This is a genomic window from Streptomyces lomondensis, assembly GCF_014651035.1.
GTDB classification, from domain to species: domain Bacteria; phylum Actinomycetota; class Actinomycetes; order Streptomycetales; family Streptomycetaceae; genus Streptomyces; species Streptomyces lomondensis.
On sequence record NZ_BMWC01000005.1, the window covers coordinates 56,124 to 112,257 of the forward strand.

At 73.6% G+C, this 56,134-nt stretch carries 50 protein-coding genes (2 of these 50 only partly in view); 17 read left to right on the forward strand and 33 right to left on the reverse strand.

Going from position 1 to position 56,134, the window contains the following annotated elements; all coding sequences use genetic code 11:
* Positions 1-541, forward strand: the 3' portion of a protein-coding gene (locus IE255_RS18630; RefSeq protein ID WP_190051442.1) for a class I SAM-dependent methyltransferase. Its footprint begins 272 nt before the window's first position; only the last 541 of its 813 coding nucleotides appear in the window; its start codon lies beyond the left edge, outside the window; it ends in the stop codon at positions 539-541.
* Here IE255_RS18630 and IE255_RS18635 read toward each other — a convergent pair.
* Positions 428-1,015, reverse strand: coding sequence for a Fur family transcriptional regulator (locus IE255_RS18635; protein ID WP_190051443.1), 588 nt, complete (start codon positions 1,013-1,015; stop codon positions 428-430). The genes IE255_RS18630 and IE255_RS18635 overlap by 114 nt on opposite strands.
* Before the next feature lie 203 nt (positions 1,016-1,218).
* Between IE255_RS18635 and IE255_RS18640 the strand changes: the two genes are divergently transcribed.
* Positions 1,219-2,727: a family 43 glycosylhydrolase gene (locus IE255_RS18640; protein ID WP_190051444.1), complete on the forward strand. Its 1,509-nt coding sequence runs from the start codon at positions 1,219-1,221 to the stop codon at positions 2,725-2,727.
* Here IE255_RS18640 and IE255_RS18645 read toward each other — a convergent pair.
* Positions 2,717-4,342, reverse strand: a complete 1,626-nt coding sequence (locus IE255_RS18645) for a transposase (RefSeq protein ID WP_190051445.1) — start codon at positions 4,340-4,342, stop codon at positions 2,717-2,719. The genes IE255_RS18640 and IE255_RS18645 overlap by 11 nt on opposite strands.
* Before the next feature lie 240 nt (positions 4,343-4,582).
* Here IE255_RS18645 and IE255_RS18650 point away from each other — a divergent pair, with 240 nt between their 5' ends.
* The 3 genes from IE255_RS18650 to IE255_RS18660 all read left to right on the forward strand — a co-directional run bounded on the left by IE255_RS18650 (position 4,583) and on the right by IE255_RS18660 (position 7,392).
* The gene (locus IE255_RS18650; protein WP_190051827.1) at positions 4,583-5,998 is read left to right on the forward strand and encodes a family 43 glycosylhydrolase; all 1,416 of its coding nucleotides are present in this window, start codon (positions 4,583-4,585) and stop codon (positions 5,996-5,998) included.
* 79 nt (positions 5,999-6,077) lie between these two features.
* Positions 6,078-6,986: a polysaccharide pyruvyl transferase family protein gene (locus IE255_RS18655; protein ID WP_190051446.1), complete on the forward strand. Its 909-nt coding sequence runs from the start codon at positions 6,078-6,080 to the stop codon at positions 6,984-6,986.
* An 85-nt stretch (positions 6,987-7,071) separates the two neighbouring features.
* A complete protein-coding gene (locus IE255_RS18660) occupies positions 7,072-7,392 on the forward strand; it encodes a DUF3040 domain-containing protein (protein ID WP_190051447.1) in 321 nt (106 codons plus the stop codon).
* 55 nt (positions 7,393-7,447) lie between these two features.
* Here IE255_RS18660 and IE255_RS18665 read toward each other — a convergent pair whose 3' ends face one another.
* The 12 genes from IE255_RS18665 to IE255_RS18720 all read right to left on the reverse strand — a co-directional run bounded on the left by IE255_RS18665 (position 7,448) and on the right by IE255_RS18720 (position 20,266).
* Positions 7,448-8,344, reverse strand: coding sequence for a glycosyltransferase family 2 protein (locus tag IE255_RS18665; RefSeq protein ID WP_190051448.1), 897 nt, complete (start codon positions 8,342-8,344; stop codon positions 7,448-7,450).
* The gene (locus IE255_RS18670; RefSeq protein ID WP_190051449.1) at positions 8,341-9,222 is read right to left on the reverse strand and encodes a glycosyltransferase family 2 protein; all 882 of its coding nucleotides are present in this window, start codon (positions 9,220-9,222) and stop codon (positions 8,341-8,343) included. The genes IE255_RS18665 and IE255_RS18670 overlap by 4 nt, the downstream gene beginning before the upstream one ends.
* Positions 9,223-9,239: 17 nt before the next feature.
* The gene (locus tag IE255_RS18675; RefSeq protein ID WP_229906472.1) at positions 9,240-10,268 is read right to left on the reverse strand and encodes a glycosyltransferase family 9 protein; all 1,029 of its coding nucleotides are present in this window, start codon (positions 10,266-10,268) and stop codon (positions 9,240-9,242) included.
* A gap of 491 nt (positions 10,269-10,759) precedes the next feature.
* The gene (gene rfaE2 / locus IE255_RS18680) at positions 10,760-12,127 is read right to left on the reverse strand and encodes a D-glycero-beta-D-manno-heptose 1-phosphate adenylyltransferase (RefSeq protein WP_190051450.1); all 1,368 of its coding nucleotides are present in this window, start codon (positions 12,125-12,127) and stop codon (positions 10,760-10,762) included.
* A 1-nt stretch (position 12,128) separates the two neighbouring features.
* On the reverse strand, positions 12,129-12,731 hold the full coding sequence (locus IE255_RS18685; RefSeq protein WP_190051451.1) for a D-sedoheptulose-7-phosphate isomerase: 603 nt from the start codon (positions 12,729-12,731) through the stop codon (positions 12,129-12,131).
* Positions 12,731-13,948: a glycosyltransferase gene (locus IE255_RS18690; RefSeq protein ID WP_190051452.1), complete on the reverse strand. Its 1,218-nt coding sequence runs from the start codon at positions 13,946-13,948 to the stop codon at positions 12,731-12,733. The genes IE255_RS18685 and IE255_RS18690 overlap by 1 nt, the downstream gene beginning before the upstream one ends.
* Positions 13,945-14,901, reverse strand: a complete 957-nt coding sequence (locus IE255_RS18695; protein WP_190051453.1) for a glycosyltransferase — start codon at positions 14,899-14,901, stop codon at positions 13,945-13,947. The genes IE255_RS18690 and IE255_RS18695 overlap by 4 nt, the downstream gene beginning before the upstream one ends.
* Positions 14,898-15,890: a glycosyltransferase family 9 protein gene (locus IE255_RS18700; protein WP_190051454.1), complete on the reverse strand. Its 993-nt coding sequence runs from the start codon at positions 15,888-15,890 to the stop codon at positions 14,898-14,900. The genes IE255_RS18695 and IE255_RS18700 overlap by 4 nt, the downstream gene beginning before the upstream one ends.
* Positions 15,887-16,486 (reverse strand): D-glycero-alpha-D-manno-heptose-1,7-bisphosphate 7-phosphatase, encoded by a 600-nt coding sequence (locus IE255_RS18705; RefSeq protein ID WP_190051829.1) that lies wholly within the window; start codon positions 16,484-16,486, stop codon positions 15,887-15,889. Before IE255_RS18705 ends, IE255_RS18700 begins: the two co-directional genes overlap by 4 nt.
* A gap of 14 nt (positions 16,487-16,500) precedes the next feature.
* Positions 16,501-17,502 carry a glycosyltransferase family 2 protein gene (locus IE255_RS18710; protein ID WP_190051455.1) on the reverse strand — a complete coding sequence of 334 codons (1,002 nt, stop codon included), beginning with the start codon at positions 17,500-17,502 and terminating at the stop codon, positions 16,501-16,503.
* Positions 17,499-19,157: a carbamoyltransferase family protein gene (locus IE255_RS18715; RefSeq protein WP_190051456.1), complete on the reverse strand. Its 1,659-nt coding sequence runs from the start codon at positions 19,155-19,157 to the stop codon at positions 17,499-17,501. The genes IE255_RS18710 and IE255_RS18715 overlap by 4 nt, the downstream gene beginning before the upstream one ends.
* Positions 19,158-19,303: 146 nt before the next feature.
* On the reverse strand, positions 19,304-20,266 hold the full coding sequence (locus IE255_RS18720) for an NAD-dependent epimerase/dehydratase family protein (protein ID WP_190051457.1): 963 nt from the start codon (positions 20,264-20,266) through the stop codon (positions 19,304-19,306).
* Between the two features lie 163 nt (positions 20,267-20,429).
* On the opposite strand from IE255_RS18720, the gene IE255_RS18725 reads away from it, so the two are divergent.
* The 3 genes from IE255_RS18725 to IE255_RS18735 all read left to right on the forward strand — a co-directional run bounded on the left by IE255_RS18725 (position 20,430) and on the right by IE255_RS18735 (position 22,845).
* Positions 20,430-20,870, forward strand: a complete 441-nt coding sequence (locus tag IE255_RS18725; RefSeq protein ID WP_190051458.1) for an SRPBCC family protein — start codon at positions 20,430-20,432, stop codon at positions 20,868-20,870.
* Between the two features lie 69 nt (positions 20,871-20,939).
* On the forward strand, positions 20,940-21,746 hold the full coding sequence (locus IE255_RS18730) for a helix-turn-helix domain-containing protein (RefSeq protein WP_190051459.1): 807 nt from the start codon (positions 20,940-20,942) through the stop codon (positions 21,744-21,746).
* A gap of 67 nt (positions 21,747-21,813) precedes the next feature.
* Entirely contained in the window at positions 21,814-22,845 is a 1,032-nt protein-coding gene (locus IE255_RS18735; RefSeq protein WP_190051830.1) for a methyltransferase, read from the forward strand.
* A 7-nt stretch (positions 22,846-22,852) separates the two neighbouring features.
* Here the strand turns inward: IE255_RS18735 and IE255_RS18740 are convergent, their stop codons facing one another.
* The 5 genes from IE255_RS18740 to IE255_RS18760 all read right to left on the reverse strand — a co-directional run bounded on the left by IE255_RS18740 (position 22,853) and on the right by IE255_RS18760 (position 29,489).
* Entirely contained in the window at positions 22,853-24,004 is a 1,152-nt protein-coding gene (locus IE255_RS18740; protein ID WP_190051460.1) for an XdhC family protein, read from the reverse strand.
* A gap of 36 nt (positions 24,005-24,040) precedes the next feature.
* Entirely contained in the window at positions 24,041-25,498 is a 1,458-nt protein-coding gene (locus IE255_RS18745) for an NCS2 family permease (RefSeq protein WP_190051461.1), read from the reverse strand.
* A 111-nt stretch (positions 25,499-25,609) separates the two neighbouring features.
* Complete coding sequence (pucD, locus tag IE255_RS18750; protein WP_190051462.1) at positions 25,610-28,006, reverse strand: xanthine dehydrogenase subunit D; 2,397 nt, start codon at positions 28,004-28,006, stop codon at positions 25,610-25,612.
* Between the two features lie 2 nt (positions 28,007-28,008).
* Positions 28,009-28,590, reverse strand: coding sequence for a (2Fe-2S)-binding protein (locus tag IE255_RS18755; protein WP_190051463.1), 582 nt, complete (start codon positions 28,588-28,590; stop codon positions 28,009-28,011).
* The gene (locus IE255_RS18760) at positions 28,590-29,489 is read right to left on the reverse strand and encodes an FAD binding domain-containing protein (RefSeq protein ID WP_190051464.1); all 900 of its coding nucleotides are present in this window, start codon (positions 29,487-29,489) and stop codon (positions 28,590-28,592) included. The genes IE255_RS18755 and IE255_RS18760 overlap by 1 nt, the downstream gene beginning before the upstream one ends.
* A 377-nt stretch (positions 29,490-29,866) precedes the next feature.
* Here IE255_RS18760 and IE255_RS18765 point away from each other — a divergent pair, with 377 nt between their 5' ends.
* Complete coding sequence (locus IE255_RS18765) at positions 29,867-31,540, forward strand: PucR family transcriptional regulator (RefSeq protein WP_190051465.1); 1,674 nt, start codon at positions 29,867-29,869, stop codon at positions 31,538-31,540.
* A 164-nt stretch (positions 31,541-31,704) separates the two neighbouring features.
* Positions 31,705-32,478: a hypothetical protein gene (locus IE255_RS18770; protein WP_190051466.1), complete on the forward strand. Its 774-nt coding sequence runs from the start codon at positions 31,705-31,707 to the stop codon at positions 32,476-32,478.
* An 11-nt stretch (positions 32,479-32,489) separates the two neighbouring features.
* Here the strand turns inward: IE255_RS18770 and IE255_RS18775 are convergent, their stop codons facing one another.
* Together IE255_RS18775 and IE255_RS18780 are read right to left on the reverse strand one after the other, a co-directional pair.
* A complete protein-coding gene (locus tag IE255_RS18775) occupies positions 32,490-33,464 on the reverse strand; it encodes a hypothetical protein (protein ID WP_190051467.1) in 975 nt (324 codons plus the stop codon).
* Positions 33,465-33,467: 3 nt separating this feature from the next.
* On the reverse strand, positions 33,468-34,040 hold the full coding sequence (locus tag IE255_RS18780; RefSeq protein WP_190051468.1) for a TerD family protein: 573 nt from the start codon (positions 34,038-34,040) through the stop codon (positions 33,468-33,470).
* A gap of 200 nt (positions 34,041-34,240) precedes the next feature.
* Here IE255_RS18780 and IE255_RS18785 point away from each other — a divergent pair, with 200 nt between their 5' ends.
* Both IE255_RS18785 and IE255_RS18790 read left to right on the forward strand, forming a co-directional pair.
* Positions 34,241-35,146 (forward strand): hypothetical protein, encoded by a 906-nt coding sequence (locus IE255_RS18785; protein WP_190051469.1) that lies wholly within the window; start codon positions 34,241-34,243, stop codon positions 35,144-35,146.
* 74 nt (positions 35,147-35,220) lie between these two features.
* Entirely contained in the window at positions 35,221-35,703 is a 483-nt protein-coding gene (locus IE255_RS18790; protein WP_190051470.1) for a hypothetical protein, read from the forward strand.
* Positions 35,704-35,734: 31 nt separating this feature from the next.
* Here the strand turns inward: IE255_RS18790 and IE255_RS18795 are convergent, their stop codons facing one another.
* Positions 35,735-36,541, reverse strand: coding sequence for a GntR family transcriptional regulator (locus tag IE255_RS18795; protein WP_190051471.1), 807 nt, complete (start codon positions 36,539-36,541; stop codon positions 35,735-35,737).
* Between the two features lie 163 nt (positions 36,542-36,704).
* On the opposite strand from IE255_RS18795, the gene IE255_RS18800 reads away from it, so the two are divergent.
* On the forward strand, positions 36,705-37,556 hold the full coding sequence (locus IE255_RS18800; RefSeq protein WP_190051472.1) for a (2Fe-2S)-binding protein: 852 nt from the start codon (positions 36,705-36,707) through the stop codon (positions 37,554-37,556).
* Between the two features lie 305 nt (positions 37,557-37,861).
* On the forward strand, positions 37,862-38,902 hold the full coding sequence (locus IE255_RS18805) for a DUF2637 domain-containing protein (protein ID WP_190051473.1): 1,041 nt from the start codon (positions 37,862-37,864) through the stop codon (positions 38,900-38,902).
* A gap of 57 nt (positions 38,903-38,959) precedes the next feature.
* On the opposite strand, the gene IE255_RS18810 is transcribed toward IE255_RS18805, so the two are convergent.
* Both IE255_RS18810 and IE255_RS18815 read right to left on the reverse strand, forming a co-directional pair.
* Positions 38,960-39,451: an ATP-binding protein gene (locus tag IE255_RS18810; protein ID WP_229906473.1), complete on the reverse strand. Its 492-nt coding sequence runs from the start codon at positions 39,449-39,451 to the stop codon at positions 38,960-38,962.
* A gap of 415 nt (positions 39,452-39,866) precedes the next feature.
* Entirely contained in the window at positions 39,867-40,490 is a 624-nt protein-coding gene (locus tag IE255_RS18815; protein ID WP_190051474.1) for a hypothetical protein, read from the reverse strand.
* A gap of 233 nt (positions 40,491-40,723) precedes the next feature.
* On the opposite strand from IE255_RS18815, the gene IE255_RS18820 reads away from it, so the two are divergent.
* Positions 40,724-42,064 (forward strand): helix-turn-helix domain-containing protein, encoded by a 1,341-nt coding sequence (locus tag IE255_RS18820; protein WP_229906474.1) that lies wholly within the window; start codon positions 40,724-40,726, stop codon positions 42,062-42,064.
* 62 nt (positions 42,065-42,126) lie between these two features.
* Here the strand turns inward: IE255_RS18820 and IE255_RS18825 are convergent, their stop codons facing one another.
* Both IE255_RS18825 and IE255_RS40370 read right to left on the reverse strand, forming a co-directional pair.
* Entirely contained in the window at positions 42,127-43,869 is a 1,743-nt protein-coding gene (locus IE255_RS18825; RefSeq protein WP_190051476.1) for a pyruvate dehydrogenase, read from the reverse strand.
* Between the two features lie 65 nt (positions 43,870-43,934).
* Positions 43,935-45,077 (reverse strand): protein phosphatase 2C domain-containing protein, encoded by a 1,143-nt coding sequence (locus tag IE255_RS40370; protein ID WP_444546189.1) that lies wholly within the window; start codon positions 45,075-45,077, stop codon positions 43,935-43,937.
* Positions 45,078-46,236: 1,159 nt separating this feature from the next.
* Here IE255_RS40370 and IE255_RS18835 point away from each other — a divergent pair.
* Entirely contained in the window at positions 46,237-46,719 is a 483-nt protein-coding gene (locus IE255_RS18835) for a DUF456 domain-containing protein (RefSeq protein ID WP_190051478.1), read from the forward strand.
* Between the two features lie 4 nt (positions 46,720-46,723).
* Here the strand turns inward: IE255_RS18835 and IE255_RS18840 are convergent, their stop codons facing one another.
* The 6 genes from IE255_RS18840 to IE255_RS18865 form a co-directional block, all read right to left on the reverse strand.
* On the reverse strand, positions 46,724-47,236 hold the full coding sequence (locus IE255_RS18840; protein WP_190051479.1) for a methylated-DNA--[protein]-cysteine S-methyltransferase: 513 nt from the start codon (positions 47,234-47,236) through the stop codon (positions 46,724-46,726).
* A complete protein-coding gene (locus IE255_RS18845) occupies positions 47,233-48,672 on the reverse strand; it encodes a DNA-3-methyladenine glycosylase 2 family protein (protein ID WP_190051480.1) in 1,440 nt (479 codons plus the stop codon). The genes IE255_RS18840 and IE255_RS18845 overlap by 4 nt, the downstream gene beginning before the upstream one ends.
* 107 nt (positions 48,673-48,779) lie before the next feature.
* Positions 48,780-49,886, reverse strand: coding sequence for a ribosome small subunit-dependent GTPase A (rsgA, locus tag IE255_RS18850; protein WP_190051481.1), 1,107 nt, complete (start codon positions 49,884-49,886; stop codon positions 48,780-48,782).
* Positions 49,887-50,071: 185 nt separating this feature from the next.
* The gene (locus IE255_RS18855) at positions 50,072-51,565 is read right to left on the reverse strand and encodes a cellulose-binding domain-containing protein (RefSeq protein ID WP_190051482.1); all 1,494 of its coding nucleotides are present in this window, start codon (positions 51,563-51,565) and stop codon (positions 50,072-50,074) included.
* 290 nt (positions 51,566-51,855) lie between these two features.
* Positions 51,856-53,181 (reverse strand): radical SAM protein, encoded by a 1,326-nt coding sequence (locus IE255_RS18860; protein WP_190051483.1) that lies wholly within the window; start codon positions 53,179-53,181, stop codon positions 51,856-51,858.
* A 138-nt stretch (positions 53,182-53,319) separates the two neighbouring features.
* Positions 53,320-54,327, reverse strand: a complete 1,008-nt coding sequence (locus IE255_RS18865; RefSeq protein ID WP_190051484.1) for a hydroxyacid dehydrogenase — start codon at positions 54,325-54,327, stop codon at positions 53,320-53,322.
* 157 nt (positions 54,328-54,484) lie between these two features.
* On the opposite strand from IE255_RS18865, the gene IE255_RS18870 reads away from it, so the two are divergent.
* Entirely contained in the window at positions 54,485-55,747 is a 1,263-nt protein-coding gene (locus IE255_RS18870) for a D-arabinono-1,4-lactone oxidase (RefSeq protein ID WP_190051485.1), read from the forward strand.
* Positions 55,748-55,835: 88 nt separating this feature from the next.
* On the opposite strand, the gene IE255_RS18875 is transcribed toward IE255_RS18870, so the two are convergent.
* Positions 55,836-56,134, reverse strand: the 3' portion of a protein-coding gene (locus IE255_RS18875; RefSeq protein ID WP_190051486.1) for a helix-turn-helix transcriptional regulator. It continues 52 nt past the right edge of the window; only the last 299 of its 351 coding nucleotides appear in the window; its start codon lies off the right edge, out of view — the gene reads right to left on this strand; its stop codon occupies positions 55,836-55,838.

The following is a 56,134-nucleotide window of genomic DNA, read 5'->3' on the forward strand; positions in this document are numbered from 1 at the left end:
CCTGGCGAACATCCGCTTCCAGCGCCACGAGGTGACCTCGTGGCCCGTGCCCGGCGACGGCTACGACGTCGTGCAGTGCGCTCTGGGGGTCTTCTTCTTCCCGGACATGGACCGGGACTCGGCCGCGCTGACGCGCATGCTGCGCCCCGGTGGCCGGTTCGTCGTGACCGTCTGGGAGAAGGGCGCGCTCGGCGGCTGGCAGTCGGCGCTCCGCGAGGCGGTCCTGACGGAGCGCGACCTTCCCGACCGGCCGCAGCGGGAGCAACTGGCCCGGATCGACACGGCCGACACCCTCGCGGCCTGGCTGACGGACCTCGGCGGGAGCGAACCCCGGGTCGTCCGGCGGCGGTTCGACGCCCCGCTGACCCCAAAGACGGGCTGGGTCCTCGCCATCGGCAGCGGCACGCGCGGGATGCTCGCCGGGCTGTCACCGGCCGCCGTGGAGCGGGTGCGCGCCGAGTTCTCCGCCCGGCTCACGGCGGGCGCCGTCACCGACCTCGACGTACGGGTCCTGGTGGGGACGGCCCGCTTCTCCGGCTGACCGGCCGGCCGCGCGGGGCGGCGGGCAGGAGGCCGGGGCCGGCTCCCGCCCGCACGGCCCGCAGACGCCGGTCAGTTCGAGGGTGTGCTCCAGTTCGGTGAAGCCCGTGGTCTCGGCGAGCCGGGCCGCCCACTCCTCGACGGTCTCCGCGTCCACGGGCCGACTGCGCCCGCAGCGGCGGCAGATGAGGTAGTGGCGGTGCTCGCCGGCCGGCCGCCCCAGATACAGCCGCTCACCGCCCTCGTCGCGTACGACGTCGACGAACCCGGCACGGTCCAGTTCGCGCAGGGTGCGGTAGACGGTGGTGAGGCCGACCGTGCTGCCGGAGTCGGCCAGCAGGGCGTGCAGTTCCTGCGCGGAGACGAACTCACGGCAGCGGCCCAGGGCGTCGAGCACGGCCCGGCGCTGCCGGGTGCTGCGCAGCCCCGGGGTGTGGGCGCGCCCCGCGGCGGCGCCCTCCTCCGCTTCGCCCATGACGGCACTCCTCGGTCGACCGGCGCGTTCGTCAGCACCCCATGCTAGATGAACATGGTTTTCACGTCGACGAGCGGCCCGGGCCACCTAGCATGTCCCGCCTGTCCAAACCGTTGACGAGGGTAAGAGCCCCACTTATCTTCTGACCGAATTCATGGCCGAATTCACGAACCACGTTCGAAATTACGGACAGAGGGGCTCGTATGCTTCCCACTTCCCCTGCGGCCGGGCGCCGCAGACCCCTGCTCCTCTGCGTGCTCGCCCTGCTCCTCGCCCTCGTGGCGGCGACACAGCCGGCGTCCGCGGCGGACGGGCGCCCCTACACCAACCCGCTCAAGTCGGCCAAGGGCGCCGACCCCTGGCTGACCTACCACGAGGGCAGCTACTACCTGATCACCACGACGTTCACCGGCGTCCTCACCATGCGGAAGTCCCCGACCCTGGCCGGTCTCGCCACCGCGCCCAGCGTCCAGGTGTGGTCGGACACCACGCCCACCCGCAACACCAACATCTGGGCGCCGGAGATCCACTTCCTGAACGGCCGCTGGTACCTGTACTACTCCGCCGGCCAGAGCGGCGTGGCCTGCTGCGACTCGCAGCGCACCCATGTGCTGGAGAGCGCCGGCTCCGACCCGATGGGCCCCTACACCTACAAGGGGTCGCTGACCGGGTCGAACCTGGCTCCGGGCGGCTGGCTGATCGACGCCAGCGTGCTCCAGGCGAACGGGCGGCTGTACCTCGTCGGCAGCGGCTTCGTGAACGGCAGCGCGCAGAGCCTCGTCATCGCGCCGATGAGCAACCCGTACACCCTCGCGAGCAGCGCCTTCACCGTGATCTCCAGCCCGACGCTGAGCTGGGAGCGGTCGGGCTCGCCGGTCAACGAAGGGCCCGAGCCGCTCTACCGCAACGGCCGCACCTTCCTCACCTACAGCGCGAGTTCCTGCCAGACGGCCGACTACAAGCTGGGGCTGCTGGAGCTCACCGGCGCCGACCCGCTGAACCCGGCGTCCTGGACGAAGAAGCAGACCCCGGTCTTCCAGCGCGACGACGCGGCCGGCGTCTACGGCCCCGGGCACAACGGCTTCTTCACCTCGCCCGACGGCACCGAGAACTGGATCGTCTACCACGCCAACTCCTCGGCGACCGGCGGCTGCGGCAACGCCCGCACCACCCGCGCCCAGAAGTTCACCTGGAACGCCGACGGCACCCCGGACTTCGGCACCCCGGTCGCGCTCGGCCGCACGCTCCCCGGCCCGTCCGGCGAGACGGCGGCGACCCCGGCCGCGTACACCCTCGTCAACCGCAACAGCGGCAAGTGCCTGGACGTGGCGGGCGGCAGCGGCGCCGACGGCACGAACGTCCTGCAGTGGACCTGCAACGGCGGCGCCAACCAGAAGTGGCGCGTCGAGGACCTCGGCGACGACACCAGCCGGCTGGTCAACGCGGCCACCGGCAAGGTGCTGGACACCGCCGAGTGCTCCGCCGCCGACGGGGCCGACCTGCGGCAGTGGTCCTGGCTGAACAACAAGTGCCAGCGCTACCGGCTGGTCTACACGGGCGGCGACCACGTCCGGATCGTCAACGAGTCCACCGGCAAGGTCGCCGACGTCGCCAACTGCGGTACCGCGGACGGCGCCGACGTACGCCAGTGGTCGTGGCTGAACAACGCCTGCCAGCAGTGGCGCCTCGTACCCACCGTTCCTAATCAGTGAGCAGGAGTGAGTCTTGGACCCATTCCTGGTCGCTGCGGACATCCCGAACGGTCTTGGGTGTCCTGGTCGCCCGCGTACTCGCCGCGTCCGGCGGCACGGATCGTGTCCGTGGTCCGGGGACGCGGGGGCGGGTTCCCTCACGCCCAAGAACCTCCGGTCGGGCCTGGACGGTCCGATGCCCGTACCCATCGCTCTGGTGGGTGCGGGGCGGTGCCGTCCGTCGCCGGATCGGGTGTCCCAGGGCGCGCCTTCCGATCGCCACGGCTGCTGCGTCGTGGCGCGTGGTCTTGCGGGTCTTGCTGGTGAGGGGTTTCTGCCAGTGCTGGGCGCCCCACCGGCTGGTGTAGGCGGGGTCGACCGCGATGACAGGGATGCCCAGTTCGGCCGCCATGCTCACCAGCCGGGCCCGCAGCCTGCCGGCGGGCAGGCCGCAGATGAGGTTGCGGAACCGCTTCTTGCGGCCGTGCTTCTCGCGGGTCTTCTCCGCGGCGAAGTCGAGGTTTTCGACGGCGATCGCGAGGCCGTGGCGTTTGGCGAAGTGCAGCAGGCGGATCAAGGCGTGGCGGATCTGGGCGTCGCGGTGCTGGGTGGTGCCGGTGAGGTCGTAGCCGAAGCGCAGTGGTGCCCCGACGGGGTTGCCGTGAGTGTCGAGGCGCCAGGCGGCCAGGTGATCGGCGTTGGTGTCCACCCCGATCAGGCCGCCCGCCCGGGCCGCCTCCAGCGGCACGGTCCGGACCGGGGGGATGGTCCAGGAGGCGGTCAGGTACCAGCGGCTTCGGCCGGTGTCCTCGTGGATGCGGTAGGCCACGGCCCGGTTCGCCTGGATACGGTCGGCCCACTGCTCGCCCCGGTGCGCGAACACCACACGGGTGGCGAGGACGTACCGGCCGTGCGCAGCGTTGGCCAGGTGTGCCAGCGGCGCGGGCAGCTTGATCGAGACTTCGCCGTCGGGGGTGACGCGGATGGTCTCGTTGCCGAACCGTTTGCCGGACTCCCCGTCCGCCTGCAGGAAGCGGCGCACGGCCTGCCACCGGGTCCGCCACTGCTGTTCGGTCAGCTGTGCCTGCTCCAGGTGGTGGCGGGTGTTCAGCAGTCGCTTGCCGCCGCGCACCACACGCACCACCCCGGCTTCCCACTCGGCCCGCGCCGCCCGCAGCCGGTCGTCGAGCAGGCGCAGACGGCGGGACTTGGCAAACCACTCCTGACGGGTGTCGTAACCACCCGGAGCACGCTTGCTGCCTTTCTCCCCCAGGGGCAGGGACAGCCGGTGGGTGATCGTCCTGACCCCTGCTTCGAGGCCTTGGAGGTGCGCGAGCTGACCGCGCCGGGCCAGTGCCCACTGGTCGTGGGTGGCCTTCGTGATCGACCCCGCCCAGCGGGAGGAGGACTCCTCAGTCAGGACCCGCTTGCGCTGCGCCCACTGATCGCTGTCGTGCGCCAGCCCCGCCGCGCACCGCGCCTTCAGATCCCGCGAGGCCAGCGAACTCAGGTGGTCACCGATCAGACGAAGGACTTTCTCGTCCTCGGCGGTGAGGTGCTTGAGGCGGGTACGGATCGCGACCCCGCAGGGGCCGGGCACCACGAACGGTGCCGCCACCTCCCGCAGCCCACCCACCCCGCCACCCCCGGCCCCGTGTCGCAGAAATCCGTCACCACACCCAACGACCACCTCCAGCGAATGTCACACATTCGAGGCAAGAACTTCCGTTCCCCTACGGCGAGCTGACCTGCCGCCGACCCGAGCACTCACTCATACGCGCCAGAACACGCTCAAGAACCATCAATCGCCACCTGTTCACAGCCCCCTGACCCTCTTCGGAGACCCCCCTTGAGACGCAACGCCGTACGGCTCCTCATGGCCGTCCTGGTCGCCCTCGCGACCTGCCTCGCGGGCGCGCCCGCCCAGGCCGCCGTACCCGACTCCCCCGGTGTCACCTACACCAACCCGATCGCGGAGAAGCGGGCCGACCCGCACATCTTCAAGCACACCGACGGCTACTACTACTTCACCGCGACCGTCCCCGAGTACGACCGCATCGTGCTGCGCCGGGCGACCACCATCCAGGGGCTGAAGACGGCCCCCGAGACCACCATCTGGACCAAGCACGCCAGCGGCGTGATGGGGGCCCACATCTGGGCGCCCGAGATCCACTTCATCGACGGCAAGTGGTACGTGTACTTCGCCGCCGGCGCCACGAACGACATCTGGGCGATCCGCATGTACGTCCTGGAGGGCACCGGCGCCAACCCGCTCACCGCCGCCTGGACGGAGAAGGGGCAGATCAAGACGCAGTGGGAGAGCTTCTCCCTGGACGCCACCACGTTCGTCGTGAACGGCGTGCGCTACCTGGCCTGGGCGCAGCGCGACCCGTCCGTGAACAACAACACCGACATCTACCTGGCGAGGATGGCCAACCCGTGGACGATCACCGGCACTCCGGTGATGCTGTCGCGGCCCACCTACTCCTGGGAGACCGTCGGCTACAAGGTCAACGAGGGCCCGGCCGTCATCCAGCGCGGCGGCAAGGTGTTCATGACGTACTCCGCGAGCGCCACCGACAGCAACTACTGCCTCGGCATGCTCACCGCCTCCGCGAGCGCGAACCTGCTCAGCCAGGCCTCCTGGAGCAAGAGCGCCACCCCGGTGTTCGCCAGCAGCGCCGCGACCAGCCAGTACGGCCCGGGCCACAACTCCTTCACCGTCTCCGAGGACGGCAAGAGCGACATCCTCGTGTACCACGACCGCAACTACAAGGACATCAGCGGCGACCCGCTCAACGACCCCAACCGCCGCACCCGCGTGCAGAAGGTGTACTGGAACGCCGACGGCACCCCGAACTTCGGCATCCCGGTCGCCGACGGGGTCACCCCGCAGCGCTTCTCCTCGTACAACTTCCCGGACCGGTACATCCGGCACTGGGACTACCGGGCCCGGATCGAGGCGAACGTCACCAAGCTCGCCGACTCGCAGTTCCGCGTCGTACCGGGCCTCGCCGGCAGCGGCACCGTCTCGCTGGAGTCGGCGAACTTCCCCGGCTACTACCTGCGGCACAAGAACTTCGAGGTGTGGCTGGAGCGCAACGACGGCAGCGCGCAGTTCGCGGCCGACGCCACCTTCCACCGGCGCGCCGGACTGGCCGATTCGGCGGGGGTGTCGTACGAGTCGTACAACTACCCCGGGCGATACGTCCGCCACTGGGAGTACCTGCTGAACGTGCAGGCGGTGAGCACGGCCACCGACCGGGCGGACGCCACCTTCTACACCCAGTGACGGCACGGTAAATGCGCGTAATGCCCTGATTGCGTTCCCGACGGGCGGGCACTCAGGGCATGTGCAGACACGACAGGACATGCGACCGCGCAGGGTGCTGCTGACCGGGTGGTTCAGCTTCCGGGACGGGGAGGCGACCGCCGGGGACGTACTGGCCCTGCGCCGGGTGGAGGACGTACTGCGGGGGACCGGCATCCCCTACGACATCGCCTGGAGTCCCGGCTTCCGTCCGGAGGCGCTGCATCTGGACCGGCTGTGGCCCGAGGACTACAGCCACCTGGTGTTCGTGTGCGGCCCGCTGCACGGGCCGCAGGTCGAGGAGCTGCACCGGCGGTTCGCGCACTGCGTGCGGATCGCCGTCGGCACCTCGGTGATCGACCCCGCCAGTGCGGCCGTGACCGGCTTCCACCGGGTGCTGCCCCGGGACGCGCCCGACAGCGAGCCGGTGGAGGACCTGGCGGCCCGCGCCCCCGAGGTGCCCGCCCGGCCCGTCGTCGGGGTGATCCTCACGCACGGGCAGGAGGAGTACGGGCAGCTGCGGCGGCACGGGCAGGTCGCCGAGGAGGTGACCCGCTGGCTGGGCGGGAAGGACTGCGCCCGGCTGGAGCTGGAGACGCGGCTCGACACCCACGACTGGCATCTGAGCGCCACGCCCGCGCAGCTCCAGTCCGTGCTGGCCCGGCTGGACCTCGTCGTCACCGACCGGCTGCACGGCCTCGTGATCGCGCTGCGGGTCGGCACCCCGGTGCTCGCCGTCGACCCGGTCGAGGGCGGCGCCAAGATGAGCGCCCAGGCCCGTGCCTGCGGCTGGCCCGCGCTGGTGCCCGCCGAGCGGCTGGACGTGCGGCAGCTGGACCGCTGGTGGGACTGGTGCCTGACCGGCGGCCGGGTGACCGCCCGGCAGATCCGCGACGGGTTCCGCGAGGGCTCCGTGCCGGACAGCGCGGACCGGCTCGTCGAGGCACTGGCGCGGCCCGTCCCCGGTTAGCTCCCGGGCCTCACGGGGCACCCGCTCTCACGTCTCCCCCTCCCCCGGAAGAGTGAGGCGCTCCGGCCGCCCGGAAGGAGAGAGCGTGTCCATCGGCCGACTCCCCGAGAACGAACAGCGCATCCTCGACGAGATGGAACGCGCCCTGCGCCGCGACCGCCGCCTCGACCGCCGGATGCGCACCCTGCGGCCGAGCCGCCGCCCCGACCCCGCCCGGGTCCTGGGCCGGATGGCCTCCTACCGCCCCCGCGGAGTGACCGTGGCGATCCTGCTCGTGGTGTCGGTCGCCCTGATGGTGGCCGGGATCGTCACCTCCGAGCCGGGGGTGATCTGGGCGTTCGCCGCCGTGTGGCCGCTGACCCTGTTCGCCGTGTTCCGGCTGATGTGCCGGTGGTGCGAGGGCTGAGCGCCCACCTGCCCGGGCACGTCAGCCCGGGTGTCAGCCGGTGTAGCGGCGGGCCTCAGCCGGTGTAGCGGCGGGCCTTCGAGGCCCGCTGGGCCGGTTCGAGCAGGCGCAGGCGGGACTCGACCTCGTGCGGCAGGACGCGGCGTTCGCGCAGCACCCAGGGGAGGGCGGCCGCCGCCTCGGCGAAGGCGCGCAGGGACACGGTGTCGCGCGGGACCGTACGGGCCAGGTTCACCGTCCGGCGCAGCGCGGGGCCGGCCGGGCGGCGCAGCCAGGTGAACCACAGGGTGTTGCGGATGCCGTGGGTCCGGCGCAGGGTGGCGTCCCGGGCGGCGGACGGGAAGTGGTGCACCGCCAGGTGGTCGGCGTACGTCAGCCACCAGCCGTCGGCCGCCAGGTCCGCGGCGAGCAGCTCCTCCTCGCCGCCCAGCCACAGCCGCGGATGGAAGCCGCCCGCGGCCCGGAAGGCGCCGGTGCGCAGTACGGTCGCGGCGGCCAGGAACGAGCCCAGCGCCGGTCCCGGCAGCCAATCCGGCCCGGGGACGGGCGAGTTGCGCAGCTCCTCGACGATCGGGTCGTCGGTGCCGTCGGGTTCGACGACGATCCGGGCCGTGACCGAGCCCAGCGCCGGATGCCGGTCCAGCAGGTCGGCGGCTCCGGCCAGTGATCCGGGCGCCCACCAGGAGTCGTCGTCGCAGAAGGCGATGTAGGGCGTGTCGACCTGCCGGATCGCCAGGTTGCGGCCGACGGCGCCGAGGTTGCGGCCGGGCCGCAGCAGCCGTACCTGCGGATGGCGGTGGGCGACGGCCTCGGCGGTGCCGTCCGTGGAGCCGTTGTCGGTGACGATCACCGGCGGGTTCTCCGGCAGTTCGGCGAGGCGGTCGAGGGTGCGCAGGAGTTCCCGGCGCCGGTTGTGGGTGATGACGACGACGGTCGTACGGCGGTCGGTCACGCGGACGCTCCCTCCAGCAGGCGCGCGGCCCGCTCCACGTGCGGGGGCAGGGGCCGGCGTTCGCGCAGGGCGGCGGGCAGGCGGGCCAGCGTCCCGCGCAGGGCCTGCCGGGCGTGGCCGTCGTGCCGGGCCTCGGCCGCGAGGGCGCGGGTGCGGGCCAGCGCGTACGGCACGGGGCGGCGCAGCCAGGCGGTGAGGAGTTCGTTGCGGCGCTGGACGGCCGAGCGGCCGGAGCGCGGCGCGGGCGCCGGGTGGTGGTGGGCGACGACGCCCGGGCAGTGGGTGACGCCCCAGCCGCGGGCGGCCAGGTCGTAGGCGAGGAGGGTCTCCTCGCCGCCGAAGAACAGCAGCCGGTGGAAGCCGCCCGCGTCCAGGTAGGCGCTGCGGCGGACGACGGAGGCGCAGGCGAGGAAGCCCAGGACCTGGGTGCCGGGCAGGTCGCCGACCCGGCCGAGGGGCGAGTCCGCGAGCACCTCGTTGAGCGGGTCGGGGTCCGCGGCCGGGCCGACCAGGGTGCGGGCGGAGATGAGGCCGAGCCGCGGGTGGGCCTCGAACAGGCGGGCCGCCGTGATCAGGGCGCCGGGTGCCCACCAGGAGTCGTCGTCGCTGAACGCCACGTACGGGGTGTCCAGGACCCGGGCTCCGTAGGTCCGGGCGAGAGCACCGTAGTTGAACGGCAGCGCCAGGACGCGGACCCGCGGGAAGTCGCGGGCCAGCATGGCGCGGGTGTCGTCCGTGGAGGCGTTGTCGGCGACGAGGATCTCGGGCCGTTCCGGCAGGGCCAGGAGGTGCCGCAGGGCCCCGGCGAGCGTGGCGGAGCGGTTGCGGGTGGCGATGACGATGCCGACGGGGCTCGTGTCCGGGTACGGGATGGTCATCGTGCGGGGCGTCCCCTTCACGGGTGTCGGATGGCGGGCAGTTCGTCGACGGCGCGCAGGACGTCGTCGGGGGTGATGCGCAGCAGCGCGGGGTCGGGGCGGCGGCCGTGCGGGTCGCCCTCCGGGCCGTACCACAGCGCCCGGTGGCGGGGGTCGGGCGGCGGGCCCCAGCGGCTCGGGGCGACCGGGCCGAAGAGCGTGACGGAGCGGGTGGCGTGGGCGACGGCGAGGTGGGCGATGCCGGTGTCGCCGCTGATCACGGCGTGCGCGTCGGCGACGAGCGCGGACAGCCGGCCGAAGGGGAGGCCGCCGCCGAACACATCGGTGTCGGGCAGGCCGGCCTGCTTGACGAGCCGGGCCACGAGGTCGCCCTCGTCGGCGCCGCCGGTCACCACGACGCGCAGGCCCCGGGCGCGCAGCCCGGCCGCGACGGCCGCGTAGCGCTCGACCGGCCAGCAGCGGGCCGGCGACCCCGCGCCGGGGTGCAGCACGGCCGCGCCGGGTGCCGGGGAGGCGCTGTCCGGGCGGGGCAGGAGCAGGTCGCCGGGGTCGGCGGCGATGCCGTACGCCTGGAGCAGGCGGCACCAGCGGTCGCGCTCGTGTTCCTCCGCGTACCAGGGCGGGCCGTCGATCTCCGGCGTGTCGGGATGGGCGAAGGCGAGCAGCTTCAGCGGGCGCAGCTCCATGAGCAGCCGGTGGCTGGGCGGGCCGTTGCCGTGCAGATCGACGGCGACCTCCGGCGGCGGACCGGTCCAGTCCAGCGACCGCGGTACGGCCCGCCCGGGCGCGGCGGCGGGCAACAGCCGGTCCACAGCCCCCGTCGCCGCGGCGACGGGTTCCAGCTCGGCGGGCGCGGCCAGCACGAGTTCGTACCCCGGATAGGCCCGCCGCAGGGCGCGCAGGGCAGGAACCCCGGCGAGCAGATCACCGAGCCCCAGGGCGCGCAGGACGAGGAGACGGGGGCGGGGGGTGCCCGCCGGGGGCACGCCCGGGGTCGTGGCCGTGGCCGTGGTCGTGGCTGTGCCCCGCGCCGCGTCCGGTGCCATGCCCGGCGCCGCGTCCCGCGCCGCGTGCGAAGCCGCGCCCGGCACCATGCATCGCGCCGCGTCCGGGGACGAGGCCGACGCTGGGTTCGGCGTCGTGGCCGATGGCCTGTCCCGGGCCGGGGCCATGGCAGCAGCGCCCCGCACCCCACCCGACGCCACACCCGACCCCGCGCCCCCCGCCGCCCCCGGGCGCGAAGCCCACGCTGGGTTCGGCATCGCGCTCGCTGCCCTGTCCGGGGCCGCGGCCATGGCTGCGCCCCGAACCCCGCCCGACGCCGCACCCGGCACCCCGCCCGATCCCGCACCCCGCGGCGCGGCCGGGCGCGGAGCCGACGCCACGCCACCCGCCGCGCCCTGGCGCAAGGCCAACGCTGGGTTCCGACGCGTGCTCGATGTGCTGTCCGGTGTCATGGCAGCAGCCTGCACCGGGCCCGCCGCGTCTGCCGCCACGGGCCCGCTCATCGGGTGCACTGGCTTCCTCGTGTCACCGGTCACCGCGCTCCCTCCGCCGCCCTTTCCATCAGGGCCGTCGAGGAGCAGCCGTCGAGGTACGGCAGCAGGACCGCCTGGCCGCCCCACTCCTGGAGGAGGGCCGCCTCGGGGAGGTCGGCGGCCGCGTAGTCGCCGCCCTTGACCCAGACGTCGGGGCGCAGGTCGGCCAAGAGGCGTTCTGGGGTGTCCTCGGCGAAGACGGCGACCGCGTCGACGCAGGCCAGGGCGCGCAGCACGCGGACGCGGTCGGCGAGCGGGTTGACCGGGCGGCCGCCGCCCTTGCGGCGTCGTACCGAGGCGTCGGAGTTGACGCACACCACGAGGCAGTCGCCGAGCCGCCGGGCGGCCTGGAGCAGGCCGACGTGGCCGGCGTGCAGCAGGTCGAAGCAGCCGCCGGCGGCGACGACCGTGCCGTGCGCGGCGCGGACCCGGGCGGCCAGGGCGCACGGGTCGTCGCCGGCGGGCAGCGGGGGCGACGGTTCGGCGTCCGCGCTGGGTACCGCCGCCGCCCCGCCCGCCGCGACGAAGCCGGTCGCGGCGGCCACGGCGCCCTCGACGGCCTCGGCGACCAGGACGCCGTCGGCGAGCAGCCCGGCCGCCGTGGCGGCGAACCGGTCCCCGGCCCCGCAGCTGTCGCCGGGGTGCGCGGCGGGCGCGGGGACGAGCAGCGGGTGCTCGCCGTAGGAGAGGAGGGCCCCGCGTGCGCCGAGGGTCACCGCGACGGCCGCGGCCCGCCAGTGCCGTACCAGGGCGGCGGCGCTGTGGGCGGCGGCGCGCAGGTCCCGGCGTGACGTGCCGTCCTGTGGGGCGAGGCCGTGGGCCTCCTTCTCCGCCGGGGTCACCAGCCGGGTGCCCGGCACGGGCGGACCGCCGCGCGGGTGCGGGTCCCAGACCAGGGGCGGGCGGGCCGCGAGGTAGTCGCGGAGGGCGTCGGCGGCGCCGCGGCCGTAGTCGGAGACCAGGACGGCGGGCGCGGAGCGGACGGCCTCGCGGGCGGCGTCCGTGGCCTCGCGGGTGCGGCCGGCGCCCCGGTCCAGGCGGACCACCGGGCGGTCCTGCGCGAGGACCCGGGTCTTCTCGGACAGGGGTCCGTCCAGGGGCAGCGGGACGAGGGTGAGCCAGGGTTCCAGGAGGCGGCGCAGTTCACGGCTGGCGGGGTCGTCGCCCACGCCCGCCACCAGCGTGACGTCCCGGCCGTCGCGGGCCGCGAGGTACGCGGCGAGGGCGGCGCCGCCGGGCCGGGTCCGCTCCCCGCAGTCGTCGACGACCGGCACGGGCGCGTCGGGCGCGAGCCGTTCGGCGCGGCCGGTCAGGTCCCGGTCCAGCAGGGCGTCACCGACCACGACCAGCGGTGCCTTGCCGTTCATGTCACCTCCCGCCGTCGCCGTCGCGCCGGCCACCGCGTTCCACTGCCGCGTCGAACGCCGCACACACCATGTGCACCGCGACCAGGTGCAGTTCCTGCACGGTCGCCGCCGTCGGCGCCTCGACGCACAGGTACTCGTCGCTGCCCGCTATCAGCGGGTTGGGGGCGCAGCCGGTGAGGGCCCACACGCGCACCCCGGCCGCCCGGGCGGCGTCCGCCGCGGACAGCAGGTTGGCGCTGGCACCGCTGGTGGACAGCAGCATCAGCACGTCGCCTCGGCGGCCGTGGGCGCGGACCTGGCGGGCGAACACCTCGTCCACGCCGTAGTCGTTGGCGATCGCGGTCGTGCTGGAGGTGTCGGCGTGCAGGGCGAGGGCCGAGAACGGCGGCCGGTCGTCGCGGTAGCGGCCGACGAGTTCGGCGGTCAGGTGCTGGGCCTGGGCGGCGCTGCCGCCGTTGCCCGCGGCCAGCAGCCGGCCGCCGCCGGTGAGGACGGCCGCCAGGTGCTCGCCCCACCGTTCGGTGATGTGTGCCGAGGCGCGGAACGCGGTCAGCGCGTCCTGGAGTTCGTCGCAGTGCCCGGTGATCGGCGGGTGCACGGTCATCACGCCACCTCCTTCTGCTGTGCGTGTCCGGCGAGGACCTGCCGGTGGACCTGCTCGACGCCGTCGGCGACGCGCCGCCAGGTGTAGTGGGTGAGGACGCGTTCGCGCCCGGCGGTGCCGTAGCGGCGGCGCAGCGCGTCGTCGGCGAGGAGTTCGCGTACGGCGGCGGCGACCGACTCGGGGTCCTGCGGCGGGACGAGCCGGCCCGTGGCGCCGTCGGCGACGCTGTCGCGGTGGCCGCCGACGTCGGTGGCGACGACGGGCACACCGCAGGCCATGGCCTCCAGCGGCACGATCCCGAACGGCTCGTAGACCGGGGTGCACAGCACCAGATCCGCGCTGCCGATCAGGGCGGGCATGGCGGCCGGGTCGACCGCGCCGAGCAGCCGTACCCGGTCGGCCACGCCGGTGCGTTCCGCGAGGCGGCGCAGCCGCCGCGCCTCCGGGTCGTCGTCCAGCAGGCCGGCCGCGGGGCCGCCCGCGATCAGGAGTTCGGCGTCGGGGACGCGGGCCAGGGCCCGGACGGCCTGGTCGTAGCCCTTGCGCGGGACGAGCCGGCCGCAGGCGAGCAGCCGGTGCGGCGCGCGGCGGGCCGGGACGCCGTCGGGCGGCACCCCGGGCCGGAAGTGCCCGGCGTCGACCCCGCAGGGCACCACGGAGACCTGCGAGCGGGGCACGCCCATCCCGGCCAGTTCGTGCACCTCGTCGGTGCAGGTGGCCAGGACGCGGGCGCAGCCGCGGCCGATCTGCCGCTCGATGCCGATCCGTTCGGGCGGGCTGGTGTCGCGCCGGCCCTGGTGGCGGCGCTTGACGGTGCCCAGGGCGTGGAAGGTCTGCACGACGGGCACGCCGTGCGGGTGGGCGCCGATCCGGGAGGCCATGCCGGACATCCAGAAGTGGGCGTGCGCCACGTCCGGCCGCTCGCGGGCCCAGGCCCGGGCCAGCCAGGCGCCGAAGGCGGGCATGTGCGGGAACAGGTCGTCCTTGGGCACGGGGGCGGCCGGTCCGGCGGGCACGTGCTCGACGACGGCGCCGCCGGGCAGCGGTACCCGGTCGGGCAGGCCAGCGGCGTCGCGGCGGGTGTAGACCGTGACGTGGTGGCCGCGGCGGGCCAGTTCCTCGCTCAGGCGTGCCACGTACACGTTCTGGCCGCCGGCGTCGACGCCGCCGAGCGCGGCGAGCGGGCTCGCGTGCTCGGACACCATGGCGATCCTCATCGGGCCACCTCCTTCAGCAGCCGCTCCCAGTCGTCCAGGAAGCGGGACAGCCCGTAGCGGGCGAGCGCCGCCGCCCGCGCTCCCTCGCCGGCCATCCGCGCGTGCAGCGGGTCGGCCAGGAAGTCCCGTACGGCGTCGGTCAGTTCCTCGATCCGGTTGGAGACCACTCCGGCGCCGGGCGGCACGGCCTCGGTGACCTCGGTGGTGGCGAGCGCGACCACGGGCATGCCCAGGTGCATCGCCTCCAGCAGGGACAGACCGAGGGAGGTCCAGCGCACGGGGTGGACGTAGACGCGGCGCCGAGCCATCGCCGTGTGCAGTTCGGCTTGGGTGAGTTCGTGGCTGCGGCAGCGTTCGGCGGGGATGCCGAGCCGGTCCGCGAGGCCCTCGGTGCCCATGCCGAAGACGTCCAGCGGGGCGGCCTCGGCGAAGGCGGGCAGCAGGTCGGTGCCGGTGGTGCGGCCGCGCCGCAGGGGCTCGTTGACGGCGACGGCGGCGCGTTCCAGCTCCCCGGTCCACAGCGGGCCGGGGTCGACGATGCCGTGCTCGATGACGGTGCTGGGTGTGGAACCGGCGTCCCACATCAGCCGGTTGAAGTGGGTGACGTGGACGAGGGTGGCACCGGGAATGCCGGCGGCGGGGTGGCGGGTGTCGGGTACCCCCGGGGAGCCGTGCGGGGCGTTGTGCTCCAGGTACACCAGTGGCGGGCGGCGGCCCAGCCACCGGTCGACCAGGGCGAGTTCGTGCGGGCGTTGCAGCACGACGACGTCGATCTCCTCGTCGCGCAGCCGCTCCGGCGGGACCTCGACGACGGAGTCGGGCCAGTCCCAGGTGCGGGCGCGGCCGAGGCCGTCGGGGCCGCGGTCGGGGGTGACGGGGACGAGGTAGGTGTGCGGGCCCTGCACGAAGGCCGTGGTCCACGACCCGTGCACGTGCCAGAGCAGGATCCTCATGCCGCCTCCCCCATCAGCTTCTCGACGGCGGTCACCACGTCGTGCGCGGTGACGGTGTCCAGGCAGGGATGGCCCGGCACGGGGCACTCCCGCGCCCTGCTGCCGGCGCACGGGGCGTCCTGGTCGCCGAGCAGCACGTACGGCACGCCGTACGGCCGCCAGCGCCCGGCGGGCACGACCGGCGCGAACAGGGAGACGACCGGGGTGCCGACGGCGGCGGCGAGGTGGGCGGGTCCGGTGTTGCCGGTGACGACGGCGTCGGCGCCCGCGAGGACGCCGGACAGTTCCGCCGCGCCGGTACGGCCGCCGAGGTCGAGGGCGTGCTCGCCCGCGACGTACGCGGTCAGGTCGCTCTCCCCCGCGCCGCCGGTCACCACCACCCGGTGCCCGGCGGCGGCCAGTTCGCGCACGGCCTCGGCACAGCGCTCCGGGCTCCAGGCGCGGGCGGGGACGCTGGCGCCGGGGTGCAGGACGACGTACGGCCCCGGGCCGGTGAGCCCGGCGGTGGCGGGTGGCGGCAGCACCCGGAGCCGGGGGTCGTCGGCCGGCGGGAAGCCGGCCGCCTCGGCGAGGTCGAGGGCGGCCTCGGCCTCGTGGGCGTGCGGGGCGCGGTGGTGGCGTACGTCGAGGAGGGAGCCGGGGTAGTCCTCGCTGTCGGCGGCGATGAAGCCGACGCCGGCCAGGCGCAGCAGCAGGGCGGCGGGCAGCGGGGACTGGTGGAAGGAGGTGAGGATCAGCGCGGCGTCGGCGTCGATGGTGTCGATGAGCTGTTCGACCTCTCCGCGGCCGACGGGCGGGGGTGTGAAGCCGACCCAGGGGGCGTCCCAGACGAGGATGTCGTCGACGCCGGGCAGCAGGCGGGCGGCGGGCGCGCCGCGGGGTCCGCACAGCAGGGTGACGGTGTCGGCGCGGGCGGCGACCGCGCGGACGGCGGGTCCGGCGAGCAGGACGTCGCCGAAGCTGTCGAGACGGGTGACGAGTGCTTTCACGCGTCCCTCCTCTGCCCCCAGCCGGTGGTGTAGGCCTCCTGGATGGGGCGTTCGTCGGCGAGGACGCGGCCCTGCGGCGGCCCGTCCAGGACGGCGCGGACGGCGGTGAGCAGGTCGGGGGCGACGTGGTCGGCCGCCGTGGTCTCCTCGGGCCGGGTCTGGGCGGTGGGGACGAGGATGCCGTGGGCGCCGGCCCGGCGGGCGGCCTCCACGTCGGCGCCGATGTCGCCGATGACGACGAGGTCGCCCGGGTCGGTGCAGATCCGCCCGGCCGCCCACAGCACCATGCCGGGCTCGGGCTTGCGGCAGTGGCAGCCGTCGTCGGGGCCGTGCGGGCAGACGGCGAACACGTCGAAGGGGCCGAGGAGTTCGTCGACGCGGTGGTTGACGTTCCGCACGTCCGCGTCGGTGAGCAGGCCGCGCGCGACTCCGGACTGGTTGGTGACGACGCCGGTGCGGATGCCGCGTTCGCGCAGCAGGGCGAGGGCCTCGCGGGCGCCCTCGACGGGGCGTACGCGGTCGGGGTCGGCGTTGTAGGGGACGTCCTCGACGAGGGTGCCGTCGCGGTCGAACAGCACGGCCTTCACGGGGTTCACCGGGCTCGCCGGGCTCACCGGTCCACCTCCTCCGGCCAGGCGTGGGCATGGCGGTGGCGCCATTCGCCGGCCAGCCGGTGCCAGGTCGCGGCGGGCGGGATGAGCACGCTGGTCGCGAGCATGGTCGTGACCTCCTGGCGGGTGCGCGGGCCGGGGGCGATGCGGGCCCGGGCGAACTCGGCGGTGCCGGCGGCCCAGCCGAGCGCGCAGGCCGCGGCGGCCCGGGGGCGCCCGGCGGCGGCGAGGGCGCACGCGGCGACGCCCGCGGTCGTGATCGCCGCGTGGGCGCGGATCCGGCCGCGTGGCGCGACCGCCTTGTCCCACCAGTCGGGTCCGTGCAGATGCCGCATGAGGGCGTCGTCGGCGTTGCCGCGCTGCTGCCGCAGGGACACCCAGCGGTCGGCGGGGCGCACGGGGTGGCGGGTGGTGCGCCGGCCCTGCCGGATGCGCCAGCCCGCGTCGAGGATCCGCAGCGCGAGGTCGGCGTCCTCGCGGAAGGCCCGCCGGAACCGTTCGTCGAAGCCGCCGACCTGCTTGAGGGCCTCGGTGCGGTAGGCCATGTCGGCGGTGATCCAGTGGGCCCGGGCGAGTCCCGCGGTGCCGCGTTCCCAGTCGGTGGGGCGGCGTTCGCCGGGCAGGGGCACGGCGATGACGCCCTGGACGCCCGCGACGTCGGGGGACGCCTCGGCGAGGTCCTCGGCCAGCTGGTCGCCCCAGTGGGGCCCCACCTGGACGTCGTCGTCGAGGAACACGGTCCACGGCGCGGTCACGGCCCGCAGCCCGGTGTTGCGGGCGGCGGCGGGCCCACGACCGCCGCCGCCCAGCACCGTGGTGCGCTCCCGCAGATCGCCGAGGACGCTCAGCGGGTGCTCCAGCTTCCCGGGGTCGGGGTCCGGCCGGTCGTCGACGAGGACGATCTCGTCGGGGCGCGGCCCGGTCGCGGCGGCGAGCGCCGCGAGGCAGTCGGCGAGGGTGTCCCGCACGAGGGTGGGGATCACCACGGCGTACGAGGTCATGCGGCGGTCCTCCCTGCGTCGAACGCCCGGCCGCGGCGGACCGCGTACGGCCCGATGGCCAGCAGGTCGACGGGCGCGGACCCGAAGCACTCCAGGGCGTCGCGCGGGTCGTCGACCATGGGCCGCCCGGCGGTGTTGAGGCTGGTGTTGACGACCACGGGCAGTCCGGTGCGCCGTTCGAAGGCGCGCAGCATCCGAGCGACGAGCGGTTCCCGCCGTTCCTCGACGGTCTGGATGCGGGCGGTGCCGTCGACGTGCACGACGGCCGGGATCCGCTCCCGCCACTCCTCGGCGACGTCGTGCACGAACAGCATGTACGGGCTGGGCAGGGGGCCGCCGGAGAACAGGTCGGCGGCGCGGTCGGCCAGCACCATCGGCGCGACGGGCCGGAACTCCTCGCGGCCCTTGACGTGGTTGAGGCGTTCCAGGTTTTCGGCGCGGCCGGGGTGGGCGAGCAGGGAGCGGTGCCCGAGGGCGCGCGGGCCGTACTCGCTGCGGCCCTGGAACCAGGCGACGACGCCGTCCTGTGCCAGCACCTCGGCGACGGTCTCGGCGATGTCGTCGGGCGTCTCGTACGGGATCGCGGCGGTGTCGAGCCGGGCGCGCAGTTCGTCGTCGCTCCAGCCGCGGCCGAGGCCGGCGCCGGGCATGGGGCCGGGCTGCCCGGTCTCCGTGGCGGCGAGGTGCAGGGCGCCGCCGAGGGCGGTGCCGGCGTCCCCGGCGGCGGGCTGCACCCACACGTCCCGGTAAGGGCCCTTGGCGGCGATCTTCGAGTTGGCGACGCAGTTGAGGGCGACGCCCCCGGCCATCGTCAGGGCCTCGCCGCCCGCCTCGCGGTGCAGCCAGTCGGCGAGTTCCAGCAGGACCTCCTCCAGGACGGCCTGGGTGCTGGCGGCGAGGTCGGCGTGGTCCTGCGTCCAGGCCTCACCGGGGGCGCGGGGCGGGGCGAAGGACGCCCAGTCGACGCCGTGGGCGCGGAAGCCGCCGTGGCCGGTGGGGTGGACGTACTGGCGCAGCCCGGGCAGGAAGCGCGGGGTGCCGTAGGAGGCGAGGGCCATCACCTTGTACTCGTCGCTGCTGCGCAGGAAGCCGAGGTGGGCGGTGAGCTCCTCGTAGACCAGGCCGAGGGAGTCGGGCAGCGCCTGGGTGGCGAGGGTGTCGAGCTTGCCGTCGCGGTAGCGGCCGGCCAGGTGGGAGGCGGCCTCGCCGCGGCCGTCGAGGACGAGCACGGCGCTGTCGGGGTGGGGCGAGGCGGGCCCGGCGGAGGCGGCGTGGGCGACATGGTGGGGGACGAAGACGACCCGCTCGGGGTCGAGGCCGGGCAGGGCCTCGGCGAGGAACTCGGGGGCGCGGCGGGCGTACTCCAGCCGCAGCGGGTCCCAGGGGTCGTCCAGGCCCATGTCGCGGGCGGGCCGGGCGAGCTTCGGGTCGAAGGAGTAGGTGACGGCGTCCAGGTCCTCGGGCCTGAGGCCCGCGTGCTCCAGGCACCAGCGGGCGGACAGCTCGGGCAGTTCCCACGCGGAGAACGGCAGCGGGCGCTTGCCGTGCTTGCGCCGGCTGAAGCGCTCCTCCTCGGCGGCCGCCACCGTGTGGCCGTCGACGACGAGGGCTGCGGCCGGGTCGTGGAACAGGGCGTTGATACCAAGGATGCGCATGTGCTCCGTCCCGAGCTGTGTGACGTACTCCGGCGTCACGGCGAGTGCCGCACCGCAGGCTGTCTCAAACACTTGGAGACAACTCACCGCTCGGTGGACCGATTTTTCACTTTATGCAGCGCTAAAGCACCGCACTGTGACCGTACTCAGGCGGCCACGAGGCGTGAGAACCAGCCAATGGTCCGCTCCAGCCCCTCGCTCCAGCCGACGCGGGGTTGCCAGCCGAGCCGTTCCCGGGCCAGCCGGGTGTCGGGGCGGCGCCGGCCGGGGTCGTCGACGGGGCGGTCCACGAACCGGATGCGGGAGGCGGAGCCGGTGAGCTCGACGATCCGGCGGGCCAGCTCCAGCATGGTGATCTCGTCGCCGCCGCCGATGTTCACGGGCCCGGCCTCGGCGGAGCCGGCCAGGGCGAGCACGCCCTCCACGGTGTCGTCGACGTAGCACAGCGAGCGGGTCTGCCCGCCGTCGCCGGCGACGGTCAGGGGCATGCCGTCGAGGGCCTGCGCGATGAAGGTGGGGACGGCGCGGCCGTCCCCGGTGCGCATGCGGGGCCCGTAGGTGTTGAAGATGCGGACGATGGCGGTGTCGGTGCCGTGCACCCCGCGGTGGGCGGTGACCAGGGCCTCGGCGAAGCGCTTGGACTCGTCGTAGACGCTGCGCGGGCCGACCGGGTTGACGTTGCCCCAGTAGCCCTCGCACTGCGGGTGCTGCAGCGGGTCGCCGTAGACCTCGGAGGTGGAGGCCAGGACGAAGCGGGCACCGTCGGCGCGGGCCCGCTCCAGCGCGAGGCGGGTCCCCGTACTGCCCACGTCGAGGGTCTCCAGCGGCAGCCGCAGGTAGTCGGCGGGCGAGGCGGGGCAGGCGAAGTGCAGCACGAGGTCGTACCGGCCCGGCAGGGCCCGCCAGACCGCGGGGTCGGTGGCGTCGCCGCGCACGAACCGGAAGCCGGGCCGCTGCTCCAGCTCGGCCACGTTGGCGCGGGAGCCGGTGGCCAGGTTGTCCAGGCACACGACGTCCGTGCCGGCGTCGAGCAGCCGCGCACACAGATGGGACCCCACGAATCCGGCACCACCGGTCACCAGGGCCCGCCGCCAGGCATGCCCACCCATGCGGCTCTCCCTCCACTCGCCTTCACTTGCGTGACGACGCGAGTAACCAGAGGGGGGGCCGGGACACTGTGAACGGCGTGTATACACGCTAGGCATACGGCACGGGGCGGCACGGTGACTCCTTGGCCATGCCGCTCCTTGACCGGTTCCCTACGATCGTCGCGTGGTGGAGATCCTGCTGGAGCGTACGGTTCCGCTGCCCCTCGGCGAGGCGTGGCGGCGGGTCACGGAGTGGCGGCGGCACGGTGAGGTGGTGCCGTGGACGGCGGTCCGGGTGGAGCCGCCCGGGCCGACCCGCCGGGGCACGGTCGTCGTGGCCCGTTCCGGCGTCGGGCCGCTGGCCTTCGACGACCCGATGGAGGTCACGGTGTGGCGGCCGCCGCGGGACGGGGCTCCGGGGCTGTGCCGGCTGGAGAAGCGGGGCCGGGTGGTGCTGGGCTGGGCGGAGCTCGAGGTGCGGCCGGGGCCGGGGGGCCGTACCCGCGTGGTGTGGCGGGAGGAGATCCGGGTGCGTCTGGTGCCGTCGCTCTTCGACGGCGTGGTGCGGCGCTCGGCTCGGTATGTGTTCGGGCGGGCGCTGAACCGGCTGCTCAGACGGGCCTGACGCCCTGGCGGCCCCCGCCCCGGAACTTTCGTCCAAGACAGGCCCGCCGAAGTCGGCGACCGTAGAGGCATGCGCAGTGACGAAGCGAAGGCCGAGCCCGGCTGGGAAGTCGCCCTCCCCCTGGGCGGTGCGTCGCTCGACGGTGTCCGGATGGCCGGCTTCCGGGACCGGGCCGCCGTCGGACTGGACCTGCACGTGCTGCCGCAGCCGGCGGTGGTCGTCGTCCTCGGCCTCGGCGAGCAGCCGCTCTCCGTCGAGGGCACCGGCGGCCACCGGCCCCTGCGGAGCCTCGTCGCGGCGCTGTCGCCCGGTCCGGCCCGGATCCGCGGCGAGGGCGTCGAGTGCGTCGAGCTGCGCCTGTCGCCCCGGGCCGCCTACCCGCTGCTGGGCGTCTGCCCGCGCGAGCTGGACGGCTCCGTCGCCGATCTGGCGGACCTCTGGGGCCGGGACGGGCGGCAGTTGCACGCGCGGCTGGCCGGCACCCCGGACTGGCAGGAACGGCTCACGCTGGTGACCGGGTTCCTCGCCGAGCGGGCCGCGCGGGCACCGGCGATGGCGCCCGAGGTCGCCGCCGCCTGGGACACCATCGTGGCCCGGCGCGGCCGGGTACGGGTCGCCGACCTCGCCGCGTCCTGCGGCTGGAGCCGCAAGCGGCTGTGGTCCCGGTTCAGCGCCCAGACCGGCCTCACCCCCAAGCGCGCCGCCATGCTCGTCCGCTTCGACCACGCCGCCCGGGCGCTCAGCGCGGGCGCGCACCCCGCCGACGTCGCCCTCGCGTGCGGCTACGTCGACCAGCCCCATCTCCACCGTGACGTCCTGGCGTTCGCCGGATGCACGCCCACCGCCCTGGCCGGCCGGGCCACCACCGCCGGCTGACCGGAACCACACACCACACCACGCAGGAGGAAGACCCGTGGCGAACACCCCTGCCCTGGCACCGGACATGACCGACCGCGACCTGCTCGTACGCCTCGTCTTCGGCAGCATGGCCGCGCAGACCGTTCGCGCGGCCGTCCGGCTGCGGGTCGTCGAGCTGATCGGCGACACCCCGCGCCCGGCCGCCGACGTGGCCGCCGACGCCGGAGCCGAACCGCAGCCCATGACCCGGCTGTTGCGCGCCCTGGCGGGCCTCGGCCTGCTGCGGGAACACAGCTTCGGCACCTTCGCGGTGGCCCCCGCGGGCGTACTCCTCGACCCGGGCCGCCCCGGCTCGCTCACGTCCTTCGTGCGGATGTTCACGGAGCCGGAGATCATCCGCGCCTGGGAGCACCTGGACGACAGCGTCCGCACCGGTGACGTCGCGTTCGACGCCGTCTTCGGCACGGACTTCTTCAGCCGTCTCGCCCAGCGGCCCGAGCTGTCCGCCGAGTTCAACGCGGCGATGAGCCAGGCCACCGCGGAGGCCGCGGCCGTCCTGCCGCACGCCTTCGACTTCGGCCGGTACGCCGCGGTCACGGACGTCGGCGGCGGGGACGGCACCCTCCTGGCCGCCGTGCTCGCCGCGTTCCCGGGCCTCAAGGGCGTCGTCCTGGACACCTCCGACGGCCTCGCCCAGGCACCCGGGACGCTGCGCCGGCACGGGCTCGCGGACCGCTGCTCCCTGGTCGCCGGGGACTTCTTCCGCTCGGTGCCGGAGGGCTCGGACCTCTACCTCATGAAGAGCATCCTGCACGACTGGCCGGACGACCGGGCGGTCACGATCCTGCGGCACTGCCGCGCGGCGCTGCCGTCCGGCGGACGGGTGCTGATCCTGGAACCGGTGCTGCCCGAAACCGTCCCCGGCGGCTCCGGGGGCGTCGACGAGGCGGCCACCTACCTCAGCGACCTCAACATGCTGGTGAACGTGGGCGGCAGGGAACGCACCCGCACGGACTTCGAGGACCTGTGCCGGGCCGCCGGCCTGTCGCTCCTCTCGGCCACCCCGCTCCCTGGGGCGGAGCCGTTCTCGCTCCTGGAGGCCGCGGCGGCCGGCTGACCCGGCGTCAGGCCACCGACCCGATCCGCCCGACCTGCTTCGGCTCCGGCTCGTGATGGATCGGCGTGTGCGCCCCGGTCAGCGAGACCCCGCTGCCGCCGCGCCGCCCGGCGACGATCTCCGCCGCGATCGACAGGGCCGTCTCCTCGGGCGTACGGGCCCCGAGGTCGAGGCCGATCGGCGAGTGCAGCCGGCTCAGCTCCAGGTCGGTGACGCCGACGTCACGCAGCCGGGCGTTGCGGTCGAGGTGGGTCCGCCGGGAGCCCATGGCGCCGACGTAGGCCACCGGCAGCCGCAGCGCCAGCTTCAGCAGCGGGACGTCGAACTTGGCGTCGTGGGTCAGCACGCACAGGACCGTGCGGGCGTCGACGTCCGTGCGCTCCAGGTAGCGGTGGGGCCAGTCGACGACGATCTCGTCGGCCTCCGGGAAGCGCGCCCTGGTCGCGAAGACGGGGCGGGCGTCGCACACCGTGACGTGGTAGCCGAGGAACTTGCCGACGCGGACCAGGGCGGAGGCGAAGTCGATCGCGCCGAACACGATCATGCGGGGCGCGGGGACGGAGGACTCGACCAGGACCGTGAGCGGTGCTCCGCAGCGAGAGCCCTGCTCTCCGATCTCCAGGGTGCCGGTGCGGCCGGCGTCCAGGAAGGCGCCCGCCTCGGCGGCGACCGTGCGGTCCAGTTCCGGGTGGGCGCCGAAGCCGCCCTCGTAGGTGCCGTCGGGGCGGACCAGCAGGGCCCGGCCCGTCAGTTCGCGCGGGCCCGACACGATCCGCGCCACCGCCGCCGCCTCCCCTCGGGCGGCGGCGGTGAGCGCGGACGCGACCACCGGGCGGACCGGATCGCCGGCCCGTACCGGGGTGACCAGGATGTCGATGACGCCGCCGCAGGTCAGGCCCACGGCGAAGGCGTCGTCGTCGCTGTATCCGAAGCGCTCCAGGACGGTCTCGCCGTCCCGCAGCGCCTGCTCGCACAGCTCGTAGACCGCGCCCTCCACGCAGCCGCCGGAGACCGAGCCGATCGCCGTGCCGTCGGCGTCCACCGCGAGCGCGGCGCCGGGCTGGCGGGGCGCGCTGCCGCCGACGGCCACCACGGTGGCCACGGCGAAGTCACGGCCCTGCCCGACCCACCGGTTCAGCTCCTCGGCGATGTCCAGCATCTGTCTCGGTCTCCTTCGGCGTGTGGTCCGTGGGCGTCAGTGGACGCCCAGCCAGCTCTCGATCGGGTTGAGGGCGAAGTACACGAGGAACACCGCCGTGAGGACCCACATGAAGGCGCCGATCTCGCGCACCTTGCCATGGGCGGTCTTGATGGCGACGTAGGAGATGACGCCCGCGGCGACACCGGTGGTGATGGTGTACGTGAAGGGCATCAGCACGACCGTCAGGAACACCGGGACGGCGGTGGCCCGGTCGGCCCAGTCCACGTGCCGGGCGTTCATCAGCATCATCGCGCCGATGACGACGAGGGCGGCGGACGCGACCTCCTGCGGCACGATCGCCGTGAGCGGCGTGAAGAACAGGCAGGCCGCGAAGAACAGCCCCGTCACCACGGACGCCAGGCCCGTGCGCGCACCCTCGCCGACACCCGTGGCCGACTCGATGAACACCGTCTGGCCCGAGCCGCCGGACACGCCTCCGATCGCGCCGCCGGCGCCGTCGATGAACAGCGCCTTGGACAGGCCCGGCATCCGGCCCTTGGCGTCGGCGAGCTTGGCCTCGGTGCCGACGCCGATGATGGTGGCCATGGCGTCGAAGAACCCGGCCAGCACCAGCGTGAAGACGATCATGCCGACGGTCATCGCGCCGACCTGGCCCCAGCCGCCGAACTCCACGTCCCCGAAGAGCGAGAAGTCGGGCATGGAGACGGCGCTGCCGTGCATTTCGGGGGCGCCGGCCGCCCACTGCTTGGGGTCGACGACGCCGGCGGCGTTCAGGACCGCGGCCACGACCGTGCCGCCGACGATGCCGATGAGGATGGCGCCCGGGATGTTCCGGGCCTGGAGCATGAAGATCAGCAGCAGCGTGCCGGAGAAGAGCAGGACCGGCCAGCCGGCCAGTTCGCCCGCCGGGCCGAGCGTGACCGGAGTGGCCTCCCCCTGGTGCACGAAACCGGACTTGTAGAAGCCGATGAGGGCGATGAACAGGCCGATGCCCATGGTGATGCCGTGCTTGAGCGCGAGCGGGATCGCGTTCATGATCATCTCGCGCAGGCCGGTGACGACCAGCAGCATGATGACCACGCCGTACATCACGCACATGCCCATCGCCTGCGGCCAGGTCATCTCGGGCGCGACCTGGGAGGCGAGGACCCCGGAGACGGACAGGCCCGCGGCGAGGGCGAGCGGCACCTTGCCGACGAAGCCCATCAGCAGGGTGGTGAGGGCCGCCGCGAACGCGGTCGCGGTGATCAGACCCTGCTGCGCGAGGGTGTTCCCCGCCACGTCCTTGCCGGACAGGATCAGGGGGTTGAGCAGGAGGATGTACGCCATCGCCATGAAGGTCGTGACGCCGCCGCGCACCTCGCACGCGACCGTGGACCCTCTGTCGGATATGTGGAAGTACCGGTCGAGCCAGGACCGTCCGGCCGGGACGCGGGTGCCTTCGCCCGCGTCCTCGGCGGTGGTCCTCGGCTCTACTGACTGCTGGGTCATGTGGGCCTGCTCCCAAGTTTCAAAGGGGGTTGGGACGTTCACGACCCGGGGGACGGCCCGAGACGAACTGGGGCCCTGGGGGACCTGGGTCCCCCAGGACGACTCGACTGCTCAGCCCGCGGAGAGCTGCGTACCCGTCAGGTGCTCGGGCCGTACCGGGGTCCGGTTCAGCTCGAGCCCGGTCGCGTCGCGGATCGCCGCGAGCACGGCCGGAGTCGACGACAGGGTGGGGGCCTCGCCGATGCCGCGCAGCCCGTACGGGGCGTGCTCGTCGGCGAGTTCGAGCACGTCGACCGGGATGGTCGGCGTGTCGAGGATGGTGGGGATCAGGTAGTCCGTGAAGGAGGGGTTCTTCACCTTCGCCGTCTTCGGGTCGACGACGATCTCCTCCATGACCGCCACGCCCAGGCCCTGCGTCGTGCCGCCCTGGATCTGGCCCAGCACGGACAGCGGGTTGAGCGCCTTGCCGACGTCCTGGGCGCAGGCCAGCTCGATGACCTTCACCAGGCCCAGCTCGGTGTCGACCTCGACGACGGCGCGGTGCGCGGCGAAGGAGTACTGGACGTGCCCGTTGCCCTGGCCGGTGCGCAGGTCGAAGGGCTCGGTCGGCCGGTGCCGCCACTCCTCCTCGACCTCCACGACCTCGTCCTCCAGGACGTCGGCCAGGTCGCCGAGGACCTCGCCGCCGTCGGTGACGACCTTGCCGCCCTCCAGGAGGAGTTCGGCGGTGGCCCAGGCCGGGTGGTAGGAGCCGAACTTGCGGCGGCCGATCTCCAGCACCTTTTCGCGGACGAGCTCGCAGGCATTCTTGACGGCGCCACCGGTGACGTACGTCTGCCGTGAGGCCGACGTCGAACCGGCGCTGCCCACCTGCGTGTCGGCCGGGTTGATGGTCACCTGCGTGACGCCCAGTTCGGTGCGGGCGATCTGCGCGTGGACCGTGACACCGCCCTGGCCGACCTCGGCCATGGCCGTGTGGACGGTGACGACGGGCTCGCCGCCCACCACCTCCATCCGGACCTTCGCGGTGGAGTAGTCGTCGAACCCCTCGGAGAAGCCCACGTTCTTGATGCCGACGGCGTAGCCGACCCCGCGTACGACGCCTTCCCCGTGCGTGGTGTTGGACAGGCCGCCCGGCAGCTGCCGTACGTCGGCGCCCTCGCTGGACTCCCACTGGCGCTCCGGCGGCATCGGCATCGCCTTGACACGGCGCAGGAGTTCGGCGACCGGGGCCGGGGAGTCGACCGGCTGCCCGGTGGGCATGAGGGTGCCCTGTTCCATGGCGTTGAGCTGCCGGAACTCCACCGGGTCCATGCCGAGTTCCTTCGCCAGCTTGTCCATCTGCGCCTCGTAGGCGAAGCACGCCTGGACCGCGCCGAAGCCGCGCATGGCGCCGCAGGGCGGGTTGTTGGTGTAGAGGGCGATGGCCTCGATGTCCACGTCGTCGATCACGTACGGGCCGACGGACAGGGAGGAGGCGTTGCCGACGACGGCCGGGGAGGCGGAGGCGTAGGCGCCGCCGTCCAGGACGATCCGGCACTTCATGTGGGTGAGCTTGCCGTCCCTGGTGGCCCCGTGCTCGTAATAGAGCTTCGCGGGGTGGCGGTGGACGTGCCCGAAGAAGGACTCGAACCGGTTGTAGACGATCTTGACCGGCTTGCCCGTGCGCAGCGCCAGCAGGCAGGCGTGGATCTGCATCGACAGGTCCTCGCGGCCGCCGAAGGCGCCGCCGACGCCGGCCAGCGTCATGCGCACCTTCTCCTCGGGCAGGCCGAGCACGGGCGCGATCTGGCGCAGGTCGCTGTGCAGCCACTGGGTGGCGATGTAGAGGTGGACGCCGCCGTCCTCCTCCGGCACGGCGAGGCCGGACTCGGGACCGAGGAAGGCCTGGTCCTGCATGCCGAAGGTGTACTCGCCCTCGACGATGACGTCCGCCCGCTTGCGGGCTTCCGCCACGTCGCCGCGGACGATCGGCTGACGGTGGACGATGTTCGGGTGCGGGACGTGTCCGGCGTGGTGGTCGTCGCGGTTCTCGTGGACCAGGATCGCGTCGGGCGCGGTCGCGGAGGCCTCGTCGGTGATGACGGGCAGGTCGCGGTAGTCGACCTTGATCTTCGCGGCGGCGCGGCGCGCGGTCTCCGGGTGGTCGGCGGCGACGATCGCCACCGGCTCGCCGTGGTGGCGGACCTTGCCGTGGGCGAGGACCGGGGTGTCCTGGATCTCCAGCCCGTAGTTCTTCACGTCCGTGGGCAGGTCGTCGTAGGTCAGCACGGCGTAGACGCCCGGCATGGCCAGGGCCTCGCTGGTGTCGATCGACACGATCTCGGCGTGCGCGACGGTCGACCGGAGGATCTGCCCCCACAGCATGTCCTCGTGCCACATGTCGGACGAGTACGCGAACTCGCCGGTGACCTTGAGGGTGCCGTCCGGGCGGAGCGTGGACTCGCCGATGCCGCCCTTGGTCTGGGACCCCTGGGTGATTTTGGTGGGTGCGCCGTTGGGCGACATGCTCAGACCTCCTCGGACTGCCGGGCGGCCGCCAGGCGGACCGCGTCCATGATCTTCTCGTAGCCGGTGCAGCGGCACAGGTTGCCCGACAGCGCCTCGCGGATGTCCGCGTCGGTCGGGTTCGGGTTGCGCTCCAGCATCTCGTCGGCGGCGACCAGCAGACCCGGCGTGCAGAAGCCGCACTGCACGGCGCCGGCGTCGATGAACGCCTGCTGGATCGGGGAGAGTTCGGTGCCCTCGCCGGTCTGCGAGTCGGTGCCCTTCGCCTCCCACTGCTGGGCGTTCTGCAGCGACGTACCGCAGGCGCCGGTCGTGCAGCCGCCCTCGGCGCGCTGCCTGGCGTAGTCGGCGAGGCCCTCGACGGTGACGACCTCGCGGCCCTCCACCTGCCCGGCGGCGACCAGGCACGAGCACACCGGCACACCGTCGAGACGGACTGTGCACGACCCGCACTCGCCCTGCTCGCAGGCGTTCTTCGAACCGGGCAGCCCGAGCCGCTCCCTCAGCACGTACAGCAGGGACTCGCCCTCCCACACGTCGTCGGCTTCCTGCGGACGGCCGTTGACCGTGAAGTTGACGCGCATTACGCAGCGCCCCCCTTTCGATAGGCGGTGCGGCCGGCGCCGCGGTAGGACTCCCAGGTCCAGGTCAGCGTGCGGCGGGCCATGACGCCGACCGCGTGGCGGCGGTAGCTCGCGGTGCCCCGGACGTCGTCGATGGGGTTGCAGGCGGCGGAGCACAGGTCCGCGAACTGCTTGGCGACCGACGGGGTGATGATCTTCCCGTTGTCCCAGAAGCCGCCCTCCTCCAGAGCGGCGTTCAGGAACTCCTCGGCGGCCTTGGCCCGGACGGGCGTGGGGGCGGCGGAACCGATCCCGGTCCGTACGGTCCGCGTCTCGGGGTGCAGCGCGAGCCCGAAGGCGCACACGGCGATGACCATCGCGTTCCTTGTCCCCACCTTGGAGAACTGCTGCGGCCCGTCGGCCTTCTTCACATGCACGGCCCGGATCAGCTCGTCCGCCGCCAGCGCGTTGCGCTTCACGCCCGTGTAGAACGCGTCGATCGGGATGCGGCGCGAGCCGCGCACCGACTCGACCTCCACCTCGGCGCCCGCGGCGAGCAGGGCGGGGTGGGCGTCGCCGGCCGGGGAGGCGGTGCCGAGGTTGCCGCCGACGCCGCCGCGGTTGCGGATCTGCGGGGAGGCGACCGTGTGCGAGGCGAGGGCGAGCCCCGGCAGCTCGGCGCGCAGGTGCTCCATGATCTTCGTGTAGGGCACGGAGGCACCCAGCCGTACGCTCTCCTCGCCGACCTCCCACTCGGAGAGCTCGCCGATGCGGTTCAGGTCCATGAGGTACTCGGGCCGGCGGTGGTCGAAGTTGATCTCGACCATCACGTCGGTGCCACCCGCAATCGGCACAGCTGTGGGGTGCTCGGCTTTCGCGGCGAGCGCCTCCTCCCAGCTGGCGGGGCGAAGGAAGTCCATGACCGGCTCTCTTCTTCGTCTTCTCGTGGGGCGTTCAGATTGAGCCAATCCGTGTGCGGCGGTCCCGGCTCGTTCATGTGCTGTTCACGCGTAATGGACTCAGTACACAGCGCGGTGCTCCGACGGGGTCAGTCACGGAAACCATGAAGGAGTTGGCTGGCCAGGAGAGGCATCTTGTAGATTCGTATGAACGGAGGCCATCAGAAACCTCCTCGTTTTCCTGGGGAAACGTGCGACACAGCCGCGTGACCTGGGACACAGCCGGGACACGGCTCGAGGGACAGGAACAGCGCTCACCAGCTCCCCGAACAGGCGTTCAACCCGTACCCCACCAAGATCCACCATAGATTTCGAGACAAAGAACGGCGGCGACGAGAATGCGGCTGCGCGCACTGCTGGACACGGACGCGCTGGGCCTCAAGCTGCTCGGCGGCGAGGACGAGCTGGACCGCACCGTGCGGGGTGTGATGACCACCGACCTGCGCGACCCGAGCCGCTACCTCTCGGGCGGCGAGCTGGTGCTCACGGGCCTGGCCTGGCGCCGGGACGCCGCGGACTCGGAGCCGTTCGTCCGCATCCTGGTGCAGGCCGGGGTGGCGGCCCTGGCCGCGGGCGAGGCCGAGCTCGGCGACGTACCGGAGGACCTGGTCGCGGCCTGCGCCCGGCACCGCCTCCCGCTCTTCGCGGTGCACGAGTCGGTGGCCTTCGCGACGATCACCGAGCACGTCGTACGGCAGGTCTCCGGCGAGCGCGCCGGCGACCTCGCGGCGGTGGTCGACCGCCACCGCCGGATGATGACCTCGGGTCCGGCGGGCGGCGGCCCGGACGTGGTCCTGGACCTGCTGGGCTCGGACCTGGACCTGCGCGCCTGGGTCCTCTCCCCCACCGGCCGCCTGATCGCGGGCCCGAAGACCTCGGGCCCGGCCCTGCCCCCCGAGGCCTGCGGGAAGCTCGCGGCGGAACACCTGACCGCCACCCGCACCGGCCGCCGCGGCCCCCACCGCGTGATCCTGGGGGCCACCACCTACTCGCTCTTCCCGATCCGCTCCACCGGCCGCTCCCCGCAGACCACCCGGGACGCCCGCGAGACCGTCCTCTCCGACTGGCTGCTGGCCGTCGAGGCGGACGCCGGCGACTGGGCCGAGGAACGCCTCGACCTGCTGCACGGCGTCACCCAGCTGATCGCGGTCGAGCGGGACCGCCGGGACGCGGCCCGCACGGTCCGCCGCCGCCTCGCCCAGGAGGTCCTGGAACTCGTCCAGACGGGCGCGGCCCCCGCCGAGATCGCCGCGCGGCTGCGCGTCGCCGCCCCCGTCCTGCTGCCCGGCCTGGGCGCCGCGCCGCACTGGCAGGTGGTCGTGGCCCGCGTCGACTGGGACGGCGACGAGATCGAGGGCGGCCCGGTCGCCCAGGCCCTGCTGGAGGAGATCCTCGTCGACCCGCAGTCCGCCGGGCCGGAGCACGCCGACCGCATCGCCGTCGCCCACACCGGCGACGAGGCCGTCGCCCTGGTCCCCCTCCCCGCCGTCTCCACGGAGCACGACGGCTCGGAGACCGGCGTCCTCGCCGACGCCCTCCTGGAGTCCGTACGGGACCCCCTCGCGGCCGGCCTGGACGGCGACGGCCGTCTCACCCTCGGCGTCAGCGCGGCGGTGCACTCGGCGGAGGGCCTGCGCGGCGCCCTGGAGGAGGCCCGGCACGCCCGCCGCGTGGCGGCGGCCCGCCCGGGCCGGGTCTGCGCGGCGGGCCACCAGGAACTGGCCTCCCACGTCCTGCTGCTCCCCTTCGTCCCCGACGACGTCCGCCGCGCCTTCACGGCCCGCCTGCTGGACCCCCTGCGGGACTACGACCGCCGCCACCGGGCCGAACTCATCCCCACCCTGGAAGCCTTCCTGGACTGCGACGGCTCCTGGACCCGCTGCGCCACCCGCCTCCACCTGCACGTCAACACGCTGCGCTACCGGGTGGGCCGCATCGAGCAGTTGACGGGCCGTGACCTGTCGCGGCTGGAGGACAAGCTGGACTTCTTCCTGGCCCTGCGGATGAGCTGAGAACCGGGGTGCCCCGGCCCAAACACGGGGCGCCCCTGAGTCCCACGACTTTGTGAAATCCTTCACCCACCCTCTTGGCCCGGCCCCGCGATTCGTGCTGAGATGCCGCCACCACTCAACAGCTCGATGGCGTGCTCGGGGAGGGCAACGTGGCGCATTCCGCCATGTCTGGTAACGGAACGACCGCCGGTGACGATCCCCTCCAGACCGCGGTATGGCGGCTGCGCTCCCGCGGGTGCTGGGCCGACGCGGCCGCGCTGCTGCTGCCGGACACCCCCGCGGCGGCGCTGCAACGCGCCTCGCTGCTGGTGGAGCGATGTCTCTACACCGAGCAGGGCTGGGAGGAGGCCGAGGACGCGCTGCGCACGGCCGAGGCGCTGGCCCACAGCGACGACGAGCGGGGCGCGGCCGCTTGTGAACGCGGTTACTTGGCCTACGCCGCGACGCTGCTCGCGGTGCGCGACCGGGCCGACGAGGCGCGGGCCGCGCTGGGCCGGGCGGCGGCGCTCATCCCTCCGGGGGCGCCGGCACGGGCCCTGCTGGACTTCCGGCGCGGGCTCCTGGCGGAGAACCTGACGCGCTCACCGCAGGCCGCGCGCGCCGCGTACCGCCGCGCCCACGCCGGGGCGACGGCCCACTCCGACCCGCTCCTGCTCTCCTTCACCTGGCGCCATCTGGCGGGACTCGCGCTGCGGGACGGGGAGTTGGCGGAGGCGCGGCACGGTTTCACCGAGTCCCTGCGGATCCGTGAGGAACTGGGCTACCTGGTGGGCACGGCCCCGGCGCTGGTGTCCCTGGCCGACACGGAGACCGAACCGGAGGCGTCCCGGCTGCGGGAGGAGGCCCGGCGGCTGTACCGGCTGCTCGGCGGCGTGCCGACGTGGCTGGCACGGCAGCTGGCACCGCTGCCTCCGGCGGCGGGGGCGGCGACCGCGTGACGGGGCCGGCTTCACGCCCCCGGGCCGGGAACCGGGCCGGGAACCGGCGGATGCAGCGGACAGTTCGGATCCGGTGGCGCGGCCCGGTACGGTGCGAAGGCCCGGTCCGCGGCATCCCGGTAGGGGCGCCGGGACATCCGGGTGACGAGCTGCCACATGGCGCGTTCCTCGGACAGCTGCTGAGGCAGTACGAGCCCGAGCGCGTCGGCCAGTGGCTTGCGGCCCAGGTTCACCATGGCCCGCACTGCGGCGGCCCACTCATCGGTGGCGTAGACCGCGGAGCGGTACCACAGGGGAATGAGCGCACACAGCACGAGGCCCGTGACGATCAACAGGGTCCGCTCGGCCCCGGCTGACGTCAGAGCCAGCAGAGCGAGGGCCGCCACCACCCCGTGGCCATACAGCAGCGCCACGAAGAAATCCACGCTGGTGCGTGCCGTTTCCACCTGGCGGCGCGCCTGCACGGGTGCGGCGGCGCTCAGCTCGTTCCACAGCACCTGGGAATCGAGGCAGAAGCGATTGTGGCCGTACTCCTCGAACCGACGGATCGCATTGCCGAGCCGGGTCGGGGCGAGCTGGTCGTCGTCCGCCGGGTAGCGGACCAACTGCTCGTTGAGGAGCGCACGCTGTACCGGAGTACGGCCACCCGGGCGAGCGATCAGGGCGGCGATCCCTTCCTTGCGGGCCCGCTGGCGCCGGCATCCACGGTCGAACGCTCTGCGCGGCCACAGCAGATAACCCTCCAGGATCCGGTACAGCGGGGTCTGGAGAGCATGGAGCACGAAGCCGAAGAGGACGGCGGCACACAGGAGCAGCAGAGCTGTCTGACTGGCGGTGTCGGGCCATACCCGCTCGATGGCCGCGGTCCGCCGCAGGCTGGGGGCGACGGTGAGGAAGAAGACCCCGAGATTGAGCGCGGTGGGCAGCACCCAGCCGACGACCAATGCCCACCCGCCCCCGAGGACGCCCTTGGCGATGTCGCCCACGGATCAGGACTCCTGCGGCCAGTCGTCGTCCGGGTCGTTCTCCGGCCCGGGAGAGGTGTGCCCGCGTGGCACGGGGTGGTGGCCTGTGCCGTCCTCGAAGCCGTGGATGCCGGGGCGGAAGTTCCAGCCGCCGGACTCGTCGCGTACGAACTCCCCGACGGTCGCCGCCGTCGACTCTAGGACGTCGCCGAAGTCGTCCTCGGCCAGGACGGTGTAGCCCTCGCGGATCCGCAGGGCCGGGTTGGGCACGCTGCCGAAGGTGCGGTGCGCCGAGCGCTGCTGGATGACGACATCGACCACGACGCGCGCGTACCGGCCGTCCAGCCGGTCGAGTTCCAGCGTCATGACCTCGTCCCAGCCGAAGCCCTTGCCGTCCCTGCTGTCCCGGTTGAGGTAGATGGCACCGTCAGGTGAGCGGCTGTCGAAGCGCACCACCTGGGCGGGCTCGCCGTGCGGATCATCCGCCAGGTAGGCGGCGACGACGATGTCCAGATCGGTGGGCGGCTGCCCCGGCGGACTCGGGTCCCACTTCACTGCTACTTCGGCCCTGCGGATCCCCTTGTTCAGGCCGTTCACCAGGCTTCCCCTTCGCCGTTCCCCGTGTACTGCCTCGGCCCCCAACTGCTGGACGGACGGGGCTGGTTGCCCATCCTGCCACGCGTGTGTACGTGTGCCGCTTTCGAGATCCGACACCTGACATCTGTCAGGACCGGCGCCGTCGGCACCCTTCTAGCCTCCCTGGTGAAGAGCCGGATCTGTTCCGACGAGAGGACGTCATGCGCAAGGCCGTGATCAGCCTGGTCCTCGTGTCGGCCGTCATCACCGGCTGTGGCAGTGCCGAGCACACTCCGCGGGGCACGCCGTCTCCGTCGGCCGGGGAAGCCCGGCAGCTGACCGATGCCGAGCAGGTGCGGATCTCGGACGCACAGCAACAGTTGATCGGCACGTGCATGAGACGACAGGGTTTCGAGTTCTGGGAGGCCGAGCGGCTCAGCCTGGAGGAAAGCCGCACGCTCGGCTATGTGCTGGACGACGTCGGCTGGGCCCGCAAGCACGGATACGGCAGCCGCATCCAGGCCAAGGAAGCGGCCGCCCGGGCTTCCAATCCCAACCTCGCTTACCGCAGGAGCCTCTCCGAGCAGCGGCGCCAGGCCTACGACGAGGCTCTGGACGAGGGGGTCGACGCGCCGGTGATCGCCGCCGAGATCCCCGGCGGCGGCACCGTGCGCAAGCGGATGGGCGGCTGTGTGGCCGAGGCCGAGAAGAAGCTGTACGGGGATCCCCGGGCTTGGTTCCGTGCGGAGAAGGCCGTCGGGCATCTCCGGTCGCTCTACGTTCCCCGGGTGCTGGCCGACCAGCGGTTCTCGGCGGCGCAGAACGCCTGGTCGCGGTGTATGAAACGGGCGGGGTACGTCTACCGGGACCCGGGTGCGGCCCGCCAGTCGGCGGTCGCGCGGGCTCACCGGGCGGCTGAGCCCGAGGTCTTCGAAGCCGAGCGGAGGCTCGCCGTGGCCGACGCCACCTGCGCCCGCAACACCGGCCTTCGCCCCATCGGCGAGGAGCGCGAGAGCCACTACGTCGCCCGGTTGCGCGACCGCTACGGCGAAGCCCTCGACACGCACACCCGGTTGCAGCACCAGGCGCTCGACCGCGCCGAGAAGATCGTCGGCCCACGGGCCTGACTGCCCATCATCTCCACGGCTCATCCGTGGAACCGCATGCCTCGTCGCAGAGGCGAACACCCAAGGAGTACGTCATGCGCAGACCAGGTACGGCCGTCATCGTCATCGCCCTGGCCTCCCTCGGACTCGCGGCACCGACCACCTCTGCCACGGCGGCGACACAGGAGTACCGCTGTCAGCAGGAATGGCCGGGCCGTGACGGCAATGTGCGGGCCTGGACGGACTACGGCTGTGACGGGAACCTCCTCGGCGTGACACCGGGAGACGATCGCTTCTGGGGCGATGACAGCGGCGCGTTCCAGACCATCGCCTACAAAGAGGCGTCCTCTGTGATGAACAGCGGGTTCGTCGGGGGCAGGGACGTCGTCGCCTTCTATTACGACAAGGACTACCAGTACCGGAACGGCTACGTCTGCCTCGCTCCGGGAGAGATGTGGGCCGACAACCTCACGGACAACTACTTCTACAACAGGCCGGGGCAGGTCGTGAACGACCGCATCGGATCTCACCGGTGGGTCACCGCCTCCGAATGCGCGGCGGGCAGCTGGCTCACCTGACCGCACGCCCTGCCCTGATGGGCGGCGGCGGTCAGCCGCTCGCCGCCGCCCCCGCGAAATGCTCCCCCACCAGCACCCGCACCACCTCGAGATCCCGGGCGATCAACGCGTCCAGCAACGCCGTGTGCTCATGCGCGTCCGCCACCAGGTCCGCCCGCCCCCGCGCCCCCGGCCCACCCCCGACCAGCGGCCACTGCGCCCTCCGGTGCAGGTCCTCCGCGATCTGGACCAACTGCTCGTTCCCGGAGAGGGACAGCACGGCCCGATGGAACCCCCGGTCGGACTCCGCGTACGTCGCCCGGCAGCCGGAGGACGCCGCCCGGACCGTCGCCTCGGCCAGTGGACGCAGCTCGGCCCAGCGCTCGGCGGGCACGGTGCGGGCCAGCCGCAGCATCACCGGGACCTCGATCAACCCCCGCACCTCGGCCAGTTCCGCCAGCTCCCGCGCCCCGCGCTCGACCACCCGGAACCCACGGTTCGGCACGACTTCGACGGCCCCCTCCAGGGCCAGCTGCTGCATGGCTTCCCGCACGGGCGTCGCGGAGACCCCGAACCGCTCGCCCAGCACCGGCGCCGAGTACACCTCCCCGGGCCTGAGATCCCCCGCCACCAGCGCGGCCCGCAGCGCGTCCACGATCTGCCCGCGCACGGAGGCCCGCTGGACGACGGGCCGCACCCGCGGAGCGCACGGCGCGGCCGGCTCACTGTGCGTGTGCTCACCCCGCACCGCCCCGGACTGCTCCGGCACCCGGGCCTGCCCGACCGGCACACCGGCACCGGCATCCGCACCACCCCAGGGAACGCCCACCCCGGCGGAGCCCTGCGCGCCCTGCTTCAAGGGTCCTCCTCCGGACGTATCAGTACTTGGGGTCATTACGGCGGCTTGTTACTCGCCCGTCAAGCACCATAAGCGCACCGCCCGCCAGTTCAAATCCCAGCGATCTCGGATAAGGTAAGCCTTACCTTCAAAGACCCGCTCACAGACGTGGATCGGTGATCACATGCCCGTGCCCCGTTCGGCCGTCTCCGGCGCCTACGCCCGCCTGGCCGAGGTCCTCCCGGGGCTCGCCGTCACCGAACTGACCCCCGAAGAGGACACCCCGCACGGCGGCGGCTGGATCACCGCCGACGACCTCGCGGCCGCCGGCCCCGCCCTGGACACGTTCCTGGCCTGGGACGAGGCACAGATCGAACGGGACTACGCCCAGCGGGCCCGCCCCGACGTCGTCGCCAGTTTCGGCCTGCACCGCTACGCCTGGCCCGCCTGCCTCCTGATCACCGTGCCCTGGTTCCTGCACCGCAGGGTCCCCCGCTACCCCGTGACGCATGTCTCGTACGACCGCACCGACCCCGGCCACGCCCTCGGCCGCATGGCGGTCCGCCCGGCCGGTTTCTCCTGCCTGCCCGGCGACGAGGCCGCCGCGCTCCCCGGCGCCCGGGTCGTCCCCGACGAGGAGGCGCTGCGCGCCGAGGTGCGCTCGGCGGTCGCCGAGCACCTGGAGCCGGTCCTGACCGGCTTCGGCCCCCGGATGCGGCGCCGCGGCCGGGCCCTGTGGGGCATGGCGACCGACGAGATCGTCGAGGGCCTGTGGTACGTCGCCCAGCTGCTCGGCGAGATCGAGGAGCGGCGCGCGATGCGCGAGCTGGAGCTGCTCCTGCCGGGCGCGACGAAGCCGTATGTCGGCACGGCGGCGTTCCGGGAGCTGACCGGCCCGGGCGGCGAGCCCCTGCGCACCCGGGACCGCGCGAGCTGCTGCATGTTCTACACACTGCGCCCGGAGGACACCTGCGCGACCTGCCCGCGCACCTGCGACGCGGACCGGGTCACCAAGCTGCTGGCGACGGCCAGTTGACGCTCTTTTGAACAAGGCCGCTCCGGCCGTCCCGTAGGATCATCGCGGAACCGGACACCCACACGCCCACAGGCGATTCACAACTTCCTCACGGGTCACGGGAACTTTCCGGAGAACCACTCGTACGGGTACTCTTGCTCGAACTCAACTCCCGCCCCTCAAGCGGCAGTTCGAGCAGAACGCCGCCCTGGGCATTCCCTTGCACTTCCTTGGCGGCCTCTTGCCCCGAAACCCCCTGAGGGCCGATGGGATTGGGCCACTATGGCGGGCGTTACGCCCTATCCCAATGCAAGGGACCACCCAAGATGAGACTGACCGACATATCGCTGAACTGGCTGCTTCCGGGCGCCGTGCTTCTCCTGGGCATGCTGGCGGCGGTGGCGGTGCTCGCGCGCGGCAAGCGCTCCTCGGTCAAGGACACGAGCGCGGACGATTCCTGGGAGCGCAGCGAGGAACGCCGCAGACGCAAGGAGGCCCTCTACGGCACCGTCTCCTACGTCCTTCTGTTCTGCTGCGCGGCCGTCGCCGCCGCCCTCTCCTTCCACGGCCTGGTCGGCTTCGGCGAGCAGAACCTCGGCCTGTCCGGAGGCTGGCAGTACCTCGTCCCGTTCGGCCTGGACGGCGCGGCGATGTTCTGCTCCGTCCTCGCGGTGCGCGAGGCCAGCCACGGTGACGCCGCACTCGGCTCCCGGATACTGGTCTGGACGTTCGCGTTCGCCGCGGCCTGGTTCAACTGGGTGCACGCACCCAGGGGCGTCGGCCACGACGGCGCCCCCCACTTCTTCGCCGGCATGTCCCTCTCGGCGGCGGTCCTGTTCGACCGCGCGCTGAAGCAGACCCGCCGGGCCGCCCTGCGCGAGCAGGGCCTGGTGCCGCGCCCGCTGCCGCAGATCCGTATCGTGCGCTGGCTGCGGGCCCCCCGGGAGACGTACAGGGCCTGGTCGCTGATGCTGCTGGAAGGTGTGCGCAGCCTCGACGAGGCGGTCGACGAGGTCCGCGAGGACAAGCGCAAGAAGGACGCGGACCGGCAGCGGCGCCGCGACCAGCAGCGCGTGGAGCGGGCCCAGCTGAAGGCGATCAGCCGCGGTCACCGCGGCTACCTCGGCCGCGGCGGCGGCCGGCAGCTGGAGGTGCAGGTGGAGCGAGGCTCCTCGCAGGTCTCCGCGGAGCCTGCCATATCCGCGCCGGAACAACTGCCCGTCCGCTCGCGTCCCTCCCTTCAGCCCGTTCGCCACGGGGCTGACCCGGTGACAGTCGACCTCACCGCGGAGGACGACACCATGGCGCTGCCGCGTCTCGACTCCCTGGAGCGCAAGCTCAAGGACCTGGAGCAGCAGTTCGGCTGACCGAGCCGCAGCGCAAGAGGAGGGGGCGTGGCCTGCGGGCCGCGCCCCCTTCGGCGTTCACGCCGCCCCGGCCTCCAGCTCGAACCAGACGGCCTTGCCCACCCCGTGGGCCCTGACCCCCCAGGCGTCCGCGAGGGACTGCACGAGGAACAGGCCCCTGCCGTTCGTGCCGTCGTCGGCGACCGGCCGGCGCAGCCGGGGTCTGCGGGCCACGAAGTCCCGTACCTCCACGCGCAGTCCGCGGGGCCCCACGGTGGCCGTCAGGACCGCGTCGTGGTCGGTGTGGACGATCGCGTTGGTGACGAGCTCGCTGGTGAGCAGTTCCGCTATGTCGGGAAGATCTGATCGGTCGGGCCTGGTCCACTGCCCGAGCAACTCGCGCAGGGCCCTGCGGGCTTCCGGCACGGCCCTGAGGTCCGCCCGCCCGAGTCTGCGCCTCAGCTGAGGCGCCGGCACCTGCTCCGTGACGTCGTCGGCCCTGTCCTCCACCGTCTTCGCCGAGAAGGCCCCTATCGCTACGGGGCCGCCTCCTCGTGCCTGCCTCTCCATGACCCCCGCCCGCGCGCCGATGTCGGTTCCCCTCCTGCTCGAACACGTTCACGGGGATCCATGCCCCGTCGGACACGCGACAGTCATGCCGAATCGTCAACGCCGGGGTGTTCGGCCATCAGGACGGGGCCGGCGGGCCGGGCGGAGGGCCGTCGAGCAGTACGGCGGCGGTGGGGAGGGGGACAAGAGGGTATCCGGTGCGGGGCGTGCGGCGGAGCCTGACCGCCGTGGATCGGACGATGTGCCGATGCCCGGCTGCCGATCTCTGCGTACGCGGCGAAGGGCTGGGACGGCTGGTCCGCGCGCACGGCGGTCCGGCGAAGTTGGCCGAAGTACGACGGTCGCCTCCGCTCCCCGGTGGGTGCGGGGCCGTCCTCCCGACCCCCGTGGCGGGAGGACGGCCCGGTCCCTTCCGTCAGTGGAGCTTGTCGACGGCGGTGGTGGTCGTCTTCTTGAAGGCGGCCACGGGGGCGTCCCCGAAGTCGCCCATCTGCCCCCACTGCACGACGGTGACGGTCCTGCCGTCCCGTCCGACGGAGAGCAGGTTGATGTCGGTGGCGCCCCAGGACGTCTCGGTGTGCAGGCCGCGGACGCGCGCGCCCTCCTCGACCGGCAGCGAACCGTAGTCCCGGCCCTCGGCCTCGACGTCCGGGTCGTTCTCCTCGATGCGGTCGGCGCAGGTGCGGATCAGGTCGTCGTAGTGCTTCGCCAGGGCCTTGGCCAGGGCGGCTGTGTCCGCCACGACGGTCAGCTGCACGGCGTTGGTGTCCAGGTCGGTGCGGAACTCCCGGTGCCGGTAGTCGTAGGAGGGCACGCCCTCCGTGCTCACGCAGAAGCCGAGTGCCTCCGGGAACCCCTCGGTGACCGGGCCGGCCGTCCAGTCCGAGGTCGGGTGCGGCGGCAGCTGGGAAGCCGACAGGAACTTCGGTGCGGCGGCCTTCGGCGCGGCACTCACGGCCGGTGCCGTGAGGACCGTGCCGACCGCGAGGGCGGCGACGGTGAGTGCGGTGAGCGCGCTCGCTCGGACGTGCTTGGGCATAAGTGTTCCCCCGTGGGTGAATGCGTGGATGGTCGATGCCGCCGCGAGGCCGGCTGGTCGGCCCGGACCTGCTCGGTGCGACACCAGAAGCATCAGCGGTCACACCGGGCGGACGCAACAGCCCGCGTTCGATCCGGCACGGTGGAACCATCCCAGCCCGTCTGACGTGCAGGTACATGGGGTGCCTGGGATGCCGTTCCGGGCCGGGTGGAGCTGAGAGGGCGGGGGAAACGGTGTCGGTACAGGACGACGTCGACGACGTCGGGGAGTTCGCGGCGCTGCTGAGGACGCTGAAGGAACGCACGGACCGCAGTTACGGTTCACTGGCCCGCCGTCTGGCCATGAACACCTCGACCCTGCACCGCTATTGCGCGGGCGATGCGGTCCCCGTCGACTTCGCTCCCGTGGAGCGCTTCGCCGCCCTGTGCGGGGCGTCCGCGGAGGAACGTCTGGAGCTCCACCGCCGCTGGCTGCTGGCGGTGGCGGCGCGGCAGCGGCCCCGCACGGCGAGCGCGGCGGGTACGGCCGAGGAGGGCGCGGTCGCCGCCGAGGCGGCGGAGGAAGACGCGGCGGACGCGGCGGACGGCACCGCGGTAGGGCAGGAGACGGGCCCGTCCGGCGAGCCCCCGCTCCCCCGCGGCCCCTGGTACCGCCGCAGACGCCTCGCGGTCGGGCTGGCGGCTGCCTGCGCGTTACTCGCAACTCTCGGAAGCCTCGCCGCGCTGCCGGACGGCCGTCGGACGCCCGCCGACGACCGCGCCCGTGCCGCCGGCCCCTCCGCTGCCGGCACGACGGAAGCCGAGGCACCGGACCGCCGCACCGCCTCGCCCACACCCGACGACTCCCCCACCGCCGAACGGCCTTCCCCGTCCGCCACCCCCAAGGAAAAGGAGAAGAAGGAGCCTTCCCCCGCCCCCTCCTCCCGCACCACCCCGCCCACCGGCAAAGCGCCCTCCGGCACACCCCTCACCTGGTCCGCCGACTCCCAGGCCTGGAACCTCGGCTGCGGTCACGACTACGTCATCGCCAGGCCGCCGAGCCGGGTCGCCCCGCCCCCCGCCCCGCAGGACGCCGGCGTCTGGGCGGCGGCCCACGGCGCGGTGCACGGCGGCGAGACGATCGTCGAGCTGTCGGTGCAGGGGCGGTCCGACACGGCCGTGGTGCTGCACACGCTCCGCGTGCGCGTGGTCGGGCGCGCGGCACCCGTCCAGGGAAACGCCTACGCCATGAACCAGGGCTGCGGCGGATCCGTCACCCCCCGCCACTTCACCGTGAACCTGGACAAGGACCGCCCCCTCGCCCACGCCGTCCCCGGGAGCGATGCCGGCACGCCGATCCCGGCCGTACGCATGCCGTACCGCGTCTCGGCCCAGGACCCCGAGGTGCTGCTGGTCACCGCCCGGACGGCAGGCTGCGACTGCCGCTGGTACCTGGAGCTGGACTGGTCCTCCCAGGGCCGCCGGGGCACGGTCCGCATCGACGACGACGGCCGCCCGTTCCGCACCAGCGGCATCGAGGGCCTGCCCCGCTACATGTACGACACGTCGGCGCGCCAGTGGACGCCGTACAGCTGACCGCCTCTGCTGTCTCTCCAAGAACAAGTGACGTGTCTTCGACTGGGGGCCCGCGACGAGGCTTAGGGCCGCGGGACGTTGCGCAGGTTGGAGCGGGCCATCTGGAGCATGCGGCCGACGCCGCCGTCCAGGACGATCTTGGAGGCGGACAGGGCGAAGCCGGTCACCATCTCGGCCTTGATCTTCGGCGGGATGGACAGGGCGTTGGGGTCGGTGACGACGTCGACGAGGGCCGGGCCCTTGTGCTGGAAGGCGTCCTTGAGGGCGCCGGCGAGGTCCTTGGGCTTCTCGACGCGCAGGCCGTAGGCGCCGCAGGCCCGGGCGACGGCGGCGAAGTCGGGGTTCTTGTTGGTGGTGCCGTAGGACGGGAGCCCGGCGACCAGCATCTCCAACTCGACCATGCCGAGGGAGGAGTTGTTGAAGAGGACGACCTTGACCGGGAGGTCGTACTGCACCAGCGTCAGGAAGTCGCCCATCAGCATGGAGAACCCGCCGTCGCCGGACATCGACACGACCTGCCGCTCGCGGTCGGTGAACTGCGCGCCGATCGCCATGGGCAGCGCGTTGGCCATCGAGCCGTGGGAGAAGGAACCGATGACGCGGCGGCGGCCGTTGGGCGAGATGTAGCGGGCGGCCCAGACGTTGCACATGCCGGTGTCGACGGTGAACACGGCGTCGTCCGCGGCGACTTCGTCGAGCACGGACGCCACGTACTCGGGGTGGATCGGCACGTGCTTGTCGACCTTGCGGGTGTACGCCTTCACCACCCCCTCCAGCGCATCCGCGTGCTTCTTCAGCATCCGGTCGAGGAAGCGGCGGTTCTTCTTCTCCTTGACGCGCGGGATCAGGCAGCGCAGCGTCTCCCGTACGTCGCCCCACACCGCGAGGTCCAGCTTCGAGCGGCGGCCGAGGTGTTCGGGCCGGACGTCGATCTGGGCGATCTTGACGTCGTCGGGGAGGAAGGCGTTGTAGGGGAAGTCGGTGCCGAGCAGGATCAGCAGGTCGCACTCGTGGGTGGCCTCGTAGGCGGCGCCGTAGCCGAGCAGGCCGCTCATCCCGACGTCGAAGGGGTTGTCGTACTGGATCCACTCCTTGCCGCGCAGGGCGTGCCCGACCGGGGACTTGATCTTCCCGGCGAACTCCATGACCTCGGCGTGCGCGCCCGCCGTGCCGCTGCCGCAGAAGAGGGTGACCTTGTCGGCCTCGTCGATCATCTCGACGAGCCGGTCGATCTCGGCGTCGCCGGGGCGGACGGTCGGCCGGGAGGTGACGAGGGCGGTCTCGGCGGCCTGCTCGGGGGCGGGCCGGTCGGCGATGTCGCCGGGCAGAGTGACCACGCTGACGCCGCTGCGGCCGACGGCGTTCTGGATGGCCGTCTGGAGCAGCCGCGGCATCTGCTGCGGGCTGGAGATCATCTCGCTGTAATGGCTGCACTCGGTGAACAGCCGGTCGGGGTGGGTCTCCTGGAAGTAGCCGAGGCCGATCTCGCTGGACGGGATGTGCGAGGCGAGGGCGAGGACCGGGGCCATGGAGCGGTGGGCGTCGTAGAGGCCGTTGATGAGGTGGAGGTTGCCGGGCCCGCAGGAGCCGGCGCAGGCGGCGAGCCGGCCGGTGATCTGTGCTTCCGCCCCGGCGGCGAACGCGGCGGTCTCCTCGTGCCGGACGTGGATCCAGTCGATGGCGGAGTTGCGGCGGACGGCGTCGACGACGGGGTTGAGGCTGTCGCCGACGACGCCGTAGAGGCGTTTGACCCCGGCGCGGGTCAGGATGTCGACGAACTGTTCCGCGACGTTCTGTTTGGCCATGGTCCTCGTCTGCCCCTTCGGTCTCCTGGATCCCTCCGGGTTCCATCAAGTCACACCGGGCGCGGTCACGCCTCCCACACGGCGGCGGCTGTACGGTCGTCGGCATATCCCTTGACCCGTACTTGGGAGTCGGCGAGGAAGGCCGCGAGGCCGGGCGGTTCGGGACGGGACCACCGGTCGGCGAGGTACTCACACAGCTCGGGTTCGCCGCGCAGCGGATCGGCGAGGCCGCTGCTGCACATCAGGAGCGTGTCGCCCGGGCGGGCGACGGAGGTGCGGAAGCGGAAGGGCTCGCGGGGTGGTTCCGGGGCCGGTTCGTAGGGGCTGGGCGGGGTCGGGATGCCGAGGTCCATGGTGAGCCGGTCGCCCTCGGGGGTCTCGGAGGGCGGCGAGCCGAAGCCCAGGACCGGTTCGCCCCTGACGTCGGTGACCTGCGGTTCGATGTCCTGCCACTCGCCTTCGCGCAGCCGGAACAGGCCGCCGGGCCCGACGCCGAAGAAGACGCGGGTACGGCATTCGGGGTCGGCCGGCAGCAGCAGGCAGCGCAGGCCGGCCGCGTACTCCTCCGGGTCGACGCCCTGTTCCGCGGCGCTGGCGCGGAGTTTGCCGAGGCTGCGGTCGGTGAGGCGGTGCAGGCCGGACTTGAGGTCGCCGCGCCGGCCGGCCCTTATGTCCTCCACGAGCCGGGTGTGACTGCGCCCCACGGCCCGCCCGATCCAGTGACACGCCTCGGCGGCGGCCCGGTGCGCGCCCGGTGTGGCACGGGCCCCGGTCGCCATCGCCACCAGCAGCAGCGCCTGCTCGCCGGTGCCGAAGCGGGCGGTGAGCAGCGAGTCCCGGCGCGGTTCCCCCCGGTACCGCGCCGAGTCCCCGCGCAGGGACACGGCCCGCAGCGTGCAGGAGCCGTACCGGGCCCCGTCGAGCACGGTGTCCGCGACGAGGTCGTCGAGATCGTCGGGGTCCGCGGGGGGCAGGGCGGTGGGTTCGGCGTCGTAGGTGGGGGGCCGGGAGCCGACGTGGCCACGGGGCCGGGGGCCGGTGGCGGGGGGCTCGATGCGGGGGCCGGGGTTGTCGGGTGGGGGTTCGGTGGGCGGTGGTTCGGTGGGGGGTGGTGGTGTGGGCGGCGGGCCGGCGACTGCGGGGAACGCGGCCGTGGCCGGCTCGGCGGCGGCTGCGGAGGGCGCGGCGCCCTGGGGCGACTCGGCCACCGCGGCGGGGCGACGGTCCTCGGGGCCCGGCCAGGCGGGAGAAACCGGGGGCGGCGGGGGGACCGCCGGCGGGGCCGGGGGCGTCCGAGGGAGGGAGGGCGTCGCGGCGGGGGCCTGCCGCGGTTTCTCGGGAGACCCCGGCCCGGACGGCGAGGCGGGAGGTGTCGAGGACACCTGCCCCGGACCTGCCGACGGCCTGGGAGGCTCGGACGGCCGGGCGGGAGCAGTCGCGGGCGTCTGCCCCGGACCTGCCGATGACCTGGGGGGCTCGGACGGCCGGGCGGGACTCGTCGCGGACATCTGCCTCGGACTCTCCGACGGCCGGTCGGGAGCAGCCGCGGGCGCCTGCCCCGGACCTGCCGACGGCCTCGGAGCCCCCGACGACCCGGCGGGCGCAGTCGCGGACGTCTGCCCCGGACCTGCCGACGGCCTCGGAGCCCCGGACGGCGGGGCTGCGCCGACCCCGGATGGCCCGGACGGCGGGGCTGCGTCGACCCCGGATGGCCCGGACGGTGGAGCCGCGCCGCCCCCGGATGGCCGCTCGGGTGGCCGCTCCGCGCGGTCCGGTGGCTTCGTGGGGGTCGGGAACGTCACCGGGCCCGTGGGCCGGGCGGGCGGGGGTTCCCAGGGGGCGCGCCATGGGGCCCGGTCGGTGGGACGCGGGGCGGCCGGCGCGTCCCGCACGTCGTCGGCCCCGGCCCTCGGCATCGGGACCACCGGATCCGCTCCCCCGCGGTACGGCCGATCGGTCACCGCGTCCCTGCCGGGACCGGGCCGCTCGTCGCTCGCCGCGGAAGCGCCCTGGTCGCCCACCGCCCCCGCCGCCGAGGCGAAACGGTCGTCCAGGGAATCGGGGGCCGGTGCGGGGCCCGTGTCGCCGGTGGAGTCGTACAACTGCCCCCACCAGTCGTCCTCGTGACCGGTGGGCCTTCCCCCCTGCTGGCTCATGCCCCTAATTGTCCACCGCACGAGCCGGATGAAAACGGTGCTTGTGGAAAAACCGGCCCGCCACCCCGCGACGAACGGCACGTCGAGTGAGCCGTAGAACGGCCATCCGATACCGCGGCGCCCCGGGGGCCGCGACCGGCTGACCTGCGGGTCTGGGGCGCTGCCACGCTCCTGACCTGCGTCTTCTCACGGATTCCGGCAGTCTGGTCAGATGGGAGTGTGGGAGCTCCTGCTGGTCGGGCTGGTCATCCTGCTCGGTCTGTGCGGAGTGCTGCTGCCCGCGATGCCGGGGTCGTGGCTGGTCTGGGCCGCGGTCCTGTGGTGGGCGCTGCAGGATCCGCAGCCCGTCGCGTGGTGGGTGCTGGTGGGCGCCACGGTCCTGCTGCTCGTCTCCCAGGCCGTGCGCTGGGCCCTGCCGCCCCGGCGACTGCGCGCGAGCGGCGCCGACGGCCGCATGCTGGCGTACGCCGGAGCCGGCTCCACCCTCGGCTTCGTCCTGCTCCCCGTGCTCGGCGCGATCCCCGGCTTCCTGGCCGGCCTCTACCTCGCCGAGCGGCTCCGTCTCGGCCGTCACGGCGACGCGGTCGCGGCCCTGCGCACGGCGATGCGCTCGGGCGGCTCCGGCGTCCTGGCCGAACTGTTCACCTGCCAGCTGATCGCGGCGGCCTGGGTGGGCGCGGTCTTCTGGGGCTGAGGCCTCAGGGGCGCAGCACACCCTCGTGCGTCAGCAGCCGCACCTTGCGGTCCAGGCCGCCCGCATAGCCCGTCAGCGCCCCGTCCGCCCCGATCACCCGGTGGCACGGCCGCACCACCAGCAGCGGATTGGCCCCGATCGCCCCGCCGACGGCCCGTACGGCCGCCCGGGGCGCTCCGATCCGCGCGGCGATCTCGCCGTAGGTCACGGTCGATCCGTAGGGGATGTCGTCGAGCGCGGCCCAGACCTTCTCCCGGAAGGCGGTGCCCTCGGTGCGCCAGGTCAGCCGGAACTCCTTCAGTTCCCCGGCGAAGTAGGCGGCGAGCTGCTCCTCGGTCTCGCGGAACGGCCCGGGGTCGCGCCGCCAGTCGTCCCGCACCTCGCGCCCGCCCTTCTGCCCGGGCACGGACAGCGAGGTCAGTTCGCCGGTCGGGGCGGCGGTGAGGAGCAGCGGCCCGACGGGGCTCGCCACGCTCGTCCAATAGGTCGGACTGGACGGATCGGTCACATGGGTCATCGGGACTCCCACTCCCCTGCTGCGCGCAGGTGGTTCAGGGCGTACGAGCGCCAGGGGCGCCAGCTGTCGGGGACGTCGAGCCCGGGCGGGGCCACGTCCGGGTCGCCGAGGGCGCGGGCGCGGATCTCGGCGACGGTACGGGCGTCCAGGCCGGGCAGGGCGCGCAGGGCGTCCTCGGCGTCGTCCCGGTCGGCGCCCGGATCCAGGCGTACGGCGTGGTCGGCGAGGGCGGCGGTGAGGGCGCCGAGGGGGCCGCCGGGCTCGGCCCCGGCGAGGACGGCGGGCTCGGGGAAGAGGTGGGTGAGGGTGCCGCAGGGGGCGTCGAGGGCCTTGCCGTAGCGCCGTACGAGCCGTTCGGCCTCCGCCGGGCCGACCAGGGCGCGCACGGCGAGTTCCTCCGGGTCGGCGGTGCCCGGCGAGCGCAGCCCGGGCCGGGCGGCGACCAGGGGCGCGAGCCTCGGGTCGGCGGCGAGGCGCTCGTCGACGGCGTAGGGGTCGGCGTCGAGGTCGAACAGCCGCCGCAGCCGCTGTACGGCGGTGGTGAGGTCGCGGAGGTCGGTGAGGTGCAGCCGGACGTCGAGCCAGCCGCCCGGGTGGGCGCCGAGCCCGGTCCGCGCGGTGCCGGGCCGTTCGTCGACGGCGGCGATGCCGGTGCCGTACGGGAGGCGCAGCGTGCGCCGGTAGGTGCGCGCTCCGGGCGGGCCGCTCACCTCCTCGACACCGGGCACGGCCTCGCGTGCCAGCAGGTCGAGGACGGGGCCGGCCTGGTAGGGGCCGCGGTGCGCGAGCCGGAGCGGGATGCCGGCGCTCGGGGTGGCCGTACGACGGCCCCGGTCGTTCTTCGGCGCGGCGGCGCGCAGCTCGCTCGGGGTGGACGCGTACACGGCGCGGATCGTGTCGTTGAACTGCCGCACGCTGGCGAAGCCCGACGCGAACGCGATCTCGGTGACCGGCAGCCCGGTGGTCTGGAGCAGGACGCGGGCGGTGTGGGCCCGCTGGGCCCGGGCGAGGGCGACCGGCCCGGCGCCGAGCTCGGCGGTGAGCTGCCGCTGCACCTGCCGGGCGCTGTAGCCGAGCCGTACGGCGAGACCCGCGACGCCCTCGCGGTCGACGACGCCGTCGGCGATCAGCCGCATGGCGCGGCCCACCACGTCCGCGCGGACGTTCCACTCGGCGGAGCCGGGCACGGCGTCCGGGCGGCACCGCCGGCAGGCCCGGAAGCCCGAGCCCTGCGCGGCGGCGGCCGTGGCGAAGAACCGTACGTTGGCCCGCTTCGGGGTGACCGCGGGGCAGCTCGGCCGGCAGTAGATGCCGGTGGTCTCGACGGCGAAGAAGAACACGCCGTCGAAACGGGCGTCCCGGCTGCGTACGGCCTCGTACCTGGTGTCCTCGTCCGTTTCCTGGTCCGTGTCCTGATCCGTTTCCTGGTCTGTCACGGCTCCAGTCTCCGCCGTCGGCCGGGGTGCTGCTGGCGGAAATCGGACACCGCGATCGGGCACGGGGCCGGGGCCGGCGAGACCCCGGCCGACGGGGCCCGGGGCCGCTACGAACGCCAGTGCGGTCCGCGCTTCGCCTCCATCGCGGCCCTGCCGATCGCCCCCTTCCGCTTCCAGTCCTTGCGGATCTCCGCACGGAGCCGGGCATCGGTCTTGGCGACGATCCGCTGGTTCTCCCGCAGGAGCTTGCGGTAGCTGTGCAGCCGCCGCTCCGGCAGCTCACCGGAGTCGACGGCGGCCAGCACGGCGCACCCCGGCTCGGCCTCGTGGGCGCAGTCGTGGAAGCGGCACCGCTCGGCCAGGTCCTCGATCTCGGAGAACACCTGCCCGACGCCGGTCTCGGCGTCCCACAGTCCCACGCCCCGCAGCCCGGGCGTGTCGATGAGGACGCCCCCGCCGGGCAGGGCGAGCAGGTTGCGGGTGGTCGTGGTGTGGCGGCCCTTGCCGTCGACGTCCCGGGCGGCCTGGACGGTCATGACGTCCTCGCCGAGCAGCGCGTTGGCGAGGGTGGACTTGCCCGCGCCGGACTGTCCGAGCAGCACGGACGTACCGCCGCCGACGATCGCCGCGACCACGTCGAGCCCGTCCCCGTCCCTGGCGCTGACGGGCACCACCGGCACGCCGGGCGCGCTGGTCTCCACGTCCTGGACGAGGTGCGAGAGGGTGACGGCGTCCGGCACGAGGTCGGCCTTGGTGAGGACGACGACGGGCTGCGCCCCGGACTCCCAGGCGAGCGCGAGGAACCGCTCGATGCGGCCGAGGTCGAGTTCGACGGCGAGGGACACGGCGACGATGGCGTGGTCGACGTTGGCCGCGAGGATCTGCCCCTCGGACCGCTTGGAGGAGGTGGAGCGGACGAACGCGGTGCGGCGCGGCAGGTAGGCGCGGACGTAGCGCGGGTTCCCGCCGGGTTCGACGGCGACCCAGTCGCCGGTGCAGACGACCCGCAGGGGGTCGTGCGGGGTGACGAACGCCGTGTCGGCGCGCAGCACGCCGTCCGCGGTGACGACGTCGCACTGCCCGCGGTCGACCCGGATCACGCGTCCGGGCAGCAGTCCTTCGGTGGCGTAGGGGGAGAACTCGTCCGCCCACGCGTCGTCCCAGCCGTAGGGAGCGAGCGCGGAGGAAACGGATGAGGCGGAGCTGGAAGTCAAGGGTGACCCTTCCCAAGGTCGGCCCCGGCCCGACAGTCGGTCGGATCAGCCGGCGGCCACGGAGGTGGACTTGATGAACTGGATGCGGGCAGCGCCCATCGCCATGACAGCCATCGGTCAACACCTCCTCGTTCCTCGACTCCTGCAGAACCGCCGCAACGGTATCCCGTCGCGACGGTGTCGCGTCAACCGCTTTTCGCGCAGTCCTGCCCGTTCAACGTGAAGTCGTACGGCGGGGAGTTCTTGCCGCGCCAGGAGGCGAGGAAGCCGAAGCCGAGGTCGCCGCCCGCGGGGACCGACTTGTTGTAGTCGGCGGCGGTGGCGGTGACCCGGGAGCCCTCCTGGGAGACGGTGGCGTCCCACATCTGGCCGACGTACTGGCCGTCCCGGAAGGACCAGGACACGCGCCAGGAGTCGAGGGCCTTGGTGCTGGTGACGGTGACGGTGGCCTGGAAGCCGTCGGGCCACTGGTTCACCAGGTCGTACGCGACCCGGCAGACGGGGTCCTCGCTCTCGTCGGGCTCGGTCCGGTCGGTGGGCGAGGAGGTGCCCTGCGGTTCGGTCCGGCGGTCGCTGCGCTCCGGCTCGCCGGGCTCCTCGGGCCGCTTGGTGTCCCCGGTGGCCTCGTCGGCCGGCTTCGAGGTCGCGGGCGGCAGGGCGGGGGCGGACGGCAGGGACGGGCCGGGGTCGGCCACCGGCTGACGGCCGGCGTCGTCGCGGGCCCCGAGATCGTCGCCGGAGCCGCCGAAGGGCATCATCGAGACGCCGAGCGCCAGCAGGGAGACCAGGACGGCGGCGACGAGGAGGCCGCTGCGGGCGACGCGCGTCTTCTGCTCACCGTCCTGCGGGTCTTCGGTCCCCTGGTCGGCCGAGCCGGGCCGCCCGGCACCGAGCCGCACCTCGGCGGCGCGGCGGCGGCGCTCCAGGTAGGCGAGGCCGCCCCAGCCGATCACCCCGCCGGCCAGCGCCCCGGGCAGGCCTCCGCCGTGCAGGCGCAGGCAGGCGGCGGCCTCGGCGCACTGCACGCAGGTGGCGAGGTGCCGGGAGAGGTCCTTCGGGGTGTCGCCGGCGGCGGAGCGGGTGACGGCGTCCAGCAGCCGGGCGTAGCTGCGGCACTGGGCGTCCATCGGCGTGTCGAGGTGGTTGCGGTGGCAGCGGTCCCGGAACAGGGTGCGCACCTGCTGGAGTTCCTCGGCGGCGGTGGCCGGGTCGAGGGACAGGCGGCGGGCGACCAGGGACAGCGGCAGCGCCTCCACCTCGGCCAGCCACAGCAGTTCCGCGTCGGCCTGCTGGAGGTCGCGCAGGCCGCGCAGGGCGAGGGGGCGCTGGAGGGGCGGGCCGGTGTAGCGGGCGGCCTTGTCCGAGTTGAGCCACAGGCGCAGGTCGGGGTCGAGCTTGTGGCCCTGCCCCTTCTCCTCCCAGGCCGCGGCCGTGGTGCGTACGGCGGTCAGCAGCAGGGGTATGCGGGGCAGCCGGGCGGGGCGGCGGCCGGCGGTGCGGACCGGGCCGGTCTCGGCGGCGCGGGCCTCGCGTATGCCGTGCGCGAACGCCTCGCGGCCGAGCTGTGCGGCGGCGGTGGAACCGGACGTGCACAGGTCGGCGTACGCGAGCACCGCGTCCCAGCATTCGGAGAACAGCGCGGCCTCGGTGGCGTCCTGAGGGGTCGGCAGGTCGGGCATGAGTCTCCTGCATCCACAAGCGAGGTCAACTCACCATATTGGCAGCGGAGTTGGGGGGAACCTCGGGGCGGGAAACGAGCTTTTCACGCCGCCAACACAACTGACAAGCCGCGTATTCAAATCCCGGACCATGGTAGCGCGGCCGGACTGACCGGCCCGGCCGCGCGCCCGCTCTGTCTTCTCGCCCGACCCGCGGTACTCCCGACTCCGGGAGTGGATACGTACGGAACGCCAGGACGTCTCGATCGGAGACCGTTTCGATACCGGGGACCTCTTCGGGCGCGGCCCCGTCAGACCTCGACCGGCTCGTCCGCGGGCAGGCTGTCCATGAAGGAGCTGACCGAGAAGACCGCGTTGCCGGCGCCGGGCGGGCCGTAGCCGGGGGGCGAGGAGAGGCCGAAGTCCTCCATCGTCTGCCGGTACGCCTGGAGCAGGCGGATGTGGTACTCCAGCGGGGCGCCCTGCGGGTTGGCCTTGCCGAGCGGGGTCGTGGGCTCCGGGCACCACGTGGTGAAGCGGGGCGTGATGCCGTGGGACATGAAGAAGCGCAGGCCCTCGGTGGTGGAGGCGATGGCCTCGTCGACCGTGGTGAAGCCGAACGGCTCGGCCATCTCCACGCCCGCCACGAAGTTGGGGATGACGTTGCGCGCGCCGAAGACCTCCGTCGAGTCGAGGATGCGCCTGTGCCACTCGTCGCGGCCGACGTAGCGCTCCTTGCCGGGGCAGTACATCTTGAACAGGTACTCGTCCCACACCTCGTAGTTGGGGTGGTAGATCTGCACGCCGTAGTCCTTGAAGCGCTGGACGTCGTCGCGCGGCAGCGCCTGGGCGACGACCTTGCCGATCCAGCGGCCGGGGAAGCGCTCCTCGATGGCCTTGGCGTAGTGGCCGTAGAAGTCGGCCTCGTCGCGGCCGGAGACCGTCTTGGTGATGGCGCCGCCGGTGAGGGTGTAGGCGGTGGAGGTCTTCGCCGTGTCGTAGCGGTCGATGATCTCCAGGGCTTCGAGGACCTCCTCGACGTCCTTCACCCCCGTGTAGGGGCGGCCGGCGGCCTTGTGCTGGCGCCAGTTGTGGTTGATGTCGCAGTACTGGCACTCCTCCTTGGCGCCGAAGTACTGGCAGACCCGGAAGACGGTCAGGTAGATCAGGTAGCCCCACTGGATGGTCGGGGCCACCTCCATGACCGACTTCCCGCTGGCGAGGGTGTGCCGGTAGTACTCGGGCATCGGCGGCACGCCGACGTCGGAGATCCGCTTGCCGTCGAGATAGAGGCCGAGCACGCCGTCCTCGTTCGCGGCGACGCGGTACGGCGAGGACGGGTTCACGCGGACCGAGACGACCGTGCGGCGCAGGTCGTACGGGCCGCCGGTGAGGATGATCTCCTCGGGCGGCCGGCGCAGCGCGGCCTCGCCCAGCTCGGGCAGGGTGCCGTGGTCGAAGGAGAAGATGAAGTACGACTTCGGCTTGACCTCGCCGCCCTCGTTGTCGCTCAGCGCGGACGGGTCGAAGGCCACGCCGCCCCGGAGCAGGTCCTCCTTGAAGACGGCCTCCCGCGGGACGTGCGGGAATCGCTCCATCAGATCCTCGACCAGCGCGGTACGGCTGCCGCTGCCCATCCCGTCTCTCCTCCCGGCTCGGACGTACGACTCCTCACGGTATGCCCATGGGTGTGCGGGGGCGGTACCGGGTCCCCCCGGGCAGGCGTAATGCCGTTTTCATAGCCATATACCGGGATTGCGGGCCGCGGTCGTCGCTCAGGCCGCGCGCTCCAGCGCCGCCGGATCGACCGCGTGCGCCAGGTCCCGTCCGGCCAGCAGCCGTTCGGCCTCCTCCGCGACCGTCAGGCCGAGCCGGGCCAGTTCGTTGCCCTGGGAGCCCGCGAGGTGCGGGGTGACGAAGGCCCCGGGCAGGTCGTAGAGGGGCGAGTCGGCGGGGAGCGGTTCGGGGTCGGTGACGTCGAGGATCGCGGTCAGGCGCCCGGAGCGCAGCTCCGCCACGAGGGCGTCGTGGTCGACCAGCGCGCCCCGGGCGGTGTTGATCAGCACGCCCCCGTCCGGCATCAGGGCCAGCTCGCGGCGGCCGATCATGCGGTGGGTCTCGGGTGTCTCGGGGGCGTGCACGGTGACGATGTCGGACGTGCGCAGCAGCTCGTCCAGCGGCAGCAGGGGGACGCCGAGCGCGGCGGCCTCCTGCTCGTCGACGTACGGGTCGGTGAGCGCGGGCCGCAGGTCGAAGGGGCGCAGCAGGTCGAGGACGCGGCGGCCGATGCGGGAGGCGCCGACGACGCCGACGCGGCGGCCGTGGTTGCCGATGCCGGGGACGATGCCCCAGCCGGAGGAGGTGCGGGCCGTGCGCATCCGCTCGCGGGCGGCGAGGACGTCCTTCCCGGCGAGCAGGATCATGGCGAGGGTGTACTCGGCCACCGGCACCGCGTTGGCGGCGGCGGCCGAGGAGACGGCGATGCCGCGCCGCCAGATCCCGGGGGTGGCGAAGGACTTCACCGAGCCGGCCGAGTGCAGCACCGCGCGCAGCCGGGGCGCCGCGTCGAGGACCGCCTCGTCGAGCCGGGGGCAGCCCCAGCCGGTCACCAGGATCTCGGTCCGGGCGAGCGCGTCGAGGACACGCGGGTGGGTGAAGTCCTGCGCCACGAGGGCGGGATCGATGTCCAGGGACGTCCGCAGCCGCGCCAGCACCTCGGGCGGGAAGACCTGCGGCACGTTCTCGGCGGCCATGGCGAACAGTGCCTGGGGGCGCTGGCTCAAGGAGGTGACCTTCCGGCTCGGCGATCCGGGTAGAAACCGCTCTCTACCTTCCCTCAACGGTATGCGGACCGGGGCGACGGCGGCAATGGACGACGGGCCCGGGTAGGTTCCGGCGGGGGCCTTCCCGGTCCCCGCTGCCTCGGGGAAGGACGACGCGATGAACGGGACCGTGACCAACTGGGCGGGCAACATCACCTACGCGGCCAAGGAACTGCACCGGCCGGGCTCGCTCACCGCGCTGCGCGCGCTCGTCGCGGACACTGACCGCATACGGGTGCTGGGCAGCGGTCACTCCTTCAACGAGATCGCCGAGCCGGGCGCCGAGGGCGTCCTGCTGTCGCTGGCCGACCTGCCGCCGGAGGTGGACGTCGACACGGCGGCCCGTACGGTCCGGGTCGGCGGCGGCGTGCGCTACGCGGAGCTGGCCCGCCGGGTGCACGGGCACGGTCTCGCGCTGCCCAACATGGCGTCCCTGCCGCACATCTCGGTGGCCGGTTCGGTCGCGACCGGCACCCACGGCTCGGGGGTGCTCAACGGCCCGCTCTCGACGCCCGTGCGCGAGGTGGAGCTGGTCACGGCGGACGGCTCGACGGTGGCGCTGGGCCGGGGCGAGGAGCGGTTCGGCGGGGCCGTCACGTCGCTGGGCGCGCTCGGCGTCGTCACCGCGCTCACCCTCGACCTGGAGCCGGCCTTCGAGGTCGAGCAGCACGTCTTCACCGAACTGCCGCTGGAGGGACTGGACTCCGGGACGTTCGAGACGGTGATGGCGACGGCGTACAGCGTCAGCCTGTTCACCGACTGGCGTGCGCCGGGCTTCCGGCAGGTGTGGCTCAAGCGGCGCACCGACCAGCCGCTGCCCGCCTTCCCCTGGGCCGCCCCCGCCACCGAGAAGATGCACCCGGTGCCGGGCATGCCGGCGGTCAACTGCACCGAGCAGTTCGGGGTGCCGGGGCCGTGGCACGAGCGGCTGCCGCACTTCCGGGCGGAGTTCCTGCCGAGCAGCGGGGCGGAGTTGCAGTCGGAGTACCTGATGCCGCGCGAGCACGCCGTCGGGATGCTGCACGCGCTCGACGCGATCCGGGAGACGATCGCCCCGGTCCTGCGGATCTGCGAGGTGCGCACGGTCGCCGCCGACGACCAGTGGCTGAGCCCGTCCCACGGCCGGGACACCGTGGCCGCGCACTTCACGTGGGTGGAGGACACGCGGGCGGTGCTGCCGGTGGTGCGGCGGGTGGAGGCGGCGCTGGCGCCCTTCGAGGCGCGCCCGCACTGGGGGAAGGTGTTCACCGTGCCGGCGGCGGGCTTGCGGGGGCTGTATCCGCGGCTGGGCGACTTCGCGGCGCTGGCGCGGGAGTTGGACCCGGAAGGGACGTTCGCCAACGCCTTCGTACGGGACGTGCTGGCGGCGCCCCGGGCATAGAGCCTGCCGCAGAGCCGCACCCGCACCGCGACGGGTCCCCGGTGATGCGGTCGGCCGTCCGCCCGTCCGGGGGCGGACGGCCGGGCGGTCAGGTCGAGGCGCGCGGCCGTTCGAAGGGGCCGGGGCTCGTGGCGCGGTCGGCCTCGTCCTTGACGAGCAGGGAGAGCAGGGACGCCACGGTCAGACCCGCCTCGGCCGGGTGGCGCAGCACCTTGGCGGGGTCGATCCGATACGTGTTGGTGCGCCCCTCCCTGGTGTGGGAGAGGTATCCGTCCTGCTCCAGGTCCGCGATGATCTTCTGGACAGCTCGTTCGGTGAGCCGGCAGTGGGCCGCGATGTCCCGGATACGGGCGCTGTGATTGTCGGCGATGGCTGCCAGCACCCGGG

Bases quoted from the DNA above. Each gene is read 5' to 3' on its own strand.
- IE255_RS18860 (WP_190051483.1), bottom strand. From the start codon at position 53,181: ATGGGCAGCGGCAGCCGTACCGCGCTGGTCGAGGATCTGATGGAGCGA.
- IE255_RS18730 (WP_190051459.1), top strand. From the start codon at position 20,940: ATGCGCAGTGACGAAGCGAAGGCCGAGCCCGGCTGGGAAGTCGCCCTC.
- IE255_RS18755 (WP_190051463.1), bottom strand. From the start codon at position 28,590: ATGCGCGTCAACTTCACGGTCAACGGCCGTCCGCAGGAAGCCGACGAC.
- IE255_RS18695 (WP_190051453.1), bottom strand. From the start codon at position 14,901: ATGAGGATCCTGCTCTGGCACGTGCACGGGTCGTGGACCACGGCCTTC.
- IE255_RS18840 (WP_190051479.1), bottom strand. From the start codon at position 47,236: ATGACCCATGTGACCGATCCGTCCAGTCCGACCTATTGGACGAGCGTG.
- IE255_RS18640 (WP_190051444.1), top strand. From the start codon at position 1,219: ATGCTTCCCACTTCCCCTGCGGCCGGGCGCCGCAGACCCCTGCTCCTC.
- IE255_RS18790 (WP_190051470.1), top strand. From the start codon at position 35,221: ATGCGCAGACCAGGTACGGCCGTCATCGTCATCGCCCTGGCCTCCCTC.
- IE255_RS18765 (WP_190051465.1), top strand. From the start codon at position 29,867: ATGCGGCTGCGCGCACTGCTGGACACGGACGCGCTGGGCCTCAAGCTG.
- IE255_RS18720 (WP_190051457.1), bottom strand. From the start codon at position 20,266: ATGGGTGGGCATGCCTGGCGGCGGGCCCTGGTGACCGGTGGTGCCGGA.
- IE255_RS18740 (WP_190051460.1), bottom strand. From the start codon at position 24,004: ATGCTGGACATCGCCGAGGAGCTGAACCGGTGGGTCGGGCAGGGCCGT.
- pucD (WP_190051462.1), bottom strand. From the start codon at position 28,006: ATGTCGCCCAACGGCGCACCCACCAAAATCACCCAGGGGTCCCAGACC.
- IE255_RS18675 (WP_229906472.1), bottom strand. From the start codon at position 10,268: ATGGCACCGGACGCGGCGCGGGGCACAGCCACGACCACGGCCACGGCC.
- IE255_RS18635 (WP_190051443.1), bottom strand. From the start codon at position 1,015: ATGGGCGAAGCGGAGGAGGGCGCCGCCGCGGGGCGCGCCCACACCCCG.
- IE255_RS18685 (WP_190051451.1), bottom strand. From the start codon at position 12,731: ATGACCGTGCACCCGCCGATCACCGGGCACTGCGACGAACTCCAGGAC.
- IE255_RS18770 (WP_190051466.1), top strand. From the start codon at position 31,705: ATGTCTGGTAACGGAACGACCGCCGGTGACGATCCCCTCCAGACCGCG.
- IE255_RS18785 (WP_190051469.1), top strand. From the start codon at position 34,241: ATGCGCAAGGCCGTGATCAGCCTGGTCCTCGTGTCGGCCGTCATCACC.
- IE255_RS18650 (WP_190051827.1), top strand. From the start codon at position 4,583: ATGGCCGTCCTGGTCGCCCTCGCGACCTGCCTCGCGGGCGCGCCCGCC.
- IE255_RS18800 (WP_190051472.1), top strand. From the start codon at position 36,705: ATGCCCGTGCCCCGTTCGGCCGTCTCCGGCGCCTACGCCCGCCTGGCC.
- IE255_RS18655 (WP_190051446.1), top strand. From the start codon at position 6,078: ATGCGACCGCGCAGGGTGCTGCTGACCGGGTGGTTCAGCTTCCGGGAC.
- IE255_RS18825 (WP_190051476.1), bottom strand. From the start codon at position 43,869: ATGGCCAAACAGAACGTCGCGGAACAGTTCGTCGACATCCTGACCCGC.
- IE255_RS18805 (WP_190051473.1), top strand. From the start codon at position 37,862: ATGAGACTGACCGACATATCGCTGAACTGGCTGCTTCCGGGCGCCGTG.
- IE255_RS18710 (WP_190051455.1), bottom strand. From the start codon at position 17,502: ATGACCTCGTACGCCGTGGTGATCCCCACCCTCGTGCGGGACACCCTC.
- IE255_RS18810 (WP_229906473.1), bottom strand. From the start codon at position 39,451: ATGGAGAGGCAGGCACGAGGAGGCGGCCCCGTAGCGATAGGGGCCTTC.
- IE255_RS18870 (WP_190051485.1), top strand. From the start codon at position 54,485: ATGAACGGGACCGTGACCAACTGGGCGGGCAACATCACCTACGCGGCC.
- IE255_RS18715 (WP_190051456.1), bottom strand. From the start codon at position 19,157: ATGCGCATCCTTGGTATCAACGCCCTGTTCCACGACCCGGCCGCAGCC.
- IE255_RS18855 (WP_190051482.1), bottom strand. From the start codon at position 51,565: ATGCCCGACCTGCCGACCCCTCAGGACGCCACCGAGGCCGCGCTGTTC.
- IE255_RS18760 (WP_190051464.1), bottom strand. From the start codon at position 29,489: ATGGACTTCCTTCGCCCCGCCAGCTGGGAGGAGGCGCTCGCCGCGAAA.
- IE255_RS18815 (WP_190051474.1), bottom strand. From the start codon at position 40,490: ATGCCCAAGCACGTCCGAGCGAGCGCGCTCACCGCACTCACCGTCGCC.
- IE255_RS18670 (WP_190051449.1), bottom strand. From the start codon at position 9,222: ATGACCATCCCGTACCCGGACACGAGCCCCGTCGGCATCGTCATCGCC.
- IE255_RS18835 (WP_190051478.1), top strand. From the start codon at position 46,237: ATGGGAGTGTGGGAGCTCCTGCTGGTCGGGCTGGTCATCCTGCTCGGT.
- IE255_RS18735 (WP_190051830.1), top strand. From the start codon at position 21,814: ATGACCGACCGCGACCTGCTCGTACGCCTCGTCTTCGGCAGCATGGCC.
- IE255_RS18690 (WP_190051452.1), bottom strand. From the start codon at position 13,948: ATGAGGATCGCCATGGTGTCCGAGCACGCGAGCCCGCTCGCCGCGCTC.
- rfaE2 (WP_190051450.1), bottom strand. From the start codon at position 12,127: ATGAACGGCAAGGCACCGCTGGTCGTGGTCGGTGACGCCCTGCTGGAC.
- IE255_RS18745 (WP_190051461.1), bottom strand. From the start codon at position 25,498: ATGACCCAGCAGTCAGTAGAGCCGAGGACCACCGCCGAGGACGCGGGC.